Here is a 57,523-nt window from a genome sequence, read left to right as displayed (position 1 = left end):
GATCTGAACGGTTCACGCGCGGCGGCGAGGGAGCTGGTGGGCAGATGACGGCAGAACCGACGGAGTCCGTGGAGCAGCCCGTCGTTCGGACGCCCTACGGGGACGTCCGCGGCAGATACGAGGGCGACGGGATCGCGGTCTTCCGCGGTATCCCGTACGCCGCCCCGCCCTTCGGCCCCCGCCGGTTCAGGCCGCCCGTGCCGCCCACCCCCTGGGACGGGGTGCGCGACGCGGGCGGCTTCGGTCCCACCGCGCCGAAACCGCCGTACTCCGAGGCCTTCGCCCGGCTGCTGTCGGACCCGGTGGTCCCCGGCGACGACTGCCTCAACCTCAACGTCTGGACGCCGGAGCTGGGCAGGGACGCACGGCTTCCCGTCATGGTGTGGATCCACGGCGGCGCCCTGACCCGTGGCTCCTCGGCGGTTCCCGTCTACGACGGTCACGCCTTCGCCCGCGACGGCGTGGTCCTCGTCTCGGTCAACTACCGTCTGGGCGTGGAGGGTTACGGCCTCTTCCCGGACGCGCCGGCCAACCCGGGACTGCGCGACCAGCTCGCCGCGCTGGAGTGGGTACGGGCGTCCGTCGCGGCCTTCGGCGGCGACCCCGACCGGGTCACCGTCTTCGGCCAGTCGGCCGGCGCGATCAGTATCGGCGCGCTGCTCGCCGCTCCCCGCGCCCAGGGGCTCTTCCGGCGGGCGGTGCTCCAGAGCGGGCCACCCGAGGTGAGCGACCGCGACAAGGTACGGCGGATGGTGCGCCGGATGGCGACCCGGCTGAAGATCCCGGCGACCGCCGAGGCCTTCGCCGCCGTCGACCGGGAGCTGCTGCTGCGCGTCCAGGGCGAGGTCGGCCGGCTGAGCAGCCCGGTCCTCGGCGGGCCCGCCTTCGGCATCGTCGTCGACGGCGACCTCGTACCCCGCGACCCCCTGGAGGCCCTCGTCGAGGGAGCCGCCGCCGGCGTCGACCTGATGCTGGGCTGGACCCGGGACGAGTACCGGCTCTGGCTGGTGCCGGGCGGGCTCCTGGAACGCGTCGACCGGCTCGGCGCGGTCGCCCTGGCCGGGGCCATGGCCCGCTGCCGCTGCGGCCCGGAGGTCCCGCGCGGCTACCGCACCCTGCACCCCGACGCCAGTACGGCCGACCTGGTCGGCCAGCTGGTCACCGACCACCTGCTCCGCGTACCGCTGCATCGCCTCGCGGACGCCCGGCACGGTGGCGGGGCCCATGTGTACGAGTTCGCCTGGCCCTCCACCAAGCCCGGCCTGGGCGCCTGCCACGCCCTCGAACTCGGATTCGTGTTCGACACCCACGAGGCGCCCGAGTCGGCCAAGCTCGCGGGTGAGGGTGCCCCGCAGGATCTCGCCGAGGCCATGCACACGGCGTGGGTCCGCTTCGCCGTCGACGGCGACCCGGGCTGGCAGCCCTGGGACGCCTCGCACCCGGTGCGCGTCTTCGGCGACGGCGCCCCGCACACCGTACGAGGCCCACGGGACCCCGAACTGGCCCTGTGGGCGGCCGACCGCGCCCCCGCGGCACCGGGACCGACCCTGGCGTCGACCCTCCCGCTCGGCTCGCGCATGCGTGCTGTGGAACCCCGGTCGGTCGTACGGCGGCTCCGCCTCCCCGGCAGTGTTCCGAGGCGCTGACCACCGGCCGCCCCCAGGTGGCAGGTGTGCCGCCCGCGACGGCAAACCGCCAGCTCACACCCGTACCCGACCGTCACCGGGGTGGCGCAACACTGCCGCAACACCACGTCGGGCGAGGCGCGGATATGGTCCGGGGGAAACGTACCCCCGCCCCTCTGGGAGCCCCCGATGCCCGCCGACCGCCCTCGCGAACACACCGCGCCCGTCGCGGCAGCGCGGCGCCGCCGGCTGCGCGCGGACCGGGCACGGCAGCTCGCCGACCTGCTGCGCCACCAGATCCTGACCGAGGGCTTCCCCGACGGCGTACTCCCTCATGAGGACGCCATCGGCGTCGACTACGGCGCGTCCCGCAACACCGTGCGGCAGGCCCTGGACCTGCTGCGCACCGAACAGCTGGTCGAACGGCTGCCCGGGGTCGGGACGGTCGTCACCTGTCAGAAGTACCCGCACGGCCTGGACCGGCTGATGGGGCTCGCGGAGACCCTGCACGAGCACGGCCGGGTCACCAACGAGGTCCGCACCATGAGCCCGGTCCCCGCACCCGGCCCGGTCGCCGACCGCCTCGGACTGCCGCCGCACGCCGAGGTGCTGTACGTGGAGCGGCTGCGCCGCCTGGGCGGGGTGCCGCTGTCCCTGGACCTCACCTACATCCCGATGGACATCGGCGTCGAACTCCTCGGCGCCGACCTGGAGAACACCGACGTCTTCCGGCTGCTGGAGCAGATCACCGGCAAGCGCCTCGGCACCGCCGAGATCACCCTGGAGGCCGTCACCGCCGACGCGCACTCCGCCGCCGTACTGGAGGCGCCGCGCGGAGCGGCCGTACTGATGCTGGAACGGCTCACCTGTCTGTCCGACGGGCGGCCCGTCGACCTGGAGTTCATCCGTTTTCGGGGCGACCGGATCACCATGCGCGGACTGCTGCACCGGTCCAGCTGATTCCCCACCTTTCTTAGCCCCTTTCACCTTTCACCCACTTCCCGGAGACAGCCATGCCTCTCGTCCCCCAGCGTGCCGACGTGCCCGTCACGATCGACGAGTCCAAGTGCATCGACGGCTGCACCCTCTGCGTCGACATGTGTCCGCTGGACTCCCTCGCCATCGACCCGGACACCAGCAAGGCGTACATGCACGTCGACGAGTGCTGGTACTGCGGCCCGTGCGCCGCCCGCTGCCCCACGGGCGCGGTCACCGTCAACATGCCCTACCTCCTCCGGTGAAAGGTTCCTCCAGCACGGCTTCCGTGGCCCGTACCCAGGCGCGCAGAATCGTTCCGGCCGCCCTCGCCGCCGCGCTGTTCCTCCCGCTCACCGCCTGCGGTGGCTCCGCCAGTGCCGGTGACAGCAAGTCGGTCACCGTGACCGTCGGCTACCAGTCCAAGACCATCAACACCGTCACCGCGGGCACCCTGCTGCGCTCCCTCGGCTACTTCGAGAGCGCGCTGAAGGCCCAGGGCGCCCGCGACGGCATCACCTACAAGGTGGAGTGGCAGGACTACGCGACCGGCGCCCCGATCACCGCCGCGATGGTCGCCGGGAAGGTCGACATCGGGTCCATGGGCGACTTCCCGCTGCTCATCAACGCCTCCCGGGGCAAGCAGCTGAACGCCCCGACCCGGCTGGTCTCCGTCACCGGCTACAACTCGCGCGGCGCCCTCAACACCGTGGTCACCACCCCGAATTCAGACCTGAAGTCGCTGTCCGACCTGCGCGGCAAGAAGGTGTCGACGAGCGTCGGCTCGGCCGCCGACGGCACCCTCGTACGGGCCCTGGAACAGGCCGGGTTGGACCCCGACAAGGACGTCAGCAAGCTCAACCAGCAGCCCGCGGTGGGTGCTTCGGCGCTGGAGGCGGGCAGCGTCGACGCGCTCTCCCAATTCGTGGCCTGGCCGGGCCTGTTGGCCTTCCAGGGCAAGGCGAAGGCCCTCTACGACGGCGGCTCGCTCGGCCTGCCCACCCTGCACGGAGTCACCGTGCGCGGTGCCTTCGCCGACCAGCGCCCGGCGGTCGTCGAGGCCTTCCTGGCCGCGCAGATCAAGGCCACCAGCTACCTCGACGCCCACCCGGTCGAAGCCGCCGAGAAGGTCGCCGAGGTCACCGGACTCCCCGCCGAGGTCGTCTACCTCTACAACGGCAAGGGCGGTATCGCCACCTTCGACCCCACCCTCAAGCCCGAGCTGGTCGCCGCCCTGAAGAAGGACGTCCCGCTGCTGGTCTCCGCCAAGCTCGCGGGCACGGTGGACGTCTCCGACTTCGTCGACGACAGCTACCTCAAGAAGGCGTACGGCACCGGATATGCCAAGGCCGCCGCCACCACGGCCCCCGCCTCCAAGCCCGAGGTCTGGCTCAAGGGCGCCTCCACGACCAGCACTTTCGCCGACCCGACCACCCTGCTCCGCCATGTCGCCGAGCACAGCGACACCGTACGGGCCGCGTACGTCCCCGACGCCACCACCGGCACCCGCTGGTTCGCCGACAAGTCGATTTGGGTCCAGGACGACACCGACCTGGAGCCCTTCGTCACCGAGTCCGCCGCCGACGCCTGGGCCGCCGAACACCCCGGTTCGCGCATCGTCAGCTACGCCGACGCACTCCGGCAGGCAGCGAAATGACCGCCCCCTCATCCCCGTACGCCCGATACGCGTTGCGCGCGGCCTCGCTGCTCGCCGCGCTCGGCATCTGGCAGCTGCTGACCAGCCAACACGTCAACCTGTGGCTGAGGTTCGCCCAGTTCCCGACCGCCACCCAGGTCGCCGACGAGTTCGCGCACCGCCTCGGCACGGCCGTCTACTGGCAGGACCTGACCGACAGCCTGACCCGCATCCTCACCGGTTTCGCCCTCGCCGCGGTGGCCGGGATCGCGGTCGGCACCGCCATCGCCCGCTCCCGCCTCGCCGCCGACCTGCTCGGCCCGCTGGTGGAGGTGCTGCGCCCCATCCCGGCGATCGCCCTCGTCCCCGTGGCGATCCTGCTCTTTCCCACCAACGAGCAGGGCATTGTCTTCATCACCTTCACCGCCGCCTTCTTCCCCGTCCTGGTCTCCACCCGGCATGCCGTGCGGGCGCTGACTCCGGTCTGGGAGGAGGCCGTCCTGACGATGGGCGGCGGGCGGCTGCGCGTCCTCGCCTCGGTCGTCCTGCCGGGTGCGCTGCCCGGCATCCTCGGCGGGCTCTCGGTGGGCATCGGCGTGTCCTGGATCTGCGTGATCTCCGCCGAGATGATCTCCGGCCAGTACGGCGTCGGTTACCGCACCTGGCAGGACTACACGATCGTCAACTATCCGGGCGTCCTCGTCGGCATGGCCACTATCGGTCTGCTCGGCTGGCTCACTTCCACCGCCGTCGAGGTCGCCGGGCGCCGCGTCACCCGCTGGCTGCCGCGCCCGGCCGCCGAGCGGGAGGCGCCCCTGCGGGTGGCGCGGCGCCCGGCCGCCACCGCGCACGCGTCCGGGAGGGCGGCATCATGACGACCCAGGTCAGCACGTCCACGGTGGAGACCGAGGCCCCGCGCGGTGTACGGCTGCGGCTGGCGGGCGCGACCATCGGGCGCCCCGGACTTCCGGTGCTGAACGGCCTCGACCTCGACATCGCGCCCGGCGAGTTGCTGACCGTCGTAGGCCCGTCGGGCTGCGGCAAGTCGACGCTGCTGCGGACTCTGGCGGGGCTGTTGCCGACGCTGGACGGCGAGGTGAATCAGGACGACCGGCCCATCACCCGGCCGGAGGCCGACCGGGCCCTCGTCTTCCAGGAGGACGGTCTGTTGCCCTGGCGCAACGCCCGTCGCAATGTCGAACTGCCGTTGGCCATACGGGGGTTGCCGCGCGCCGAACGCCGAGCACAGGCCACGGAGTGGCTCGCCCAGGTTGGCCTCGCCGGCCGCGAGGACCAGTTGCCGCACCGCCTCTCCGGCGGTCAGCGTCAGCGCGTACAGCTGGCCCGTGCCCTGGCCGGGCGTCCGCGCGCGGTGCTGATGGACGAACCGTTCGGGGCCCTGGACGCGCAGACCCGGGCCGGGATGCAGAACCTGCTGGTCGAGGTGCTGGCCGGGACCCGCGCGACGGTCGTCTTCGTCACCCACGACGTCGACGAGGCGGTGTTCCTCGGCGACCGCGTCGCCCTCCTCGGCACCGGCCAGGTCCTGGACGTCCCCCGACCCCGCGAGCGCACGGCCCACGGCGAGCCCGCGACGGTCGCCCTGCGCCGCGAGATCCTCGCTTCCCTCAGCAGCTGAAAGGTCTCCCTCCCGATGGACAGCACGACGGCCACGCCCATCCCCTCCCTCCACGACGCCGATGAGCTGACCTGCGACGTCCTGGTCATCGGCGGCGGCACCGCTGGCACCATGGCCGCGCTGACCGCCGCCGAGCACGGCGCGAACGTCCTGCTCCTGGAGAAGGCCCACGTCCGCCACTCCGGCGCCCTCGCCATGGGCATGGACGGCGTCAACAACGCCGTCGTCCCCGGCCGCGCCGAACCCGACGACTACGTCGCCGAGATCACCCGCGCCAACGACGGCATCGTCAACCAGGCCACCGTCCGCCAGACCGCCACGCGCGGCTTCGCGATGGTGCAGCGCCTGGAGTCGTACGGCGTGAAGTTCGAGAAGGACGAGCACGGCGACTACGCGGTCCGCCAAGTCCACCGCTCGGGCTCGTACGTGCTGCCGATGCCCGAGGGCAAGGACGTGAAGAAGGTCCTCTACCGGCAGTTGCGCCGTCGTGAGATGCGCGAGCGCATCCGCATCGAGAACCGCGTGATGCCGGTACGGGTCCTCACGGCGGGCGGAAGGGCGGTCGGCGCGGCCGGTTTCGACACCCGCACCGGACGGTTCGTCACCGTACGGGCCGGCGCGGTCATCCTGGCGACCGGCGCCTGCGGACGTCTGGGCCTGCCCGCCTCCGGCTACCTCTACGGCACGTACGAGAACCCGACCAACGCGGGCGACGGCTACGCGATGGCGTACCACGCGGGCGCCGAACTCAGCGGTATCGAGTGCTTCCAGATCAACCCGCTGATCAAGGACTACAACGGCCCCGCCTGCGCCTATGTCGCCAACCCCTTCGGCGGCTACCAGGTCAACCGGCACGGCGAACGCTTCGTCGACTCCGACTACTGGTCGGGCCAGATGATGGCCGAGTTCGCGGCGGAGGTGGCGAGCGAGAGAGGCCCGGTGTACCTGAAGCTCAGCCACCTCCCCGAGGAGTCGGTGGCCGCCCTGGAAGACATCCTGCACACCACGGAACGACCGACGCGCGGCACCTTCCACTCGGGTCGGGGCCATGACTACCGCACCCACGACATCGAGATGCACATCTCCGAAATCGGCCTGTGCGGTGGGCACTCGGCGTCCGGAGTCTGGGTCGACGAGCACGCCCGCACGACCGTCCCCGGCCTGTACGCGGCCGGCGACCTCGCCTGCGTGCCGCACAACTACATGATCGGCGCGTTCGTCTTCGGCGACCTGGCGGGCGCCGACGCGGCCACCGAACACCGCGTGTACGAGGGCGAGTTGCCCCCCGACCAGCTGCTTGAGGCGCACGAACTGATCTACCGCCCCCTCCGCAATCCGGACGGCCCCCCGCAGCCCCAGGTCGAGTACAAACTCCGCCGCTTCGTCAACGACTACGTCGCCCCGCCCAAGAGCGGCGCCCGACTCTCCCTGGCCGTCGAGGCGTTCGAGCGGATGCGCGACGAGATCGCAGGCATGGGCGGCCAGACCCCGCACGAACTGATGCGCTGCGCCGAGGTCGACTTCATCCGCGACTGCGCCGAGTTGGCCGCCCGTTCGTCACTGGCCCGTACGGAGAGCCGCTGGGGCCTCTACCACGAGCGCACCGACCTCCCGCAGCGCGACGACACGGACTGGCTCGTGCACCTCAACGTCCGCAAGGCGGCGGACGGTTCGATGGAGTTCCTGACCCGCCCGGTGGCGCCCTACCTGGTCCCGGTCGATGGCTTCGAACCAACAGGCGGAGCGGCGAGGCTAATTGGCGAGGTGCATCCCGAGCAGGTGGCGACGGCGGGCCCGCGCGAGGTGGCCCCGGTCGGCTCGGGAACGGTCAAGTCCCGTACGGTCCTGCCCACTTCGACCGCGCCCTCCCCACGCATCCTCGAACTCCTCGCCCTGGCCGAGGACCAGCCGGGCCTGCCGGAACTGCGCCCGTACCTCAACGACCCCGACCCGGCCGTACGCCGCACAGCTGTCGCCACGCTCACCGAGACCGCCCCCGACGGCACAGGTCCGGCCCTGGCCACCGCACTCGGCGATCCGGACGCGGGCGTACGGGAGTTGGCGGCCGGTTCGCTTCGGGAACTGGTCGAGGTGCTGCCGCCCGAGGAGGCGCTGCGCGACGCGTTGGTCGCCGCGCTGGCCCTTGGTGATCCCGGCCGGGAGGGCGTACGGGCCGCCGCGCTCGACGTCCTGCGCGCGCTGCGCCTGGGCGACGCCGCCCTGTACGCCCGCACCCTTGCCGACCCCGACCTGGGGGTACGTATCCAGACCGTCCGGGCCCTGGTGTCGGTGGACGCGGTGCCGGAGTTGGCCCGCGCCGCCGCCGACACCTCGCGCGAGGTCCGCGTCGCCGCCGCTCAGGGCCTGGGTACCGTCGGTACCCCGGAGGACCTGAAGCCCCTGCTCGCCGACACCGATGCCCTGGTCCGGGCCGCCGCGCTCACCGCCCTCGCGACCACGGGCTGCCCGCCGCCGCTGGACACGGCTGCGACTGCGGCGCTCAACGACCCTGCCTGGCAAGTCCGTTCGGGCGCGGCGACGGCACTGGGCGCGGCGGCACCGGAGTTGGCGGTGCCCGCGCTGGCAGAGGCGCTGTCGGACGCCTTCGCCGACGTCCGCAAGGCGGCGGTCCGGGCGCTGCGCCGTCACGACGGCCGCCCGGGGGTGGCGGAGGCGCTCGCTTCGGTGGCGGGGGATTCGGACGCGGATGTGCGGGCGTACGCCCGGCTTCGGTAGGAGGCCAGCTACGGAGGTCAACTGCGGAGTGCCGCCACCGAGTTCCGTACGACGACATGTGTGCCCAGGAGCAGGTGCTCGTCCGGGTCGTCCGGGGTACGGCCGAGGGCGGTGCGTACGGCGAGGCGGCCCAACTCCTCGTAGGGGACGTGGACCGTGGTGAGCGCCGGGTGCAGGTCTCGGGCGAAGGGGATGTCGTCGTACCCGGCCAGTGAGACGTCGCCCGGCACGGAGAGACCGGCCTCGTGGAGGGCGGTCAGCGCACCGGCGGCGACCATGTCGGTGGCGGCCATCACGGCGGTGAACTCCAGTCCCTGGGACAGGGCTTGGCGCATAAGACGGTGGCCCGAGTCGCGGGTGAAGTCGCCGTGCAGCCGCAGCGCCGGGTCGGGTTCCAGGCCGCGGGCACGGTGGGCCGCGGTGTAGCCGCGTTCGCGGCCCTGGGCGGTGGTGTGGTCGGGGCGACCGCCGAGGAAGAGGACACGTTGGTGGCCCTGGGCGAGGACGTGGGCGCACAGGGCGTAGGCGCCGCCCTCGTTGTCGTACTCGATGACCGTGACCGGCGTACCGGGATTCAGCGGCGGCCGGCCGCACAGCACCAGGCGGGAGCCGACGGAGGCGAGGGAGTCGGCGATGCGGGCCGTGCGGGTGCGGTACTCGGGGGTGTCGGCGGTGCCGCCGACCAGGATCACGGCGGCGGCACGCTGGGCACGCATCATCTCGACGAACTCCAGTTCGTGCGCGGTGTCGCCGTCCGTGCTGCACACCAGGCTGAGATGGCCGAGCCGGGTCGCCTCGCGCTCCACCCCGTGCGCCATGAGCGCGAAGGAGGGCCCGGTGATGTCGTCGAGCACGAAGGCGAGCGTGGGAGTCCCGACTCCGGCGACCGCCTTGGCGCGCGCGTCGGCGACATAGTCCAGCTCCCGGACGGCCCGCATGACGCTGGTACGGGTCGCCGCGCTCACCGGATAGTCGCCGCCGAGCACCCGGGACACGGTGGACGCGGACACCCCGGCCCGGGCCGCGACATCCCGGATGGTGCTGCGTGTCGCGCTGACTCCGGTGCTGCTCTTTCGCGTCATGGTGTGTGCCCCCCTGTCCGTGGGACCTGCGGCAACACATCGGCAACCGGTTCCCGGTCCGGAGGCTAGCAGTGGATGTGGGTGGGCGGGAGCGGGAGGACGAGGGGCCCGGAACCGAAACTTTCACCGTGACCGCCCCCTCCATCTCTGCTCTACGCCGCTCTACGCCGAACCCGCTGCCGCCTCCTCCGCCGAGATGCGCGGGCGGGCGGTCGTGGCGCCGAAGCTTCGGGCGGTTGCCGGAGTCGGGTCGGTCGGCCTGCGGGTGTGCCAGTCGGTGACCGCCTGATAGGCCGCCGCGACCTCCAACAGCCGGTCCTCCTCGTACGGTTGGCCGCCGAGGATCGTGCCGACGGGTACGCCGTCGCCGTCGAAGCCGATGGGGAAGCCGATCTCGGGCAGGCCGAGGATGTCGAAGGGGACGGGGCCGGTCTGGAGGACGACGTCGGAGGTGGTCAGCACGCCATCCAGGACCTCTCTGAGCAGGTGGTTCTTGGCGCGCTGGGCCGTGATCCACTCGTCGCCCGAGAGCATCAGCCCTTGCAGCCAACTCAGCAGTGACACACCGAACTTGGTGGGATCGGTGCGCAGCCAGTGCCGGAAGGGCTCGGTACGTTCGGCGAGTCGGGCCGCGTTGAACGTACCGGTGAGCAGGGCCCAGTCGTCCGGGTAGGCGACGTCGACGAGCGTGACACCCGGGATCGCGTCCAGGCGCGTGAGGAACGCGGTCCTCAACTCCCGCTGGGCGGACAGGAAATCGGCGGGGACGCCGATACGGGTGGCCCTGCGCAGACGTACTTTGCCGCCTCTCGCCACGACCGGGGTCGCGGCGTGGATCAGGTCGGGTACGGCGGGCAGGCCGAGGGTGCGCGGGTCCTGGGTGTCCGGTCCGGCCAGGACCTGGAGCATGATCGCCGCGTCCATCGCGTCGCGCGCGAGCGGGCCCGCGTGGTCGCGGGTGAACGAGAGCGGGATGACGCCATGGATGGACACGCGGCCCATCGTGGGCTTCAGGCCGGTCAGGTTCTGCTGGTTGGACGGCAGCACGATCGAGCCGCCGGTCTGCGTCCCGATCGACGAGGAGGCGAGCCGCCCGGCCACCGCACAGGCGGGGCCGGTCGAGGAACCGCCCGGGTCGACGGACGGGTCGTCCGGCGTCCACGCGTTGACCGTCGTCACCGTGCCGTTCGGCTTCGTGGCGCGGGTGGTGGCCAGCGGCCCCATCTGGCCCTTGCCGAGCACGAACGCGCCGGCCGCCTTCAGCCGGGCCACGGCCGTGGCGTCCGTGTCCGGCACGAAGTCCTCGAAGATGAGGGAGTTGCAGCGGGTGGGCACGCCCGCCGTGAAGTAGTTGTCCTTGATGCAGAGGGGGATGCCGTGCAGGAGGCGCCTGCCCGCCGGCGTCCGGTCCGCGCGCCGGGCCGCCGCACGCGCGTTCTTGGCGGTGACCTCCGCATACGCCTGGTACGTGCCGTCGTACCGCTCGATCCGCTCCAGGTACGCCTCGGTCAGCTCCGTCGACTTCAGCTTCCCGCGCCGCATGAGCACGGCGGCCTCGGCCAGCGTTGCCTCCGACGGGTCGTTGCGTGCGGCCTGCCGTACGTCGATGTCGAGGTCGATGGTGGGGTCGAGGGTGGGGCCGGAGGTGCGGTCGGCAACCGGGGCCGCGTGCACGGGAGTTGCCGTCTGCATGGTGAGTCCGCCCGCCAGCGCTGCCGAACTCGCCAGGAATATCCGCCGGTTGATGGATCTGTTGATGGATCTCTTGAGGGGACTGCTCATGTCCGGTCGCCCGCCTTTCCGGTCCACGCCTCGGTGATGGACGGGTACAGGAGTGGCGGCGAGGCCTGCTGTGCGTACGCCGGGTCGGTGGCGGGCGGTGTCCAGCCGGATATCGCGCCGGGGGTCGAGGCGACGAACGCCCGCAGGGAGGCGAGGACTTGGGAGCGTGTCGGGACTCCGGTGGCGGGGTCTGCCTGCTCGGGCAGGAGCGACAGATCGAACCCGGCCAACGCCAGCCGGGTCCGTACATAGGCGTCCAACTGGTCCTGCGTGGGCGGCTCGGTCACCACGGCCTCCGTGATCGGCGTACGGGTTCGCCCCGGACTCCATCACCGGCCCGTGAAGCCCTCATTGAGCCCATGCTTCACGGGAGTTACGCCAAGTTCAGGGTGGGAGTCACGCCGGGTTCAGCGTCCGGGCGATCGACGTGATCGCCCCCGGCCCCACCCGGCAGCACCCGCCGATCAGCCGCGCCCCCGCGTCCCGCCAGCCCGTCACCTGACCGGCGGAGAAGGTGGAACTGCCGTGCCAGGCACGGGCGTCGGCGTCCCAGACCTCGCCGCTGTTCGGGTAGACCACGACCGGCTTCCCGGTCACCCGGGCCGCCGACTCCACGGCGCCCTCCACGTCCTCGGGCGCAGAACAGTTCATGCCGACCGCGACGACCTCGTCCGCGTCGGCGGCCAACGCGAACGCCTCCGCGAGCGGCTGACCGGCCCGCGTCAGTTCCCCGGCCACGCTGTACGACAGCCACACCGGCACCCCGAGCCCACGCACCGCGCGCAGCAGCGCCTCGGCCTCGTCGGCGTCCGGAACGGTCTCCAGCGCCAGTACATCGGGCGAGGCCGCGGCCAGCACCTCCACACGCGGCCGGTGGAAACGCTCCAGCTCGTCGACGCTCAGCCCGTACCGCCCCCGGTACTCGGACCCGTCCGCGAGCATCGCCCCGTACGGCCCGACCGACGCCGCCACCCACAAGGACCGCTCCGCGTCCGCCCGGCGCGCGGCCTCGCGGGCCAGCTCGACGCTCAGCGCGAGCAGCTCGGAGGCTTGCTCCCGGTCGATGCCGCGCTTGGCGAAGCCCTCGAAGGTGGCCTGGTAGCTGGAGGTGATCGCGACGTCGGCGCCCGCCCGGAAGTAGGCGAGGTGCGCGTCGACGATCGCCTCGGGCTGCTCGACGAGCAGCCGCGCCGACCACAGCTCGTCACTCAGATCGTGCCCGGCGGACCTCAGCTGGTTGGACATACCGCCGTCGAGGACGAGGGGGGAGCCCGAGGTGAGGGCGGCTGAGAAGGAGGTTTCGCTGGTCTCGCTGGTCATGCCTCGACGCTAGTCCACAGTGGGCCCGGCGACCGTATGTGTCCAGTACATGAACAGATGGCCCACATTGTGGGATGCCGAGTTACGATCACGCCCTCCCCACCCCTCCCCGCTGACCGGAAGTGTCATGACTGCGCCCAGTACCGTCGAGTCCGACGAGCCGGAGCTGAACCCGACCGAGACGGCCGAGAAGTCGCCGCCCAGCCGCCGAACCTTCGGCCTGGCCGCTGCCACCGCGCTCGTGATGGGCAACATCATCGGCGGCGGCATCTTCGTCCTGCCGGCCACGGTCGCCCCGTACGGCTCGGTGAGCCTGCTGGCCTTCCTGGTCCTGTCGGTGGGCGCGGTCCTGCTGGCCCTGCTCTTCGGCAAGTTGGCCCGCCGCAGCCCGGTCACCGGCGGCCTGTATGTGTACCCGCGCGACGCGTTCGGCCCCTTCGCGGGCTTCCTGTCGGCGTGGTCGTACTGGACGATGACCTGGGTCAGCATCGCCGCGCTGGCGGTGGCGGTGGTCGGCTACGTGGACGTACTGATCCCTCTCAACGACAACCACGCCCTGGGCGCGCTGGTCGCGATCCTGGCCCTCTGGCTGCCGGCCGCCGCGAACTTCGCGGGCACCCGGTGGGTGGGCGGCGTACAGATCGTGTCGACGATCCTGAAGTTCGTGCCGCTGCTGGTGGTGGCCACGGTCGGCCTGTTCTTCATGGACACGGACAACTTCGGCGCGTTCAACGCGTCGGGCGACAGCGTGCCGGGGGCTCTGGCCGCTTCGGCCGCGCTGCTCCTGTACAGCTTCCTCGGCGTCGAGTCGGCGGCGATCAGTGCGGGCGAGGTGGAGGACCCCGAGCGCAACGTGGGCCGCGCGAGCGTCCTGGGCACCCTCGGCTCGGCCCTCGTCTACATCCTCGGCACGGTCGCCGTCTTCGGCCTGGTCCCGCACGACAAGCTGGTCGACTCGGGCGCCCCCTTCGCCGACGCGGTGAACGTGATCACCGGCGGCAGCTGGGGCGGCACGGCCATCGCGCTGGTGGCGGTGGCGTCGATCGTGGGCTGCCTGAACGGCTGGATCCTGCTCGCCGCGCAGATGCCGTACGCGGCGGCCCGCGACGGCCTCTTCCCGGCACCGTTCGCGAAGGTGGGCAAGGGCGGGGTACCGGGCTTCGGCGTCTGGGCGTGCGCGGTCCTCGGCACGATTCTCATCGCTTTCAACTACACGGCGGGCCCGGACACCACGTTCCGCGTCCTGGTCCTGATCACGACGTTCACGGGCTGCGTCCCGTACCTCTTCTCGGCGGCGGCCCAGCTGTACTGGCTGGCCAAGGGCACGCGGGACCGCGTCCGCCCGGCAGGCCTGGTCCGCGACCTGATCGTCGCCGCCCTGTCCTTCGCGTTCTCGTTCTGGCTGATCGCGGGGGCGGGGTACGCGGCGGTGTATCAGGGGGTGCTGTTCCTGTTCGCGGGGATTCCGGTGTACGTGTGGATGCGGGGGCGGCAGGTGACGACGGAGGCGGTCGGCGCCGAGGACACGCCGGGCATCAAGCCCGCGTGACCTCACTCGCCCGCTTCACTTGCCTCACTCGCTCCGCACGTCGGAGAAGACGACCTCGAACTCCTCCAGCCCGGTCACGGTGACATGTGCCTTGGCGGCGCCCTCATGCCGGGCCGCCGCCTGGCCCGCGCGGGACGCGGCAAGGGACTCGCGGTCGGCGAACACGGCGGCGACCAGCCCGCGTCCCCGGTCCCGGTTGAGGAGCAGGGACGCCCTGGCCAGTCCCGGGAGCGTTTCGAGCTTGGGGATCACCGTTGCCCGGAACGTCTCGGCGAACAGATCCGCGTCCGAGGGGTCGAACTCGACCCTGGTGATCCGCAGTCCCGCGCCTGCCTCGGGCTGCCGGACCTGGTGGACGACCACAGCTTCGAAGTTCTCGGTCGTTGTCGTCGCCGCGAACCGCTCCAGGAGCGCCGCCCGCCGCTCGCGCAAGGCCTCGTCGCTGTTCCTCCGGGCCTCCTCCGTCTCCCACCAGCTGGACGCCAACAGCTTTCCGAGCTCCCGGTCCACGAAGATGCCGAAGCCGCGGAATCCTGGCTGCTGCGCGACCAGTTCCCGGCCTTCGGTGTTGAGCCCCTCAATGGCCGTGTCGATGTTGGCCGGATCTCCGGTCGCATAAACCGCGCGTACGAACATGACTACTCCCTGAAGTCGCGCGCACATTCGAAATCTTCCGACATGGCCAGTCTTCTCCTGGGGGCGAACCTGGGCAAACCGGTAGCTTGCGGCGTCAGGGCTGGACCCCGGTGTGCCGTTCCTGTGCCGCCTAACCTGGGGTCATGTCGGAGATCCCCTTCACGGAAGCCGAAGTGCGTGAGGTCCTGGGCCCGTTCACCGGGCCCATGTTCCTCGCGACGAACACGCACAACCCGAAGAACGGCGTCACGGCAGGCGTATGGACGGTAAGCGCCGGTGAGAGGCACGCGGTCCTGAAGGTCCTCACCCGTCGGAAGCAGTCGGAGGCCAGGTGGGCGGCCTCCGACGACCCACGGCACTGGAACTACTGGCGCCGCGAGGCCCACGTGTACGAGTCGGGGCTGGCGCAGGCATGGCGGTCGTACGGCATCCGGGCACCCCGTCTGCTGGCCTGCGTGGAACGCGCGGACGGCGATGTCGCGCTGTGGCTGGAGCGCCTGCGTGGCAGACCGGCCACGCGGTGGCGCATCCCGAGCCACGCAGCACACGCCCGCCGCCTGGGCGCGGCACAAGGAGCTGCCGAGGGTTCGGTGGGCGAGACGCCGGACCAGCCGTGGCTGTCACGCGGATTCCTACGGGAGTACGTCGGCAGCAACACACTCGGCCAGGAACTCCTGGACGACGACGAGGCGTGGCAACAGCCTCTGATCCGCGACCACTTCCCGCCGGGTCTGCGCAAGGACATGGTCCGGCTGCACCACGACCGCGAGTGGTTCCTGCACATCATGGAGACGTTGCCACGAGCCCTGAACCACCTCGACCACTGGCCGGCCAACCTCCGCACGACCGGCCGCAACAGCGCCCTGTTCGACTGGTCCTTCACCGGAGACGGCGCGCTCGGCGAGGACATCGGCAACTACATCCCGGACACCTTCTTCGACCTGTTCCTGCCCGCCGCCCGCCTGCCCGAACTGGCGTCGGCGGTGTACGAGGCGTATGTGGAGGGGCTGCGCGAGGGCGGTTGGCGGGGCGACGAGCGGCTCGTACGGCTGGGGGTGTGCGCCTCGGCGGTCAAGTACGACTGGATCACCGGGCTGATGCTGGCGCGTGCGGGGGAGGAGCGGCAGGTCGGTTACGGGGGTGCGGAGGCGGTGTCCGCGGAACGGCTTTACCGGCAGCGGGGGTTGGTGCTCGCGTTTCTGGCGGGGTGGGCTGCGGAGGCGCGGGAGCTGGCGTTGGGGCTCGGGTTTCCGGGGCCGCCCAGCGGGCGTTGAGATCCTGGTGATTCAGGGGCGAGGACCGGATCGCGGCCCCAACACCGGTTACCCAGAACACCCTTATGAGGTGAGGTCCCGGGCGTGGGCAAGGGCTCCTTGGATGGTGCCGGAGAGTCTCCGGTGTCCCTCGGCGGAAGGGAGTTCGCTCTGCCAGGCGTCGACTCCCTGCCATCCGTGATCGGCCAGGGAAGGGACGGGTGCGTCGACTTTCAGGTTCGTCGGCGCTGCGGGCAGGCGCACCAGCAGGGTTGAGGTTCCCAGGGCAGCGGCGGCCGCGATGCCCTCGTATGCCAAGAGCGGGATGCCGTAGGCGGCATGCAGGGGTGCGTGCGGAGCCAACTCGGTCAACCTGTCCAGGAGATCGGGGTGCGTGTGCAGCTGCCATTCGCCCAGCGCGTAGTCGTTCGGTCCGCGTGGCGAGGCGCCCTGCGCCCTCAGGAAGTCCAACAGCGCGGCGTTCTGGGGATGCTCCGTGCGTATCGACGGCAGGTCCAGGCGCATAGGCATGACCCTACGTCCGCCGTGAAAGCAAGCGCCGCCGGCAGCTCATGTCCGGGGCCGGATCGACGACGCCGTGGGGGAAACCGACGTCTCGGGCGGGCACGCAGAGCGTGATCACGCCGGTCATCCCGGAGTTGGCTCAGTAGCAGGCATCTTCAGACGCCTGCTACTGAGAGAAGCCCGTACTTCAGTGCGTGGACCCGATCCACTGGAATGCGGCTCCTGTGCCCAACTCCCGGACGGTATTGAGCGGACCGATGTCATCGCCGATGAGGAAGTTCCCGTTCTGGTTCTGAATGCGGCCATCGTCGGCAGTCCAGAACTGTCCGGAACGGCCGCCTCCGCAGGGGCTCATCCAGACGGCGTTCAACTCGGTCGCGTTGTCCGTGGTGAGGCAATTGCCGCTGTAGTTGTTCACCAGTCGGCGCATCGTGTGCCCCTGCCACGTGTTCGACTCCGAGCCCCAGTGGAAGAGCTGCGATGTGGTGTCGTAGCAGTCGATCGTTATGACGTATTCGTTGCTGCCCCATCCCCCCACGTTGAGGCACGAGCCATAGCCGTTCCGGTAGGACCAGTCGGTCGCTGCGGACGCCGGCGACAGGGCACCGGTCGTGGCGAGGGTGAGTGCGGCGAGCCCTGCGGGCACGGTCAGTCTCAGTGTGGTTCTCCAGGGTGACATGATCGGGAGAATGCCATGCCCATGGCGAGATGCCGCTCAATGGAAGGTGCACTGCTCCTTAACGGTGTGAGTACTGCGGGGAGAGGGTGCGCACTTCGGGGGCGCCGACATGCCCGCTCAGTCCATGTCGTGCAGGGCCCAGACATGGAGCGCGTTCTCGGTGGCGGACTGGGTGTACCAAGTCCCGTCGCCGAGGGCCGTCGGGGGGCCGGACACGGGATACGGGTAGATCAGCTCGTCGGCGATTCGCATGGGCGCGGTGTCGACGAGCCAGTGTCGTCCCCGGCCGAATTCCTCGTCGCTCTCGACCGTGCCTACGACGGCGGTCCCTTCGTCGACGAAGCCGCCGTAGTAGTCGAAGAAGGCTCCGGCCTCGTCGTCCTCTGGTTCCGATTCGGGATGTCGGGGAACTGTGTCGGCGTCCAGCTCGGCCTCCACGGAGCCGTCGTCGACCCGATGGACGGCAAGGGTGTCCTGGTCGTGGGTCACCGTGAGCAGTCGGTCGCCGGACGGGCTCACCGCCATCAGGATGCGGTCCTCGTCATTGAAGCGATCCACCGTGAGGGTGCCTCCGTCCCAGCGGCCCCATCTGAGCGGGGACCCGTCCTGGCCCTCGCCGATACTCAGGCCCATCTGGCCCGGGTTCGGCGACACGTAGTGAAACGATCCGGCAGCCGCGGTGTCCGTCTCGGCGCGTGCGAGCACCGATCCGTCCGCAGCGTCGATCACCAGCCATTCCTCCGCCGTCTCGCTGTTGTCGAGCCGGTCCTGCATCAGCTGGCCGCAAATGTGTGCCCAGACGAGCTTCCCGTCCGCGGAGAAACCGGCTGAACCGCTGCCCGCGTACCGGTGATCACGGTCCTCCGCGTACTCCTCGAACGTCGAGTGCCCCGCGCAGCCTGCCCAGCACCGGTGTCTCAGCTCCCAGCGCACGCTCCCCGACCGGTCCACGGCCCGCAGCGCGTGCACCCCCGCGAAGACAGCCAGGTCCCCGGCGGGGGACACCGTGGCTGTGCCGAACCTGCGGGGCCAGGGCGCCGGGAAGGAAACCTCCGGAGCCGTGGCCCAGGCTGCGGCCGACGGCCCGATCTCCTGTACGACCAGCTCCGTGTCGCCCCGCTGCACAAGCAGTCGCGTGGCGGCCGAATACACCAGGTAGGGGGCGTCATCGGCTCGCGAGAGCGAACGAGGGGCGGCGAGCGTGGCCACCAAGTGGACGGACTGGGGCACGGGGTCTCCTGAAGGGCAAGAACTGTCGGTCGCCACCGTACGGCGTACAACCACGTCGTACGTCGTCCGTCGACGGCACCGATCCGGTACCGAGTACCCGATACCCCGCAGTCCCACAGTCCCGCAGTCCTTGCGACGACGGTGACTACGTGGCGTTCCTCTTCGTAAGCTCGTCGACGTAGTTGTACGCCGCGTTGCTCCCCTGCTTGCCGGGCGAGAGCTTCACGATCGCCTGGTCCTTCTCGGGGTTGCCAGTCAGGTAGGCCTCGGTCGTCCCTTGCCGGTGGCGCCGGTTCAGGTCGAGCCGTGCCCTACCGGTCCGTGTCCTACCGGTCGGCCTGCCGCATCCGGACGACCGCGACCCCACCCTCCAGATCCACCGTCGTCCGGTTCGGCGGCGCCCCGTCCTCCTCGTCGTCCCGCATCAGCAATGACGACTGTCGCTCCTTGAGTTCGTTCTGCTTGCCGGGCGAGAAGGTCGCGTGCAGCTGCTCGAACCCGGTCGCCGATATCTGGCCCTGCCGGGCGCTGTTCCGCCAGGGCAGCATTCCCGCTCGCCCGGCCCGCAGCAGTAGCTGATCCACGAAGGCCATGACGGTCAGCAGGATGACCAGTCCGGGCAGGGTCATGAGGACGGCGAATTCCATGCCCCCAGTATCCGGAGCGGCGGCCGGTACCGACAGGTCCCGGCCGCCCGGAGTCAGTCCTACGCCGCGTGCCGCCCGCCCCGTCGCCTTCCGCTCCCGCTCCCGTGCCCCCGGACCTTCCGAGCCGCCGGAATCATCAGCCCCGCCAACAGCCCGACCGCCATCGCGTACGGCCAGAAGCCGAGCCCCGAACTGGCCGCCGCCGGAGCGGAGTTGGTGTTCGAGTCGGCAGACGTCACCGAATCCGACCCCGACCCCGCCGCAGATCCCGAGCGGGCCCCCGAACTCGCCGTCGCCGACGCACTCTTGGCGGCCGCCGTCAGGACCACGTCGTTGCCGTCGCCGCCCCGGTAACTGATCCGGTACGTCGTGGCGCCGAGCTTCAACGCGGCGCCCTCCTTCAGCCCACTGAACGCACCCGTGGTCTTCGCGCGCCCGGCATTGTCGAGCACCTTGATCGTGCGGGGCGCGGAGCCGGAAGCCGCTCCCGCCGCCGACAGGTCCAGCGCCCCCGCCAGCCGCACCGCCCCGCCGACCTTCAACGGCCGCCCCCGCAGCACCAGTTCGCCCTTCGCGGCCTGCGTGTATCCACCCGTCACCGTCAACCCGCCCGCGACCACGCCCTCGTTGGTCACCGAGCCCTTCACCGTCCCTGAACCGGTGAGTGTCTTCCGCACGCGCAGCCCCGCCGTGCCCACGTCGAGCCGTGCGCCCGCCGCCGTAACCCGAATCGCCTTGCTGTTGGCCAGAGTTGTCCCGCCCCTGAGCGCCAGCGTCCCCTTCGAGACCGTCGTGCTGCCGCTGTACGTCACTCCAGTCCCCGTCAGAGTCGTCGTCGCCGCGCCCGACTGGGTGAACGAGCCGCTGCCGCTGACCCGCGACAGCGTCACCGCCTTGCTCGTGTTCCGTACCACCAACGAGCCGTTGTTCACGACCTTGTAGAGCGAACCCTTCGTGTACAGACCGCCGTCGCCACCCGTCTTTCCGCTGCCCAGGCGGAGTACCGCGCCCTTCTCGACCGTCGTCGAGCCGTCGTAGTACTGCACCGCCGCGAACGTGACGTCGTTGCCGCGTGTCCCCCTGATGACGATGTCCCCGGCACCGGGCGCGGACAGCGTGTCGTGGAAGCGGCCGCCGCCTATCGGGGCGCCCAGCGTCACCGGGCCGTTGTAGTCGAACGTCAGGAGTGAACGGGATCTCGCCGCCAGCAGGTTGATGTAGACCGTCTCGGCCGTACCCGGCATGAAGATCTTGTTCGTCGTGCCGTTGCCCCACTGGACGTTGGCGCCCTTGATGTTGGTGCCGCGCTTGTTGACGTTCTTGCGGGCCGGCGTCCAGTTGAGGGCGGGGTCGCTCAGGGACGGGTTGGTGTCGCCGCCCTGGTTCGACCAGCTGTACTGGCCGGTCAGGACCACCTTCGAGCCCGGCCGGGACTGGACGTTGATGTCGCTGCCGTACTCGCGCTGGTAGAAGTCCATCCCCATCGTGACCGTCTGGCCGAGCGGTGTGTCGACCGTCCAGGTGCCCTGGTTCAGGACCTTGCGTACGCGGGGGAGTGACGTCGCGAACTCCGGTCGTCCCGCGTTCACTTGAGTGCCGTTGTCGATCACGCCGGAGAAGGAGTGCGTGCCCGAGAGGTCCCAGGTGCCCCAGAGGAAGCGGGGTTGCGTCAGTAGGCCACTGCCGCTGATCGTGCCCAGGTTGTACGCGCTCTTCAGGGACAGCCGCAGAGTGCCGTCGACCCTGATGTTGTCCTGGTTCAGGCGGAACGCCGGGGTGTTGTACGGGAAGTGGCCGATCAGGCCGGTCGTGCCGCCGTTGCCGTACTGGAGCGTGGCTCCCCGTTCCACCGTCACCGCAGGTGGGTCGGGGTTCGTCACCGTGACGTACGGGTGGTTGCCGCCGGGGATGCCGACCTTCTGGCCCTGCCGTGACCTGGGCAGCGTGAAGTCGCTGTCCTTGGTCAGGATCAGGGTGCCCGTGCCGCGCACGGTGAGGGTGCCCTCGCCGCGGAAGACACCGTCGTACGTCGTCGTCCCGGCGGGCACCCTCACCACCGTGTCGCCGGTGAGGGTGACGTCCCGGCCGGCGAGTACGTCGGCGGTGGCGTCCCGGGGGCCGGCCGCCGAGGCGGGCGGGGCGCCGAGCAGGAGGGCGGTCATCGCGAGGGCCGCTGCAGCCGTCACCGTCCTGTGGGCGGGAGCGGCGGCGGGGCTGGTGATGGGGGAGTGGCTGTGCACATCGCCGGAGACGGAACGGACTCCCGGGTAATAACAGAAAGTTGATCGGCTGTTTTGGTCTCTCCCGACCCGTTGACCTTCCCGTAACACACGCTTACCTTTTCGGCGTTCGGAATGACAGATCTTGTTCGTAATTACGAACGTTTCTCGTGTCAACCCCCACATACGCACACACGCCAACATCTCGTGCCCCACCCCCGAGAGGCAGCCCGTATGAGCCGCGCCGACCATCGTCCGTCCGCTGACTCCCCCCTCCCCTCCGCTCGGAGAACCCTGCTGAAGGGCGCCCTCGCCGCAGGCGCCCTGGTGACCGTTCCCGGCATCGGCGGCGCCGCGCATGCCGCCACCGCCCCGGCCGGCACCCCCTGTGTCACGGCCGCCCCCTACGTCAACCCCCTCGTCCGCAACCGCGCCGACCCCCACATCCACCGCCACACCGACGGCCGTTACTACTTCACGGCCACGGCCCCCGAGTACGACCGCATCATCCTGCGCCGCTCCCGCACCATCCGGGGGATCGCCACCGCCGACGAGTCCGTCATCTGGCGCAAGCACGCGACGGGGGTCATGGGTGCGCACATCTGGGCGCCGGAGATCCACCACATCGACGGCAAGTGGTACGTCTACTTCGCCTCCGCGCCCGCCGAGGCCATCTGGGACATCCGGATCTGGGTGCTGGAGAACGCCAACCCCGATCCGTTCAAGGGGACTTGGGTCGAGCGCGGGCAGCTGAAGACCGCCTGGGAGACCTTCTCCCTCGACGCCACCACCTTCACCCACCGCGGCTCCCGCTACCTCGCCTGGGCGCAGCACGAGCCCGGCATGGACAACAACACCGCCGTCTGGCTGTCGAAGATGGCCGACCCGCTCACTCTGACGGGACCTCAGATCCGGCTCACCACACCCGAGTTCGACTGGGAGCGCATCGGCTACCGGGTCAACGAGGGGCCGTCGTTCATCAAGCGCAACGGCCGGATCTTCATGTCGTACTCGGCGAGCGCCACCGACTTCAACTACTGCATGGGCCTGCTGACCATCGACGCCCGCGCCGACCTCATGGACCCGGCCAACTGGACCAAGTCCCCGACGCCCGTCTTCACCAGCAACGACACCACCAAGCAGTACGGCCCCGGCCACAACTGCTTCACCATCGCCGAGGACGGCCGTACCGACGTCCTCGTCTACCACGCACGGCAGTACAAGGACATCGTCGGCGATCCGCTCAACGACCCCAACCGTCACACCCGGGTGCAGAAGCTCGGCTGGAACACCGACGGCACACCGGACTTCGGCGTCCCCGTCGCCGACACGCAGACAGGCACGCAGGTCAACTCACTCTTGGAGAGTGGCTCATGAGACGTGTGTACGCGGTTCTTCTCGCCCTCTGTCTGGCCCTGGCCGGCGCCCTCGCCACCGCCGGACCCGCCCAGGCCGCCGCCGTGACCATCACCAACGGCACCCAGTTCACCGACACTTCGGGCAGCCCCCTGCACGCCCACGGCGGCGGAGTCATCAAGGTCGGCTCCTACTACTACTGGTTCGGCGAGCACCGCAACGCCGACAACACCTTCCAGTACGTGGACGCCTACCGCTCCACCGACCTGAAGAACTGGGAGTTCCGCAACCACGTCCTGACCCAGTCCAGCGCCTCCGAACTCGCCACCGCCAACATCGAGCGGCCGAAGGTCATGTACAACGCGGCCACCGGCAAGTACGTGATGTGGATGCACAAGGAGAACGGCGCCGACTACAGCGAGGCCCGCGCGGCCGTCGCCGTGTCCGACACCGTCGACGGCGACTACACCTGGCAGGGCAGCTTCCGCCCGCTCGACACCCACATGTCCCGTGACATCACGGTGTTCGTGGACACCGACGGCACCGGCTACATGATCTCCGCCGCCCGCGAGAACTACGACCTCCAGATCTACCGGCTCACCGCCGACTACACCGGCATCGCCGCCCTGGTCGCCGACCCCTGGCACGGCGGCCACCGCGAGGCCCCGGCCCTCTTCAAGCGCAACGGCGTCTACTTCATGCTGACTTCGGGCGCCACCGGCTGGAGCCCCAATCAGCAGCAGTACGCCACCGCGACCAGCATCACCGGCCCGTGGACGGCCATGGCGAACGTCGGCGACTCGACGACGTACGGCTCGCAGACCGCGTACGTCCTTCCCGTGCAGGGGAGTTCGGGCACCTCCTACCTCTACATGGGCGACCGCTGGGGCAACTCCTTCGGCGGCACCGTCAACGACTCCCGTTACGTCTGGCTGCCGTTGAGCTTCCCGACGACGACCACGATGTCCATGTCCTGGTCCCCGGAGGTCACCCTCGACACGGCCACCGGCACGATCACCGGTACCAGCGCCACGTACAACACGCTGATCGCCCGCCACTCCTCCAAGTGCGCGGACGTGACCAGCCAGTCGCTGTGGGCGGGCGCCCAGATCAAGCAGTACACGTGCAACAGCGGCAACAACCAGAAGTACTGGTTCAAGTCGGTCGCGACCGGCTACTACCAACTCATGGTCCGCAACAGCTCGTTGTGCGTCCAGGAGAACGCCGGCACGGTCACACAGGAGAACTGCAGCTCCTCGGCCACCAACCAGCAGTGGTCACTCACCACCACCGGCTCCTACGTCAACGTCGTCTCCCGCGCGAGCGGCGAGTGCCTCGACGTGAACGGCGCGTCCACCGCCGACTCGGCCGCCGTCATCACCTACACCTGCAACAGCGGAACGAACCAGCAGTGGACACGCGGAACATGATGGTCAGTCAGTAGAGCGGGCCGGTGGAGCTGGGCGCGCGACAGCGCCCCGACAGGGGCGCGGGGAACTGCGCGACCAGCCCCCACCGGGCCCGCGGCCGACGAACCGCCCATCCAGCGGAGCGCTCGGCTCAGCTCAGCAGATCGAGCGCATCGATGGCCGTACCCGCACTGAGATAACTCGTCGTCCCCGACCCGCTCACCACGTTGATCTTCAGCACGTTGTACTGACTGGTGTCAGTGAGCCACGCACTCGCCGGCACGCTGTACGTGAACGTGTTGTTGTTCCCCCGGTACGACCCGTTGGTCAGGGACCGGGTGTTCGGCTGGGTGGGCGGGGACGGGATGGCCGACGTCCAGGTGTCGTTGACGACGACCTGCGGCCGGCCGTTGGCGTAGGCCGTCGTCACCCCGATGCGCAGGGTGTGCGCGGCGGCGGCCTGCGCCGCGGTCAGCTTGAAGTACACCAGCAGACCGCTGTTGACGTCCTTCCAGATGTAGCAGGGGAAGGCCGACGTCTCGGTGCCGCTGCCGATCACCACGTTGCCCGTCCAGGAGGCGGCCCGGACGTCCGACGGATGCGCGTACGTCATCAGGTCGGCGTTCTTGAAGCCGCTCGGCGTGCCGTTCCAGTCGTTGATCCGCCAGATCGCGCTCGCGTTGCTCGGGTCGTTCGACGATGGGATCGCGATCGAGTTGAGCGTGGTCGTGCCGCCGGCCGTGACCGTCACCGACGTCGTGTACACCGCCAGTTCGCCCTTGAAGACGGTCAGCGTGTACGTACCCGGAAGGGCGCCCGTGATCGAGAAGTAGCCGTCGGAGGCGCGGGCCGAAGCCCAGTACTGCGCCGCCGAGTTGGCGATCCCGACCGTGTACGCGTACGCGGTGTTGCGCCCGGTGATCCCGACGCCCGCGACCCGGCCCCGGCCGCCCGCCGCGACGTAACCGGAGATGCCGAGCGAGTCCGCCCACGAGGTGGTGAGCGTGCCCGGGAACAGCGACGAGGAGGGCGCGGCGCCGTCCGTGAAGGCGATGACGTACGGGCCCTGCAGGCCGAAGCGCTGGTCCTCGGTCTGGTTCTGGCCGTAGTACAGGATCTCGTACAGACCGCCGCCGTCCGCGCTCTGGTGGCGCAGGAGCGAGCGGTAGAACGGGCCGCCGGAGGCCTTCTCGTGGTTGCTGCGGACGACGTACAGGCCGACGCTGCCGGTCGTCCAGCCGACGTAGTTGTAGTCCATGACCCGCAGCTTCGAGTAGTGCTTCGAGCGGGTCTGGCCGTCGGACTTCGCGAAGACGTCCGAGGCTTCGATGGTGGTCGGCGCGTAAGTGTAGGAATCGGGCTCGTCGTTGAGGAACAGGCCCGCCTTCACGCGCAGGATGAACCGGGTCGCCGAGACCGAGGTGTCGGCCTTGTTGGTCCACACGTAGACGTTGTTCTCGCCGCTGCGGGCCGCGTAGTAGTGCTTCAGCGTGCCGTACGTGACGCTGACCAGGATCGTCGAACCGGACTGCGTGATCGTCACGGTGGAGGTGCCGAGGCCGGACTCGATGTGCGAGTTCATGCCGCCGTAGCCCTGGTACTCGGTACCCCGGTAGACCAGCGAGGACAGATCGCCGTTGGACTTGCGGACCTTGAAGACGAGGTTGGCGCCGGTGTCGATGACGTAGTTCGTGCCGTCGTCGGTGTAGCCGAAGGTCGCCGCCTGCGCCGTGCCGGGGAGGGCGAGTCCGGCGGCGGTGGCCGTGGCGCCGAGGACGAGCGCACGGCGGCCGAGGTGGGGCCCGGCGTGTCTGTCGTTGGCTGAGGACATGTGGGGGTGCCTCCTTCGGAGGTGTGGGGGTGTGCGGGTGCGGGTCGTGGGGGGTGTGGTTTTCGGAAGAGTGACAGTTGAATCGATTTCGCGAAAGGGCTTTCGTTGTAAGGAAGTTGGCAGTTGTGTGAAATCGTGCAGGCATCTAGAAAGCGCTTGTCGGACGATGTACGGTCCTGCCGCTGGGCCTTGTCGAGCGACGGAGGACTGCTGTGGGAGCCGCGATGAGACGTTTCAACCGTGCCGTGCTGGCAGCCGTGACCCTGAGCACCGCCGCCGGTTTGTCGGCCGTGCCGGCCGCCGCCCACGCACGCCCTCCGCACGCCCTGGGCATCGCCAACTGCACAGCCACCGCTTGCCACTTCGACGTCGCGCCCGGCACCTACGACGTCCGGGTGCTGCTCGGCGGTGAGGCCGCCGCCAGTACGGCCGTCAGCGGCGAGACCCGGCGCGCGCTGCTCCCGGAGACGGCCACGGCGGCCGGCGAGCGGGTCGCCCGCAGCTTCACCGTGAACGTCCGTGCGCCCGAAGGCGAACCGACCGGCCCCGAGGGCACCCCCGGCCTCGACCTGGTCCTCGGCGGCTCGGCGCCGGCCCTGGCCGACATCCGCGTGACCCCGGCAAGCCGCCACACCCGGCAGATCTTCCTCGTCGGCGACTCGACCGTCTGCGACCAGCCCGGCGACCCGTACACCGGCTGGGGCCAGCAGCTCCCGCAGTACCTCCGCAAGGGTCTGTCCGTCGCCAACTACGCGGACTCCGGGGAGAGTACGGTCACCTACCTCGCCAACTCCGCGCTCTTCCCGACCGTTCAGCCGCTGATCCGGCCCGGTGACCTGGTCCTCGTCCAACTCGCCCACAACGACAAGCAGACGGACGAACCGACGTACCGCGCGAACCTGGAGACACTCGTCGCGGGTATCCGCGAGCGAGGGGGGAACCCGGTACTGGTGACCCCGATCGTGCGCCGCTGGTTCAACGCCGACGGCACCCTGAACAACGGAACCGCCCTGCTGGTCAACGGACTTGGCGTCGACCACCCGGCGGTGATCCGGGCGGTGGCGGCGGCACAGGGGGTGCCGCTGATCGACCTGACGGCTCAGACGAAGGCGCTGGTGGAGTCCCTCGGCGTCGAGGGCTCCAAGGCGCTGTACCTCTACAACGAGAAGCGGGACAACACGCACACGTCCGTCCATGGGGCCACGGTGTACGCGGAGTTGGTGCGCGATGAACTGGTGGCGCAGCGGTTGGTTCCGCGGGGCGGGGTGCGGTAGAGCCGCCCCGGACTCGCCCGAAAACCCCTGGAGCGTCCCGACCGGAACCGGGGCGCTCCAGGTTCGACCACTTGCCGTGCCCGTCCGGTTCAGAGGGCCAGGCGGGCGATCCGCAGCGTCGCGGTGGTCGGGGACGCGCCGTTCAGCGGGGTCGCGTACGTCGGGGTCACCGGTGCGTACGCCCAGGTCAGCGAGCCGTTCTTCAGGACCGCTATGTCGCCGGTGATGCGCGCCTGCACGACCTTGTCCGGCGTCTTGTACACGCCGTTCCAGTCGATCAGCCGCAGATGCGTGCCCGTGAACGTGCCGGTGCAGGTGCCGCTCGCGCACTTGGCGTTCTTCAGGGACTCCCAGGAGACCAGCAGCCGGTCCTTGCCGTACGGGGCGACCCGGACGTTGACGTGTTCCGTACCCGGCGAGTTCGTCAGGTAAATCGCCTTGCCCGCAGGGGAGTTGCGGTTCTTGAGGAACGACACCGCCGCCTGGTGCGTGCTCCACCTCGGCTTCACCGTCCAGCCCCGGCCGCTCGCGTCGTCCGGGTTCTTCGCGGCGGAGGCCGAGCCGCGCGAGCCGTACGCGGTGGCGTAGCGGCCGGTGGACGACTTCACCAGGTCACCGGTGCGGCCCGCGTACGTGCCGCCGCAGTAGCCCGCCCAGCACTGCTCGCGCTGCACGGTGGGCGCGTTGTCGGGGGCGCCGATGCCCGTCGACACGAACAGGCCCGAGCGCCAGTCGTCGAAGCAGAGGGAGGTGAAGGCGCCGGTGGTCTCGGCGTGCAGGGCGATGCCCTCGTTGTGGGAGCAGCCCCAGCCCCAACCGCCGCTGAGCTTCGCGCCCTTGGAGCTGAGGTACGACAGCTTGTCGCCGAAGTGGCCGTCGGCGAAGCCGCCCGCGCCGTGCACCACGAAGTAGGCGCCGTACTTGGAGCCGTTCCAGGTGAGCTGGCCGTCCAGGGTCGGCGACGTGTCGTTGGACGCGGTGCCGGTGAGCTTGGTGCGCCAGGCCTCCTTGCCCTGGGAGAAGCGGACCAGCGCCGCCGCCGTCTCCTTCCACTTGTTGGTGTCGGCGACCCGGGTGAGGAGCGCGAAGCCGTCGTTGTGCGCGACCAGTCCGCCGACCTCCTTGGCGCCCTTGATGATCGCGTCGCCGCCCGCACGCTTGCCCGCGGTGGTCAGCGGGGTCACGTGCACACCGTCCGAGGCCGGCCAGGCGACCCGCATCGTGCCGTTGGGCGCGACCGCTGTCGCCGTCCGCGTCCACTCACGCGTGTTGTTGTAGCCGGCCGACACGTAGGGGAACTTGGCCGGCAGCGTCACCGAGGTGGTCGTGATGGCGAGACTGGGCGTCGCAGTGGTCGCCGCCCCGGCGGTCGCGTACCAGGCGCCGGCGAGCAGCCCGGCCGCCGCGAGCCCGCCGATCAGGGGCTTGCGGGCCGCGTGGGTGCGGCGGTGGGCGGAGGTGCGGGGGAGTGGTGCTGAAGTCATACCTGTCTGTTGCCGGGGGGAGGGGAAAGGTTGCCGCCGGATGGGACGGGTTTTTCGTAGACGGATCGGACGGGTTTCTCGCCGCGGCGCGGGTACGGTTCGGCGGGCGCCGAACGGTCGCGCCCCTACCGTGACGGCATGACCCCCTCAGGCCCGGCCTCCGCCTTCGCCGCCCTCCACCACCGCGACGAGCCCATCCTGCTCCCCAACGCCTGGGACCACGCCTCGGCCGTCGCCCTCGCCGCCCAGGGCTTCGCGGCGGTCGGTACCACGAGTCTCGGTGTCGCCGCTGCCGTCGGGCTGCCCGACGGTACGGCGGCGACCCGCGACCAGACCCTCCAACTCGCCCTGAATCTCGGCACGGAGGACTTCCTGCTGTCCGTCGACGCCGAGGGCGGTTTCAGCGAAGACCCTTGCCGGGTGGGGGAGTTCGCGCGGGAGCTGTCCGTCGTGGGCGCCGTCGGCATCAATCTGGAGGACGGAAACGGGGAGGGCGGCCTCGGACCGGTCGCCCTGCACGCCGCGAAGATCGTCGCCGTCAAGGCCGCCGCCCCGGGCCTCTTCGTCAACGCCCGCACGGACACGCACTGGCTCGGCGACCGCCGGTCTCCCGACCTGGCCCGGGACACCATGGCCCGCCTCGACGCCTACCAACAGGCGGGCGCCGACGGGGTGTTCGTGCCCGGGCTGACCGACCCGGATCAGATCGGCGCGCTGGTGAAGAGCCTCGACGTGCCGCTCAACATCCTCTACTCGCCCACGGGACCGACCGTCGCTCGGCTCGGCGACCTCGGTGTACGCCGTGTCAGCCTCGGTTCGCTTCTCTACCGGCGGGCGCTCGGCGCGGCCGTGGAGGCGCTCACCGACATCCGGGCCGGGCGGGTGCCGAAGGGCGAGGCACCCTCGTACGACGAAGTGGTGGCCCTGGGGCACCAGCGCCACGGATGCGCGCGACCGAACCGGATCAGCCCACCGGGACCAGTGTCTCCGTGAGTCGTGCGGCGAACTCCGCCGAGTGCGTGAGTCCCCCGAGATGTCCGCCGGGGAACTGGCGGAGGGCGTTCCCGGTGCGGCGGGCGAGGATCGTGGCGGTGCGGTACAGGAGCTGGTCGACGGAGTCGATTCCCGCGGCGAGGGTGAGCCGGGGAGGGGCGGAGGAGAGGGCGGCGAGGTCGGCGTCGTAGGAGGTGAACGGCACCAGGACGCGGGTGATCATGAGGGCCATCGGGTTGGCCAACTCGTCGGTGGGGGAGAGAGGTTGGGCTTCCGGGCCCGGTTCCGGGGGAGTCGGCGGGCGTTCCTCCAGGCCCGCGTTCATCCTGGCCGCGGCGGCCTCCAGGCCGTGCTTGCGGTAGGTGTCGTACACGTCGGTGAACATGGCCCGCTGCCGTTCGGCGTCGGGCAGGACCCCCACGACCGGCGGCTCGTGCGCGACCACGTGCCGCAGCCGGTCCGGGTGCCGGGCCGCCAGGTCGAGCGCGGGGACGGCACCGGCGCTGGTGCCGAACACGTACGCGGACTCGCCCTCGGGCAGCACCGCGTCCAGCACCCGGGCCGCGCCCTCGCTCCACCACTCGACACGCTGTTCCCCCACGGGCTTGCCGAGTTGGCCGTGGGCGAGGCCGAGCGGGTCGTACGTCACGACGGTGAAGCGTTCTGCGAGGCGGGCCGTGAAGTCGTCGAGGCCCATGGGATGTCCGGCGCCGCCAGGGAGGATGAGGAGGACGGGGCCGGAGCCGCGCACGTCGTAGTGATCACTCATCCTCCTGAAGTTACCGGCTGGGAAGGCCCGGGGCGCAATGATTTACGGGACGTGGGCCCGTACGCCGTCGATGAGCCCCTTCGCACCCTTGCCGGTGCTTTCATTCCGCCGACTGCCTGCCCCCGCGTGGTGAGCCCTTCCCCCGGCCCACAGCGTGGAGGCCATGCAGGAATCACGCTCGGTCTCTCTCGCGCGGCATCAAGGCGGCGTGCTGCGTCCCGAGGCGCGGGAGGCGGCCCCGGGACCGGGCACTGGCCCCCGGACGACGGCGCCCGCACGCCCGTTGCCCTGGTTGCTGGCCGTGGCCGGCGCTTTCACCCTCGTCCAGTTGGCCCTCGCGGTCCCCGGCGTGGGGCTCGGCTGGGACGAGACCGTGTACGTCAGTCAGATCAGCCCACAAGCCCCGGCGGCGTTCTTCAGCGCTCCGCGCGCGCGGGGCATCACCTTCCTGGTGGCACCGGTCGCCGCGTGGACCACCTCCACCGAGGCGCTCCGCGTCTACCTCGCCCTGCTCTCCGGCTGCGGGCTCTTCGTGGCTCTGTGGGTGTGGCGCAAGTTGCTGCCGGTTCCCGTGCTCGCGGTCGCGGGCGCGCTGTTCGCGAGCCTGTGGGTCACGGTCTTCTACGGTCCGCAGGCCATGCCCAACCTCTGGGTCGCCCTCGGGGCGCTCGCGGCCGTCGGCTGCTTTCTGCGCGCCGTCCGCGATCCCGGGGACCGCCGCGCGCTGATCGGCCTGGGCGCGGGCACGGCACTGGCCGCGCTGATGCGCCCGACGGACGCGGTATGGCTGGCCCTGCCGCTCGCCGTGGCCGCCCTGTCGGTGCGGAACAGCCGCAGGACGCTGCTGCTCGCCGTCCTCGTCGGCTCCGCCGTGCTCGGCTGCGCCGAGTGGGTCGTCGAGGCGTACGCGGCATACGGCGGACTCGGCGCCCGGCTCGCGCGGGCCAGCGAGATCCAGGGGCACCTGGGCTGGTACTTCGCCGTCGACGACCACGCGCGTGCCCTGGGCGGCCGTACCCTGTGCCGCCCCTGCGACGGCTCCTTGAGCCACCCCGTCGGCGCCCTGTGGTTCCTCGCGCTGCCCCTGGTCGTCGCGGGCGGCGTCCGTGCGGCGGCCCGCACCGGGCAGCGCACCCCGATCCTTCTGGCCTCGGCGGTCGGCGCGACGCTCGCCGCGCCCTACCTGTTCACCGTCGGCTACGCGGCACCCCGGTTCCTGCTCCCGGCGTACGCCCTGCTGGCCCTGCCCGCCGCGTACGCCCTGGTCCGGGTCTGCGCCCGCCCACGCCGACGCCCGGCAGTCGTCGCGCTCGTCGTCGCGGCCCTCGCCGTACATCTGGCGGTCCAGTACCGCGTCCTCGACGGCGTGACCGACCGCGCCCGCGCCACGTTCGCCGCCAACGCCCGCGTCGCCGCCGTACTGCGCGCCCAGGGCGTACGGCCGCCGTGCGTCCTCACCGGCGACGACGCGGTCCGGATCGCCTTCCTCCTGGGCTGCGCCTCCCGCCAGGCCACCGGCCATGACGCCTCCATCACGCCCGAGGCACTGGCCGGGGCGGGCGTACGGCAGCCGGTCGCGTTCCTGCTCTCGGGCGGGCAGAGGGTCCCGTCGTACGCCCGTTCCTGGCGCCCCCTGGACCTGCCCGACCCGCCCGCCCGGCCGGGCTACCGCGCCCTTGTGTCCCCCGCCGCGAGGACGGAACCCCCGGCTCTCGTTGCCGCCGTACCGGCACACTGACCGACCGGCGACAACGGGAGAGGGCGGCACTCAGCCGATCGGCGCGTACACCACGCCCAGCTTGTCGATCTCGTCGCCCGAGCGGCCCGTGAAGCCGACGATCTGCCAGCCCGACGGTGCCGTGAACGTCGTCGTGTCCGACGTGGCCGTGCCGGAGGTCAGGGTGCGGGACTTGTCGGTGGTGAACGCCGCCGAGAAGATCCTTGTCCTGCCGTCCTTCTGTCCCTGTGTCAGCTTCACCGAGGTGAGGTGCTCACCGGACGCCAGGGTGAGGGAGGTGGCCGTGCCGCCCGTACCGCCGTGGGTGAGGGTCGTGCCGCCGTCGTGCGTCAGGGACACCGCGTCCAGCCGGGAGCCGCCGCGCAGGGTGAGCGTGCGGGGCGAGCGGGTCGCCGGGAGGTCGTCGGCGTCGCTGAAGGCCGTACCGTGCGGGCCGCCGAAGAAGTCGCTCGCGCGCAGGTTCGAGGGGAGCGTCCAGGAGAAGTCGACCGTGTGGGGGAAGTGGTCGGAGAGGTTGGCGCCCGCGGAGTCCAGGAACGACGCCCACTCGTTGTTGTAGCGGGTCGCGGAGAGGTTCACGAGCTTGCTGCCGCGGTAGAAGATCTTGTCGACGACCTCGCAGTCGTTCGTCGGCGCGGTCGTCGGGCAGAGCAGCGCGTCACTGCCCTGCGTCGGCTGCACACCGCCCTTCACCAGCTGGACCCAGGCGTCCGTCAGGCCGTTGTCCGCCACGAGCGTGCGGATGTTGTCGCCCGCGCGGGTGTACCGGGTGTTCGTGTCACCCGCGACGATCACTGCGTTGCCCGCGGAGTTGGCCTGGATGAAGGCGGACAGCTGCGAGATGTTGGCCCGGCGGGCGGCGTGCGCCTCGTCGGTGTCGTCCGCGTTGGGGTGGGCGTTGTACACGTCCACGTAGACGCCCTCGGCGAGCCGCACCCGGGCCAGCGAGAAGCCCTTCGGGGTAAGGCAGTTGGTGCCGGTGCAGTCGTTCCACTGCACCCGCTCGAAGTCCTGGAAGGCGTAGTCCGAGAGGGTGTTGAGACCGTCACCGAAGGGCACTCCGCCACTCGTCGCCGTGCGGTACGCGTGGTTGTCGTTCGCGTACAGCGCCGCGTGGTAGTTGAAGTCCTCCTGCACGTTGACGATGTCGTACGCGCCCAGACGCGGTGATATCAGCGGGGTGTTCACCTCGGGGTTTCCCGAGCTGAGCAGCTCGGGGAGGCCCGCGACGTTGTACGTGAGGACGTTGAAGGTGCCCGAGGTGGCGGCTGCCGCCGGGGTCGAGCCGGCGGTGGCGAGCCCGGTCAGCGCGAGCGCGCCGGCCACGAGGGTGCCGATGAGTCTTCTCATGGTGGGGGTGTCTCCATGGGGACGAGAGGTGAGCACTGCTCAGGTTCAACGGCCAACAGTGTGATGGACAAGGTCTGTTGGGGGAACAGTGAGCGCTGAGGCGATCTGCCGCGTCCGGGACGCCCGGCGATCACCCGCCGGTCGGTCAAGGTTCATGTTTCGCACGGATTCTCCTCAGGCGGCGCACTACGGGCGCCGCGTGACTGAGGAGGCGCAGCCATGGGGCACGGGCACTCGCACGGACACGGCGATCATCACCACCATCACGCACACGGTCCCGAGGACGGTACGGCGCTGCCCGCCGCCCTCGACACGTCCGTGCCCGACGAGGAACTGAACCCCGAACAGCGGTCGCGCCGCACGCTGTTGCGCGGTGCCGGCCTGCTCGGCGCGGGCCTCGCAGCCGCGAGCGTCGTCGCCCCGACGGCCGCCGCTCCCGCTTACGCGACCACCAACTCCCGCCGAAGAGGCGGCTTCCTGTGGCTGACCGGGGACCACCACATCCACACGCAGTACAGCAGCGACGGCAAGTACCGCGTCGTCGACCAGGTCCGCCAGGGCGCCAAGCACGGCATGGACTGGCTGGTCATCACCGACCACGGCTCGGCCACGCACGCCAAGATCGGTGTGGACAAGGTCAACCCGGACATCAGGGCGGCCCGTGCCGCGTACGAGGACACCCTCGTCTTCCAGGGCCTGGAGTGGAACATCCCGGGCGCCGAGCACGCCACGGTGTTCGTGCACCCCGGCAACAACGAGGTCTCCGTCCTCAAGCAGTTCGAGACCGACTACGACGGCAGCGTGAAGAACGCCTCCGACTCCACGCCCGCCAACGAGGCGCTCGCCGTCGCGGGCCTGGCCTTCCTCTCCGACCAGGTGAAGCGGCGCAAGGTCAAGGACGCGCTGATGCTCGCCAACCACCCGGCGCGGCGCGGTGTCGACTCCCCGCACGAGATCCGCGCCTGGCGCGACGCGAGCCCCGCGAGCCACCAGATCGCCGTCGGCTTCGAGGGCGCGCCCGGCCACCAGGCCGCCGGTCTGCCCGCCCCGCTCGGCCCGGGCCGCGCCCGAGGGATCTACGACAACAACCCGAGCGCCAACTCCTTCCCCGGCTACCCTCTGGAGAGCTACCGCACCTGGGGCGGCTTCGACTGGATGACCGCCACCGTCGGCGGCCTCTGGGACAGCCTGATCGCCGAGGGCAAGCCCTGGTGGATCACCGCCAACTCCGACTCCCACCAGGTCTACGCGGACACCGCGGTACGCGGCCCCGGCGGCAGCTTCGAAACCAACGGCCGCTACGAGGACCCGGCCTACGGCGGCAAGATCGACATCACCCAGGGCGACTACTGGCCCGGCCAGTACAGCCGCACCCACGTCGGCTCCGACGGCTTCTCCTACGCGGCCGTCATGGACGGCATCCGGGCCGGCCGCATCTGGGTCGACCACGGCCAACTGATCGACGCCCTGGACGTCCGCGTCTCGGGTGCCGGCCGCTGGAGCACGCTAGGCGGCGCGCTGCACGTGAAGCGAGGCACGAAGGTCACGCTCACGGTGGACGTGACACTGGCCGACGGCCCCAACTGGGCCGGGTTCCTGCCCAAGTTGGCCAAGGTGGACGTCATCCAGGGCGATGTCACCGGCCCGGTCGCGGACCGGGACACCTTCACGGCTCCCTCGGCCAAGGTCGTCAAGACGTACGAGGTGAACCAGCCCACGGGCACGCTCCGCCTCACATACGACCTCGGCCGCGTCGACCGCCCGCTGTACGTCCGCCTGCGCGGCAGCGACGGCAACCGGTCCGCCGTAGGTTCGCTGGGCGCGGCGGTCGACCCGGCGGGCCCGGCCATCGACGTCGTCGGCGACGCGGACCCGTGGCGCGACCTGTGGTTCTACACGAACCCGGTGTGGGTGCTGCCTTCGTGACCCCGCACGCCATCTGGGCCGACACCTCGGTGTCGGCTCTCCGCGCGGCCGACCACCTCCTCCTCGCGTTGGCGGCCGAACTCGCCCTCCCCGAGGGCACGTTCGGCTGCACGCATCTCGTGCGGGGCGAACGCCCCCGGGTGGCCCTGTCGTTCACCCTGCCGTCGGAACCGCTCCTGCGCACCGCCGAGGAGCGGCTCACGGCCCAGGGGTACGAGGTGAGGCCCGGGGTTCCCGACGAGGTGGGCCGTGCGGTCGTCTACCCGGGCGCCGACGCGCTCAACGGCACGCTGACGGTAGGGGAGTTGCTGACCCGGAGCGCGATCGGCCGGGTGACGGTACTGGGCACTCCGGGCCAACCACCCGCCGGGCAAACCCTGGTGACGCATGGTCATGTGCGGCCGCAGTGGCAGGGCGGCGAACTCGTCCTCGCCGCCATGCCCGCCGTCGGCGGCACCTTGGTGCCGTTCGAGGTGGCCGACCCGACACCGTGCTGCGCGGATCACTGAGCCGAGGGTGTGGGCTGGAACTGCAGTGAGGCTCCAGCCCACACCTGCCTACTCGTGTGCCCCCGGGCGGGGGGAGCTATCTGGGTCAGTTGGCCTCTGCTCCGCGAGGGGTTCGGGGGAGTTGGATGATCCGGGGCTGGGTGTTCATCCGCTCCAGGGCGCGCTCGTACATGGTCAGCAACTCCTGTACGCACTCTCGGCAGGCGTACGGCGGGGTCTCGCCCTCGTTGCTCGTGATCTCGCCGAAGCGGGTCACCTGCACTCGGCGAAGAGAGCAGCGGAAGCAGGTGCCCATCTCGTACTCGTACGCCGCGACCAGGACGCCGAGGCGATCCGTCGGGACGCGCTTGGGCAACTCGGTCACGACTCCTCCCGGCGCCGCCTGATCTGCTCGTCGCGAGACAGGGTGACCTCCAGTTCGTCCGCGTTGGGGACCGTCCATGTGCGGAACCGCACGTAGAGGGGGCGCAGGACATAAGTCCCGTCCGACTTCACGTCGGTGACCACACCCTCTTTGTCGGTGTTGACGTCGTGAACCTGGTCGCCAACCCATACCTTCGGCTTCGCGTCGGTCACGGCGCCTCCAACTCGCGGTAGGGGTTGCCCTCGGAGGGAACGACCCGCCAGAAGCTTGTGATGATCGCGCGGTAGGTCCGGTGCGTCGGGTTGGCGCCGGTGTGCTTCAGAGCCCAGACCTCAGCTGGGAGGCGCTCGCCCTCTGTGGCCCCGGACTGCTCTCCGCACGTCGTGCACTCGGTCTCGTGCAGCGGCTCTTTGGGGGCACCCTCGGCGGCCTCGGGCCCGAGTGTCCACTCTGCTGCTCTGATGATTGCTTTCACGTCTTGTCCTTCGCGCTGAGCAGAGCCCACAGCCCGTGGCCGTCGGTGTTGACGCCGCACTGGGCGGAGAGGGCGCTGACGATCTGGAAGCCGGGGCCGTGGCTGTGCAGGACGCTCAGTTCCACCGAGCCGGCCGCCGCGATCCGGATGCGGAGGCCTGCGGTGGAGAGCGTCATCTCGATCGCTTCGGTCCCCGTGGCGAGAACGGATGCGAACAGCTCGTGAGCGACCTGCGCGGCGTACGGATGCTCCAGGCGACTGGCCACCCATGTACGGACCTGACGGGCCTCGACAGGGTGCGCCTTGAACTCTCGACGCCATGATTGACCCGTTTCGGGCATGCTTGTCCCCTGGTAGCCACGGCTTTCTGAGTACAGATAACTCTTATCTGTGCACAGATTGGCGGGCAGGGTTGGCGTTGGTCAAGCCGGTCGGGGCAATATGTGTGCACAGAAAGCAGCGATCACTCGAAACGGTGGTAGGTCAGTGGCACAGCCCGAGTACTTGCGAATCGCTGCTGAACTGCGTCGTCGCATCTCGTCCGGTGAGTTCAGCGCGGGCGACCAGATCCCGACCCTCCCCGCGCTCTCGGAGCACTACCGCGTGTCGGAGACGACGATCCGCAACGCCCTCGCGCTCCTACGGAACGAGGGGCTGATCGAGACACGGGCCAGGGCCGGAACGCTCGTACGGCAGACGCCTCCTGTGCACCGCATGGCCGCGGACCGGTACCGCAACAAGCCCGGCGCTCCGTCCACGCCGTACACCCGGGACCAGGGAATCGGCTGGAGCGAGTACCGCTTGGACAAGAGGTTCGAGCGGGTGGCAGCGACACCAGACCTGGCGGCCCTCTTCGAGTGCGAGGTCGGCGAGCGCCTACTTGCCCGGCACTTCGTCTTCTACGACAACGACCACCCCACCCAGATGAGCACCTCGTACGTCCGCTGGAGCGACGTGGAGGGGACCCCGGTGGCTGATCCGATCCACGAACCGTGGCCGGGCGGGACTAGGGCACAGATGGCCTCCCTCGGCATCCGCATCACGAGGATCACCGAGTCCTTCACGACGGGCATGCCCAAGGAGCAGGAGGCCCAGACGCTCCGGATCGGTACGGGAGTGCCGGTGCTGCGCTACACCCGGCGCCACATTGCCGACAGCGGCCGGATCGTGGAGGTCGCCCACCCGATCGTGAGGCGCGGAGATACCACGGTGGTGGATTTCGTCATCGACCTGGAGGACTGAAGACTTGGTTCGGCTCGTTGTCGTCGTCTTCCGAGGTCGCGCGGGCAGTTTCCATGAACTCGCCGAGAAGTATGGCCAGGTTCTGGGGTGAACGGGGCGTGGGTTGTCTAGTGGCCTACGGGAACGGCCTTGAAAACCGTCATGGCAGCGATGTCACCGTGAGTTCTAATCTCACCGCTTCCGCCACGTCAGAAGCCTTGCAGGTCAGAAGGGGTGTCTCTCGCTGAGAGACACCCTTTCTGTGCTCACCCCGACTCGCGTGTATCCCACCTTTGACCGGTACGTATGGGCCATCTGTGGGCCAGGAATCGGGCCTACTGGTCGTCGGCAGGACCCTTGGTGATCAGTTGGTTGGAGCGCCTCTGATCCCCTTAAGAATCTTGGCGTAGAAGCGGTAGAGCACCGCGACGCTGTGTCCTGCCCGAGCCGCTACCTCTGTGGGGTCCACCCCCGATTTGATCCACAGCGAGACCCCGGCTTGCCGCAATGAGTACGGCACGTTTGCGAGCGGCGACGCCACTTCCTGCTGGGTCAGAGCCTTGACTCGGGCAGCGCTCCACAGTTCGCTGTACTCCGTAGAACGCACGCGCCCCTCTCTTGCCGCTCGGAAGAGCCGACCGTCCGGCGCGGTGCCGTACGCGGCGATGTGGTCACGGAGCATCTTGACGAGGGCCGCGGTGGAATCGGCACGGACTGAGTAGCCCCGCGAGCCCGACGCTTGAGCCCTCGAGACTCGTACGACGTTCCGTCATCCGTCCAGCCGTCGGCCACCTCGGGGCGGCTCTCCCCGAGCAGCAACTCACCCCACTGATCGGCGGATTTCTCGGTGTCTGAGGGAAGCGTCGTGAAGCCGGGCGGGTTGGTGGCTGCAGCGGCGATCAACCGATATGCCTCGCTGTTCGAGCACGTCACGTACGCGCACCTGCACACGGAGCGCATGCAAGGGGCCGTCGCGAAGATCCCCCGAACTGCGGTGCACGACGGTGAGCACTTCACCATGGCGTACTTCCATCGCGGAGAGGAGCTTGCTGATGCGCTTCGGGAGTCGAGGCTTACCGACGTGAAGGTGTTCGGGATCGAGGGTCCGGCATGGTCGCTCGTGAAAGCGGTCGAGTAGCAGCCGGGCGACGGGCTGGCATATGACCTGATTGATTCCATTATGGCGGCCGCGCGGATGGCTGAGCCGTACCCGGAGCTGCTCGCCGCCAGCTCTCATCTGCTCGCGGTGGGACCGGCGCCCGCCGCCAACGGCTGACCTTCGCCTACGGGCATGGGGTGAGCGGTCGGGGCGTGGGGCGGGAGTAGGCGATGCGCATGCACCCTGACAGATAGTCAGATTCTGCGCTCGGCATCCGATTGGCGGTGCTTATGGGAAGGTGAATCCAACCGTTTTATTACCCCAAGCGGAAATTTTCCCTGCCAGTATTGCGGTGTCAGGATCGGTATCATCGCCGAGCCTGAGTGATCGCATGGTAGCCGTAATTGTTTCGGCCAATTCTTCGTCTCCGACTTCCAGGGCGAGGCTTCGAAGTGTGCGCATCCTTGGAATGGGATTGGTTGCACCATCGAGCTGTGTCAGATGAATTTGATATGCCGCCCAACGTCTCATGACCGCAGGAGTGAGACACGGCTTGCCATCATATTCCCAAGAATGAAGCACCCGGATCGTGGCTATCCCGTAGGAATCTCCGTCAATGTCGCCCAGAGAGAATGCTCTCAGTGGCGCCGCGGGGCCAGATATGACATGGAATGCAGAATCTTGCTTGGCAGTGAAAGTCAACGTCAAGATCTCGTCCGGTAGCAGTGCTGCAATTCCAGCTGCTAGTTGGATGAGCTTAGCGGTCGGCGGCGGCGTCAGCTCTACTACCCAAGAGCCTGGCTGCTCGCTGATTGAGACGTTCTCGCAACCTTCTGAGATGAGTCCGATTGTGGCCATGCTGGCTGCTGAAATTCCAAACGCCCTATAGGCGTCGGCACTGTGCGCTGATATTCCGGACTCGGCCAAGGCGACCTGCAGTCCCACCATGCAGCCCATCGCGCTCTCGTAGGCCATGAGGATTTCATCAGCAAGTTCGTGCCAGCTCAGTTTCCCTGAGCCGCCCTTGGTGTCAATCGTGATGCCGTCGTCTTCGTAGCGCACCATGCGATGGGCTTGGGCTGTCCGAACGCCGAGGTTGAATCCCTGTACCAGTGGCTCCAAGTCCAGGTGCTTTCGGACGGCACGTAGCAGCTCGGTCGCGTTGTCTTGGCGGAGCTTGTCATACGGCCGTGATTTTCGACCGGTGCCCGCGAGCAGAGCGATAGCGAGCAGTTGACCCGGGCCTTCTACCAAACTTGCGGCAACATCCACGAAAGCGCGACCAACTTGACGGGGAATCGATTGACCGTTGACGGCGTGCATGACTTGTGCGGATGCGTCATGCAGCTCCAACAGGCTTTCTTGCAGGTCCGGCAGGAAGTCTTGGGAAGTGGCGAGTGCTGACAACAAGGACGGGTGCTGGGAAAGCAGTTTGTAGCTTTCCTTCACGACATTACGGAAGCGTTGCTGATCCCCGTAAAAGCGTGCAGCAACGTCCTGAAGTGCAAACTGAAGGCCGAGGCCGCCGCCGGGCACTCCGGTTGCTTGAATTACGCTGGCTAGGGATTGGTCGGCGGCAGAGAATAGGGCAGTGATGTCCGAGACGTCGAAGTCTTGCTGAGCCTGCTGGACGAGGATAGTGAGCTTGTCTTCGGTTCGCTCGGAAATCATCAAGGATCCAAGCAGACTTACGTAGCGCCCCAATTCCTCCATCGTAAGAGTCGCTGCATCCAGATGACTCTGAGCTTCGTCTGATTTGTTCTGCGCCGTCAAGGGTGTAGTCGCACCTAGGGCTTGTAGATAGCAGCGAGCCATGCGAATAAACTGTGAAACACACATCTCTACATATTCGACAATGAGCACCCAAGGGCGTAGGCGGGGAGCTGCTGCTAGCAGTGCGCGTTCTGCGGAAATTCCCTGTATCGCAGAATGAATTTTCGCATCGGCATTAGGATCTCCTGCGCTAACTGCACCCATGGCCTGGAAGAATTCTGGCATCCAGTCTTCTAGACGTTCGAACATTCGCTGGACGTCGTCAAGAGTGAAAGACCCAACGGTGGGTGGGGTTTCTGACCGGTCCAGGAGTAGGGCCGACTCCTGGATGGCTGCAGTTCGCGCAGCGGCCTTGTCATTGATCTCCCATGGCGCTGGTCGCTTGCCGCAGTCAGGACACGTCACGCTGCGGATGCGGGAGGCGCCGCACCCTGTGCAGTCGATCAGAGCGAAGGACAGTTGGAAACTGTGACGTCCGTGAACCATGAGGGAACTCCTCAGGCCTGCCGCGGAGCTATCACCGACAGGGGACGCAGGCCCGGGTACATCATTGCGCCGATCGCTCTGCCCGTGCACCTGAGTTCTGACTCGCTGCCCTGTACTGCGCGCCAGTTGCCACAGCCGCCGTGAGGTGGGGCTCACCGATGACCTGATCGCGTCCGCCATGACGGCCGCGCGGCTGAGTCGGACCCGGAGCTGCTCGCCGCAAGCTCACATCTGCTTGCGGTGGGGTGGGCGCCCACCGACGACAACGGTTGACGTTTCACCCTGTAGACAGGGGGCCGTGGGTCATGTGTGGGCCAGCAACCCGCGAAACGCTCACTACCTGCCGCGTGAACGTCACCGACCTTCTGGCAACGTTCCAGGTCCAGCACGACGAGACCACCACCGGGCTGGAGAACTACGCGACCAGATCGAACACCTCACCGCCTCCCTGGCCGAGACCGAAACACGGCTTACGGACCTGGCTACCGCCCGAAAGACCATCGTGGAGATCGCACCGGCAGGTGCCGAACCCGAGCCCCCGAGTCGAACAGCGCTTACCAGGCCATCGTGAGCGCCTTCAACCAGCACCCTGACCAGGCAATCAGGCTCCGCGAATGGCACAAGTGCTGGGCCTGGCCACCGGCGACCCAAGCCCGAACGCCACCCGAAGCAGCCTCGGACGTCTTGCCCGCCAAGGCTTCCTCGCCCAATCCGGGTGAGGCCACTACCAGAAACGGACTTGACGACCTCTCAGTCCTGTTGAAGCTGTGGCGGGCGCGCCAAAAGGCCGGTATGGCCGCGAATCTCGGCGGCGGTTGAATCCTGACCCGATGTGGCTGCGCCCCACGTACGCCGGACTGGGCCCCCGCGCCTGCTACCCGTTGACCCCCGTGTAGTGCCCCAAACTCCACCGCCAAAGCCACCGCGCCCCCAGAAATGCCACCAATCCCAGCGCCGGCGACGCCGCCGCCAGCCAGTACGGCACCCCCGTGTCGTCGCCGTGCCCGGTCAGTACCGCCGCCGGGAAGTACGCGACGAACGCGAGCGGCAGGCCGAAGGTGAGGAGGCCGCTCACCGCCCTGGGGAGCACGTTCAGCGCATAGCTGCCGAACGTGCCGAGCAGCTCCTCCAGCCAGCGGCCCCAGTAGTCGGCGGCCGGGAAGCGCAGCGACGCGCAGGCGACCACCGTGAACAGGGCCGCCTCCAGGAGCATTCCGCCGAGGACGCAGACGACGAGGTACGAGATGCGGCCCGCCGTCCAGTCCAGGTTGCTGCGGGACAGGGCGCCGACCATGAGGCCGACGGCCACCGTCAGGTCGCCGATGGCGTTGGTGGGGAAGACGGACAACTGGACCTGGCGGTACACCGGCATCGGGCGGACCAGATAGGTGTCGATCATCCCCTCCTGGATGATCTTGCCGATGCCGTGCATCCTCCCGAGGAACAACACGAAGATGCCGTGCGCCAGCATCCGGGTCGCCGGGATCAGCAGCACCTCCGAGCTGTCCCAGCCGCCCATCCCGGTGAACCGGGTCAGCAGCACCGTCGCGAACACGATGACCGACACCTGCCAGACGGCGCCGATCGCGATCATCAGCAGGAACTCGGAGCGGTACTCCAGCTGGGCGCGGAAGTTGAGGCGCGTGATGCGCCACGCTATGCGGACAGCGTTCACGGGCTCAGCCTCCCTGGGAGATGACACGTCGGGCGGCCCGGCTCCACAGGAACCGGGTGAACAGGGCCAGGAGGACGATCCAGCCGGTCTGCACGGCGAGTTGGAACGCGGCGTCCGAGAGCGGGATGCGCCCCACGTACAGCGACAGCGGCACGCTCAGTGTGGCCTGGAAGGGCAGGAAGGCGCTGAGGGTGATGAACCAGTCCGGGAAGAACCACAGGGGTGCGTACACCCCGGACAGCAGGTTCTGCGCGAAGATCAGGATGAGCATCGCGGCGCCGTTGCGCAGCGTCCAGAAGCACAGCTGGTCTATCACCAGCATGACGTAATACAGGACCAGCTGGCCCAGGAGCAGGCTCAGCGCGAACACCCCTGCCACGGCCGCCGATTCGGGCGGCTCGATCACCCCGACGGCCAGGCAGATCGCGTACCCGGCGAGCGCCCAGGCGAACCCGTACAACTGCTCGCCGAGTGCCCGCAGTGCGTAGTAGCGCTGGGGCGGCAGCGGGCGCAGGTACCAGTACACGATCGTGCCGAAGTGCATGTGCTGGAGCACCGAGTCGCGGCCCGCGTACTGGTCCAACTCCCTGAGGCGGGAGGCGAGTACGGCCATCACGGCGTACGTCACCGCCTGCTCGCGGTCGAGGCCTGCCGTCGTACCGGTCTGCTGGTACAGGCCGTTCCACAGGGACGCGACCAGGACCACCTGGACGGTCAGGCGGACCAGGGCGGCGGTCATCCGGGGCGGGGCGTGCAGCTCACCGAGGGGGGTGACCCTGGTGGCCCGCCAGGCGTGCAGGACGGCCATGTCAGCCGCCTTCGCCCGGTGTCGGGGCCTCGGCGTGGACGTACGCGGCCCGCATCACGTCTTCCAGGTCGGCCTCGTCGAGGGCGATGTCCGTCACCTCGTACCGCTCGATGACCCGCTTGAGCGCCTGGTGGACCGTCGGAGCGGACGGGCCCTCGGGGCCGAAGACCACCTGCGGGCCTTCGCGGCGCAGGAGCGCGATGCCGGGGAGTGCCGCCACCTCCGTGTGCGGGTCGGCCAGCGTCGCCCGGACCTGCCAGGTCGAGCCGAACCTCTTCTTGATCTCGTCCAGCGTGCCGTCCAGCACGAGCCGGCCGTGGTTGACGAGGACGACCCGCTCGGCGAGCCGCTCGACCTCCGTCATGTCGTGTGTGGTCAGCAACACCGTCCGGCCGCGTTCCTCCACCTGGTGGCGCAGGAACTCCCGTACCTGTTCCTTCACCACCACGTCCATGCCGATCGTGGGTTCGTCCAGGAACACCACCGGCGGGTCGTGCAGCAGCGCCGCCGCCAGGTCGCAGCGCACCCGCTGGCCCAGAGAGAGGTGCCGTACTCGGGTGTCCCAGAACGTGGAGAGTTGCAGCAGGTCGTCGAACTCCCGCAGCCGTACGTCGTGTTCGGGCTTGGGTATCTCGTAGATGTCCCGGAGGATCGAGAACGACTCGCGTACCGGCAGGTCCCACCAGAGCTGGGTGCGCTGGCCGAACACCGCCCCGATGTTGCGGGCGTTGCGCTCCCGCTCCAGGTACGGCACCACGCCGGCGACGCGTGCCTCGCCGGACGTGGGGGTGAGGATGCCGGTGAGCATCTTGATGGTCGTCGACTTGCCGGCGCCGTTCGGGCCGAGCAGGGCCAGGAGTTCACCCGGCGCCACGTCGAAGGTGATGTCGGAGACGGCGTCCTTCGCGACCCGTTCCGGCTGGACGAGGGAGCGCAGCGCGCCGGTGAAACCGGGACGCCGCACGGTGGTGTGGAAGGTCCGGGACAGGCCGCGGACCTCGATGGAACCACTCACTCAGGGAACCTCCGGGAGCTTGCGACGCACGAACACGGCCGTCCGGCTGGGGAGCCGAACGGCCGTGTGACCGGTAACATACTCAGTCGTCGATGACCGAGAAGACAACGGAGAATTCGGCGGGCTGAACTCGCAGCAGATACTGCGGAAGCGCGCCCGGCCCGCAGGACTGCGAGCCGATGCCCTGCTGGCCGTGGTCGAGGTTGACCCACACCGTGTCGCCGGGGGCGAGGTCGGTGAGGTGCTCGGCCGCGTCGAGCTGTTCGCTCGTCCAGCGGCGGGCCGTGAACCAGAACTCCGGGTCGCCGTCGACCCGCAGTCCGCCGATCTCCGCCCAACGGACGTCGGTCCGGGCGCCGTTCTCCTGCGGGCGGAGGTAGGGCGTCTGGAGGTCGTCGACCGTGGACTCCCAACGGGCCAGCATGGAAGCCGCGTCGGTGTCGGGGTAGCCCTCACCGGGGCCGCCGCCGAACCAGGTCACCCGGTCCGCGGCCGACAGTCCCAGACGGATGCCGAGCCTCGGCAGCGGCAGCGTCCAGTCGCCCTCCGGATCGACGGTCACGGTCAGCTTCAGCCTGTCGCCGTCGGACGTCCAGTGGTAAGCCGTGTTCAGGCCCACCTCGGCGGCGGCGGGCGCCACCCGGGTCCGTACCGTCAGTGAGTCCGTGCCCAACTCCACGGAGTCCAGGCGGTGTTGCATCCGGTGCAGGCCCAGCTTGCGCCACAGCACGCCGTAGCGGATGTCGGGCTGCCAGGCCGCGCCGAAGTCGTTGTCGGTGGGCGCCCGCCACACGTCGAGGCGCAGACCCTGGACCTCGCGGCCGCCGATCGACTTCAGCGCGCCCGTGCGGGCGTCGAAGGTGCCCGGGCCGAGGGTGACGACCCCGTCGGCCGAGGCGGGCGCGGCCGAGGCGGTGACCGTCGGCAACGGGCGTGCGGACGCCGGGAATTGACCCCAGGCGACCTGGTGCCCCTGCTCGCCCCAGGCCGACTCGTCCGCCAGCAGCGCCCGTACGGTCCACAGCGACTCGGCACCGCCCCGCGCCTTGGCGGGCGGCTCGGGCAGCTTCACGTCGGCCGACTCACCGGGAGCCAGCGTCGCGGGCACCGCCAGGGTGCCCGTCTCGACCGCTGTGCCGTCGACGTCGTACGACCACTCGAAGGTGAGTGCGGAGAGGTCGGCGAAGTCGTAGGCGTTGGTGACCCGGACCGTCCCGTCCGTGCCGTCGCCCGTGATGCGGACCGGCTCGATGACCTTCTTGTACTCGACGAGCCCGGGGGAGGGCGTGCGGTCCGGGAAGATCAGGCCGTCGCAGACGAAGTTGCCGTCGTGCAGCTCCTCGCCGAAGTCGCCGCCGTACGCGTAGCCGAACCGCTCGTCCTTGATGCCGTGGTCGATCCACTCCCAGATGAAGCCGCCCTGGATGCGGTCGTGGGCCTCGAAGATCCGCTGGTAGTCGGCGATGCCGCCGGGGCCGTTCCCCATGGCGTGCCCGTACTCGCAGAGGATGAAGGGGAGTTGGCGGCGCTTCTGCGTGCCGCCGTCCTGGCCCTGGCCGATGCGTTCGGTCTCCGCGTGGTCGGCGTACATGCGGGAGTACATGTCCGTGTCGCGGCAGTCCCAGTCGCCCTCGTAGTGCACGAGCCGGGAGCTGTCGCGGCTGTGGATCCACTCGGCCATGGCGGTCAGCCCGCGTCCGGTGCCGGCCTCGTTGCCCAGCGACCAGATGACGACCGACGGGTGGTTCTTGTCGCGCTCGACCATCCGGGACGCGCGGTCCAGGAGGGCCGGGGTCCAGCGGTCGTCGTCGACGGGGTTGTCGCGCCAGTTCTGCTCGGTGAAGCCGTGGGTCTCCAGGTCGCACTCGTCGATGACCCACAGGCCGTACTCGTCGCACAGGTCGAGGAAGGCCGGGTGCGGCGGGTAGTGCGAGGTGCGGACGGCGTTGAGGTTGTGCCGCTTCATCAGCAGTACGTCGGCCCGCATGGTCTCCAGGTCGAGGGCGCGGCCTCGCTCGGGGTGCCACTCGTGGCGGTTGACGCCCTTGAAGAGGATCGCCTTGCCGTTGACCTTGATCAGCCCGTCGGACAGCTCGACGGTCCGGAAGCCGATGCGCAACGGCACCCGCTCACCGGCCGTGACCAGCACACCGTCGTAGAGGCGGGGTGTCTCGGCGGTCCACGGCTCGACGGGGACCGTCACCGGCTCGCCGGTCCTGACATCGATGTCCAGTTCGGGCACGGTGACGCGCCCGGCGATGTCGGACTCGACGCGGAGCGTGCCCTCACCGGCCGTGTGGTCGTACGAGGCGTGCACGAAGAAGTCGAGGACGCTGCCCGCCGGGCGGTGCAGCAGCGTGACGTCCCGGAAGATGCCCGGCAGCCACCACTGGTCCTGGTCCTCCAGGTACGAGCCCGCCGACCACTGGTGGACCCGGACGGCGAGGACGTTGCCGCTCGGCTTCAGCAGCTTCCCGACCGCGAACTCGTGCGCCAGCCGCGAGCCCTTGAACTCGCCGATCTCCGTGCCGTTCAGCCACACCCGGGCGCACGACTCGACCCCGTCGAAGCGCAGCACCGCCCCGCCGTCCGACAGGTCGGGCCAGTCGGACGGCAGGTCGAAGACGTGCAGGTGGTCGCCGGTCGGGTTCTCGGTCGGCACGCGGGGCGGGTCGACCGGGAACGGGTAGAGATGGTTGGTGTAGATCGGCGAGCCGAAGGCCCCGTCGCCCTGGAGGACCCAGTGCCCGGGGACCGTCACCTCGGCCCAGTCCCCGGCGTCGTACCCCGGCGCGGCGAACGAGTCGTCCGCTCCGTCGGCGGTCGGCGACAGCCGGAAACTCCAGCTGCCGTTCAGGGACAGCGAACCGGCGTCCGAGGACGCGTACCAGGCGCGGGGCGGAAGGGCCCCGCTGCCGGGTGAGACGTCCTCGACGTAGTCGGTCGAGGTGGCCGTGGTGCGGGAGGACATCGGTCTCCTAGTTCAGCCCGGTGGGCGGGCGGCTCAGCCCTTGATGCCGGTCTGTGCGACCCCCTGCACCAGCCAGCGCTGGAGGAAGAGGAACACGAACACCAGGGGCAGGATCGATACGGCCGTGGCCATGAAGATCAGATGGAAGTTGACTGTCTGGTTGGTCATGTACGAGGACAGCGCGATCTGCACCGTCCAGGCCTCCTGATCCTGACCGATGACCAGGGGCCAGAGGAAGGCGTTCCAGCCGCTGATGAACGTGATCGTCGCGATAGCGGCGAAGAAGTTCAGCGAGTTGGGCACGACGATGCGCCAGTACGCGCTCCAGTAACCGAGCCCGTCCACGCGCGCCGCCTCCTCCAACTCCTTCGGGAACCCCAAGAAGTACTGCCGGAACAGGAAGCAGGTGAAACCACTGAAGAGCCCCGGAACGATGAGCCCTTGGAAGGACGACACCCAGCCGAGCGACGAAACCAGCACAAAGCTGGGCACGAAGGTGACGGCGGCCGGGACCATCAGGGTCACCAGAACGGCGTAGAAGATCTTGTTGGCGTGCTTGTACGGGATACGGGCGAGGCCGTAGCCCGCGAGCGAGCAGACCAGCAGGGTGCCGATCGTGTGCCCGACGCCGACCAGCCAGGAGTTCCACAGGGAGTGCGCGAAGGGGACCGTCTCGTCGCTGAACAGCTCGCTGATGTTGCCCCACTGGATGTCGGTGGGGAACCACTGCCAGTTCTCGCCGGTGATCTCGGCGTCCGTGGACAGCGCGTTGCGGACGATCAGATAGAAGGGGACGAGGAAGAGCAGGGCGCAGATGCCGGTGGCGAGGTAGAGGCCGGTGGAGCCGATCACGCCGCGCCGGTCGCGTCTGCGTTCGCGGCGCTTGGGAGGCGGTGGGGGCCCGGCGTCGGCCTTGCGGGTCTCGATGGTGGTGGTCACTTGGACTGCTCCCCCCTTCCGAAGCCCATGAGCTTGCCCTGGAGCAGGGTCACCGTGCAGATCAGCAGGGTCAGGATGACCGCCCCCGCGCTGCCGGCGCCGTAGTCCTGGCTGTCGCCCAGGGCCATGTAGTACAGCTCGACGAGCGGCGGGCGGCCCCAGGTCGTCTTCGCGAGCAGGTTGAAGAACTCGTCGAAGGCCTGGTAGGCGGCCACGAGCAGCAGCAGGATCACGGCGGTCGAGGTCGCCCGCAGCTGGGGCAGCGTGATGTACCGGAAGGTCTGCCAGCCGGGCTTGGCGCCGTCGATGGCGGCGGCCTCGTACAGCTCCGGCGGGATGTTCTGGAGCGCCGCCAGGAAAAGGATCATGTAGAAGCCGGCCTGCAGCCACAGTCGTACGGTGACGATGACCAGCCAGTACCAGGGCGGGCTGGGGTCGGCCAGCCAGGCGATGTTCTCGACGCCGAACCAGCCGAGGATCGTGTTCATGAGGCCGAACCGGACGCCGCTGAAGAGGGACATCTTCCAGATCAGCGAGGCGGCGACGAAGCTGCACGCGGCCGGCAGGAAGAAGACGGAGCGGAAGAACGCCTTCATGAAGCGCAGCCGGTTCACCATCAGCGCCAGCGCCAGGGAGAACGCCCAGGTGACGGGCACGATGATCGCGGCGAAGACGGTGAAGGTCCCCAGGGACTTGACGAACGAGTCGTTCGTCAGCATCCACTTGTAGTTGTCGAAGCCGACGAACTTGTCCGGTGTGACGGTGAAGCGTGCCTCGAAGAAGCTGAGCCACAGGCTCCAGCCGATGGGGATGTAGACGAAGATCACCAGGCCGAGGAGGAACGGGCCGGTGAAGATCCAGAAGTTGAGGGTGGCGCCCGCCACGCCCCGCCGCGGCTTGGTCCTGGGGACCTTGGCCGGGGCGGGGCGCGCGAGTTCGCGCGTGGTGGTCGACATGTCGATGCCTGTCCGTTCGCTGCCCGTCCGTTGGCCTATCCGAAGAGCGTCTTGAGCTCGCGGTTGACCTTCACGTCCGCCGTGTCGAGCGCCTTCTCGGGATCGACGCCCTTGCGGACGGCGTCGGCGATCACACCCTCGAGGGCGGTGATCATGGCCTGGGTCCACGAGATGTTGTCGAAGCGCCCGTAGTCGGTGAAGAGCTTGACGCCCTCGGCGGGCAGGCCCGTCTTGAGCTTGGTGGCGGACTCGGCGAGCGAGGTGCGCGGCGGAACGTGGAAGCCGTAGCTGAGCGCCCAGTCCTCCTGGTACTCCTTCTGGTCGATCCACAGCCACTTCACGTACTCCTTGGCCAGGTCGACGTTCTTGCCCTTGGCGTTGACGAACATCGACCAACCGCCGTTGTAGACGGCCGGCTTGGCGCCGGAGGCCGCCGAGGGGAAGGGGAAGATGCCGAGGTCGTCGCCGAGGGCCTTCTGCATCACGGGCATCGCCCACATACCGCACCACTGGATCGCGGTGAGGCCCTGGACCAGCGCCGAGGGGTCCCAGTAGTCGGCGGGGGCGTCGAGGAGCAGATGGCCGCTGGTGAACATCTTGCGGTACACCTTCAGCGCCGCGGCCACGTCGTCCGTGTGGTACGCGATCTCGTTCTTGTCGTTGAGCTGGTCGGCGCCGGCCGCCCAGACGAGGGCGTAGTTCGTCGACACCAGGTTGTTGCCGAGGAACAGGCCCTTGACCTTGTCGGTGGTGAGCTTCTCGGCGGCCTCGGCGAGTTCCTCGAGGGTCTGGGGGACGCCCAGGCCCGCCTTCTCCAGCAGCGACTTGCGGTAGTAGAAGAACTGCGGGTCGTCGATCATCCGGACGCCGTAGACCTTGCCGTCGACGGTGTGCGACTTGATGTCCGCCGGATTGAAGTCGGACTTCACCGGGTTGATGATGTCGTCCAGCGGCGCCACCTGACCGCTCTTGATCAGCTGGAGCTGCGGGTGGAACTCGAAGACGTCCGGCGCCTGGTCGGTGAGCAGCGACGAGAACAGCTTGCTCTCGAAGTTGGTGCCGGTGATCCACTGCGTGGTCACGTTCGCGCCCTCATAGGCCTTCGCGTACTTCTTGATGGCCTGCTCGGTGCCCGCCTCGCCGTACGCGTGGAAGAACTGCGTGAGGTTCTTGCCCGAACTGCCTCCGCCGGAGCGGCCGTTGTTGCCGCCGCAGGCGGTCAGCGCGCCCGCGGCGGACAGGCCGGCTGCGGCCCGGAGGATGGATCGGCGGTCCCAGTTGCTGCTCATGGCCGACATGGTGACGTCCTTGTCTCTAGTGCGGCTGCGGGCCACGGGCTCAACGCCGAGTGGCTGAAACAGGAGGTGCGGAGCGGGACGTTAACCTTCGGCTAAGGCTTCGGCAAGGGGTTGGACGAAGCCCGTTCGAAACGTTGCCGGGCGTTCGGGATGTCGGACGCAGCGGGTCGACGGCGGACACGACGAAGTCGCGGACCGCGTCAACCGCGGTTCGCGCAGGGCTGGTTGGCTGCTGGCCCGGACCTACTTCAGGGGCATCGGGCCGGTGCGCCGGGCGGACGACGACCGCTGGGTGGCCGAGGACAGCGCGCCTTCGAGGGCGAACGTCGCCGCGCCCAGACACGCCGGATCGGTGGGGATGGCGGACAGGACGATCTCGGTGGCGGCCATCGGCCGTGGCAGTGCGTGCCGCCCGACGGCCTCGCGCACTTCACGCAGCAGCGGTTCGCCGAGCCTGCGGGCCACCCAGCTGCTGAGCACGACCACTTCCGGGTTGAGGACGTTGACCAGGTTCGCGATGCCCGCGCCGATGTAACGGGCCGTCTCCTGTACGACCTTGAGCGCCACGGGGTCCCGCTCGTCCACGCCCCGGGCCAGTGCGTCGATGGTGGCGGTCTGGTCGTCGGGGTGCAGGAGACTGCTCCCCGGGGCGATCTCCCGCAGGTTCACCATGATGCCGGGCGCGCCCACATAGGCCTCCACGCAGCCGTGGTTGCCGCAGCGGCACAGCCGTCCGTCCAGGACGAGCGTGGTGTGACCCCACTCGCCGGCGCTGTTGCTCACCCCCCGGTACAGCCCGCCCTGGAGCGCGAGCCCGGCGCCGACCCCCGTACCGAGGTTGACCACCACCGTGTCCCCGCGCCCGCGCGCCGCCCCGAACCACATCTCCGCCACCGCGCCGGCGCGCAGCGGATTGTCCAGGTAGAGGGGATAGGCGATGACCTCGGACAGCAGGTCGAGCAGCGGCACGTCGTGCCAGTCCCAGTTGGGCGCGTACTCCGAGACACCGGTGTCCCGGTCCACCTGCCCCGGCACGCTCACCCCGACGCCCAGCACCCGCGCGCCCTCGATACCGGCCTGCGCGACCACCGAGCCCACGGCGGCGGCCACATGGCTGACCACCTGCTCGGGCAGGCTCTCGCCGGGGCGCATGTCCTCGTCGGCGCGGGCCAGCACGTTCAGCGCGAGATCGAACAGCTCGACATGGACGTACGTCTCCGCGATGTCGACGCCGATCAGCGCGCCCCCCGACGCGTTGACGGCCACGAGCCCCCGGGGGCGGCCGCCCGCCGAGTCCTCGAACCCGACCTCCGTGATCATCCGCAGATCGAGCAGCTCACCGACGAGCGTGGCGACCGTGGCCAGGCTCAGCCCCGTGGCCGCCGCCAGCTCCTGGCGGGAGGTGGGGGAGTGGGCGATGATCTGGCGCAGCACCTCATAGCGGTTCGCGGTGCGGATGTCACGTGATGTGCGCTTCACCACCGGGCTTGCCCCCTCGCCGTGCAGACCTCAGTGCAGACAGACCCGTGCGCGACGGCACCGGCGCCGCGCCAGGTTATGGGCAGTGGGGGAGGTTCGACAAGGGGTTAGGAAAGGGGCTGAAGAAAGTCTTCCCGCACTTGGCGGCACACCCGGCGGATCAGTCGCCGAGCATCTCCCGTACGAACGTGTTGGTGAACTTCGCCGAGGGGTCCAGGGACGCGGCCAGGGCCGTGAAGTCCGGCAGGCGTGGGTACCGGCCGCGCAGCACCTCCGCCGGTACGGCGAACACCTTGCCCCAGTGGGGACGCGGGCCGAACGGGTTCAGGGCCGTCTCGACCCGGCGTACGACGGGCAGCACCGCCTCCGTGTCCGCGACCCAGGTGAAGTGGAACGCCACGCTGTCCCGCCCGTGCGCCGGGCTCAGCCACTGGTCGTCGGCGGCGATCGTGCGGACCTCGCAGACCTGGAGGACCGGCGCGATCACGTCCCGGATCGTGTCGAGGGAGCGCAGCGCGTCCACGGCGTACGGGCGTGGCAGGAGGTACTCCGACTGGAGTTCCTCGCCGCTGCTCGGGGTGAACTCCGCCCGGAAGTGGGGGAGTCGCTCGTTCCAGGGGCCCGGCACCCCGAACTGCTCCGTGCAGTTCACGGCCGGCATTCCCGGCACCGGGTGCATCGCCTCGGTGGCGGGCGCGGCCCACGGGAAGTCCGGTGGTGACTGGTCGCTGCGCCGCTTCAGCCACACCTGCCGGAAGCCCGGACCGCGCCAGTCCGTGAACAGACTCACGCTGTACGCGGCACCCGCCACGGCCTCGAAGTCCAGCCCCTCCAGGGGCAGTTCGGTGAACACGTACTGCTCGACCTCGAAGTCCGCCTCCAGGTCCAGGGTGAGGGCGGTGACGACGCCCAGGGCGCCGAGCGCGGTGACGGCGCCGTCGAAGCCGTCCTCGCCCCGTGCGATCGTCAGCGTCGAACCGTCCGCCGTGACCAGCTCGACCTCGCGCACCGGGGCGGCCAGCGAACCGTTGCCGACGCCCGAACCGTGCGTACCGGTCGCCACCGAGCCCGCCACCGAGATGTGCGGGAGGGACGCCATGTTGGGCAGCGCGAGCCCGCGCCCGTGGACGACCCGGGCCAGCTCCGCGTACCGGACCCCGCCCCCGACCCGGACCGTACGGGCCGTGGTGTCGACGTCGATCTCCGGCGGAAGCGCGGCCAGGGAGAGCAGGACACCGCCGTCGCCCGGCTCGGCGATCTCGTTGAACGAGTGCCCGCTGCCCAGCACCCGCACCCGCGCGCTCTCCGCGACGAGCGCCCGCAGAGCGGCCGGGGTGTGCGGTCGGTGCAGCTCCTTGGGCGTGTAGGTGATGTTGCCCGCCCAGTTGGTCAGCGTCTCGGCCATCGGGTCCGTCCCTCCGCTCAGATGTGTCGACCTTCTCACGCAGTGGTGTGTGACATGCCCGAGGGGCCCCGAGGCCACGGACACGCAGGCGGGGGCATACCGTGAGGAGTCGAACGCCGGAATACCGCCGGAGCTGGAGGAGACACGGGATGGGCAGCCGCACCGCGCTGGTCGAGGATCTGATGGAGCGCTTTCCGCACGTACCGCGCGAGGCCGTCTTCAAAGAGGACCTGCTCAGGGGTGGTGTGGCCTTCGACCCGTCCGCGCTCAGCGACAACGAGAGCGGCGACGTCAAGCCGAAGTCGTACTTCATCTTCTCCTTCGACCACGGCACCCTCCCCGAGCTGGGCGAGGCCGCGCTGCGCCGCCCGCCGGAGGAGATCATCCTCACCGGCGGCCCGTACGACCTGCGCCGGACCGTCGTGTCCGTACGCGTGAACCCGACGTCGCCCTACCGGGTGGCCGCCGACGAGCACGGCGTGCTCGGCCTCTACCTCGACGGGAAGCGGATCTCGGACGTCGGCGTGCCGCCGATGCCCGAGTACTACAAGCACAAGCTCTCCAACGGGAAGTCCGTCATGGAGGTCGCCCCCACCATCCAGTGGGGCTACCTCATCTACCTGACCGTCTTCCGGGTCTGCCAGTACTTCGGCGCCAAGGAGGAGTGCCAGTACTGCGACATCAACCACAACTGGCGCCAGCACAAGGCGGCCGGGCGGCCCTACACCGGCGTCAAGGACGTCGAGGAGGTCCTCGAAGCCCTGGAGATCATCGACCGGTACGACACGGCGAAGGCGTCCACCGCCTACACCCTCACCGGCGGCGCCATCACCTCCAAGCTCCAGGGCCGCGACGAGGCCGACTTCTACGGCCACTACGCCAAGGCCATCGAGGAGCGCTTCCCGGGCCGCTGGATCGGCAAGGTCGTCGCCCAGGCGCTGCCGAAGGACGACGTACAGCGCTTCAAGGACTACGGCGTGCAGATCTACCACCCCAACTACGAGGTGTGGGACGAGTACCTTTTCAAGCTGCACTGCCCCGGCAAGGAGCGCTACGTCGGCCGCGCCGAATGGCACAAGCGCATCCTCGACTCGGCGGAGATCTTCGGCGCGCGCAATGTCATCCCCAATTTCGTGGCGGGTGTGGAGATGGCCGAGCCGTTCGGCTTCAAGACGGTCGACGAGGCGATCGAGTCGACCACCGAGGGCCTGCGTTTCTTCATGTCGCAGGGCATCACGCCCCGCTTCACCACCTGGTGCCCCGAGCCCACGACCCCGCTCGGCAAGGCCAACCCCCAGGGCGCGCCGCTGGAGTACCACATCCGGTTGCTTCAGGCGTATCGCCAGACGATGGACGACTTCGGCCTCGACTCGCCCCCCGGCTACGGCGAACCCGGCCCCGGCCGTGCCGTGTTCTCCGTCAGCTCCTTCATGGACAGCCTGCCGGCCCGGGAGCCGGCGACGAAGATCTGAGTCGAGATCCGGGTCGAAGAACTGGGTCGAAAGTCTGAACGGAACACCGCCTCGAACCGTATGGGGGGACTGGGAACCACGCGTGGTTCCCAGTAACTCCGGACCCCGTACGGCGAGTCCGCGTTGACATGTGACGACATGTGAATACGTCGCTTGTCAGTTGTGCGGGAAACGTGAAAAGCTCGGGCTCCGTTTTGCAAAACGGTTCCCAACTCCCCTGTTCTTGGGGTCAGTTGACCTTGACGTTGGCGTGTGCAAGCCGTTGATGCTGGAGTCCCCCCATATGCCAGATCTGCCGACCCCTCAGGACGCCGCCGAGGCAGCGCTGTTCTCGGAGTGCTGGGACGCGGTCCTCTCGTACGCCGACCTCTGCACGTCCGGCGCGTCCGCCGGCACCGAACTCGCCGCCGAGGCGTTCACGCACGGTATCCACGCGGCCCGCGCCGCCGACTTCGGAGCCCGCAGCACCGGACGCCGCATACCCCGCCTGCCCTGGATACCCCTGCTCCTGGCGGCAGTTCGCAGTACCGCCGCGTCCTGGGAGGAGACCGGGCACGGCAACCATCTCGACCCCGACCTGAGACTGTGGCTCAACTCCGACAAGGCCGCCCGGTACGTGGGCCCGCCGCTGCGCCGCCCGCTCGCGCTGCGCGCCCTGCGCGACATGCAGGAACCGGACGCCGCCCTGCTCTGGCTGGCCGACGTGGAGTCGCTGCCGCTGCCCGTCGTCGCCCGCCGGCTCGGCCTCGACCCGGACAGTGCCGCCGAGGAACTCGCCCAGGTACGCGGCCTGTTCAGAGACCGGTGCCAGCGCAACCTCATCGACAGCCCGATGGACTCCGACTGCCGCGCCTTCGCCCGCCTGCTCGACGCGGTCTCCCGCTCGCAGGGCGCCGAGATCCCCGACGATCTCTCCCGGCACCTCGCGACCTGCGTGGAGTGCGCCGAGGCCGCCGCCTGTCTGCGACTGTACGGCGGGGCCAGCGGACTGCCCTCCGCGCTCGCCGGCGGTGTCATCGGCTGGGGTGGGCTCGCCTACCTCGAACGGCGCCGCCGCGCGGCCGAGGCCGGTCTGCTCGGCGGGCGCGGGGAAGCGGGCATCGACACCGGTCTCACCATCGGGGTGTCCCGTCCGCGCATCGGCCGTACAGCGATCCTGGTCGCGGCCGTCATCGTCTCCGCCCTGGCGCTCACCGTCTCGCTGATGCCCTTCGACGGTTCCGGCAACGATGTCTCCGCGAAGGGCGGCGCGACCGACGGCCAGCCCGTGGCGGACCCGGGCGGCCTGCCGTCCGGGGTGACCGTCCCGGCGGGCGCGACCCCGTCCACGTCGCCCGACCCGTCGACCCCGGACACGTCCACGACACCCTCGGACAAGCCCGACCCGGAGCCCCAGGGCACCTCCACGGCCACCGCGAGCGGCGCGGCGCCGAAGCCTAGCCCCAGCAAGAGCGACGAGATCTCCTGCGAGGTCGAGTACGACCTCGTCAACGAGTGGCCCGACGGCTTCCAGGCCACCATCAGCGTCACCACCGCGAAGGCCATCGACGGCTGGAGCATCGCCTGGTCCTTCCGCAACGGTCAGCAGGTCGGCCAGATGTGGGACGCGAGCTTCGCCCAGGACGGCGCCCGCGTCACGGCCCAGGCCGCCGACTACAACAGAACGGTCGCGGCCGACGGCACGGTCTCCTTCGGCTTCCTGGCCAGCTGGCAGGGCACGAACGCGCCCCCGTTCGACTTCACGTTGAACGGCAGCCGCTGTACGAGCACGACCTGACACAGGTGGTGCGCGGCGGGCCCCGTCGTGAGCCCGGAGTCACGGGCGTTCGAGGGCGACTGTGATCTCGCGGGTCCAGGGCCAGTGGCGGGCAAGGCGGAGGAGGCGGCGCCGGCCGGTGATGACGAGCTGGCCGGC

General features: G+C 69.5%; 47 protein-coding genes and 1 pseudogene. 20 read left to right on the top strand and 28 right to left on the bottom strand.

Translation table 11 applies throughout. The features are described 5' to 3' along the window. Positions 1-44: 44 nt before the first annotated feature. From ACWCRB_RS15165 to ACWCRB_RS15135, 7 genes are all read left to right on the top strand, one after another. A complete protein-coding gene (locus ACWCRB_RS15165) occupies positions 45-1,646 on the top strand; it encodes a carboxylesterase/lipase family protein (protein ID WP_450996473.1) in 1,602 nt (533 codons plus the stop codon). Positions 1,647-1,814: 168 nt separating this feature from the next. Beyond that, the gene (locus tag ACWCRB_RS15160; protein ID WP_450996472.1) at positions 1,815-2,585 is read left to right on the top strand and encodes a GntR family transcriptional regulator; all 771 of its coding nucleotides are present in this window, start codon (positions 1,815-1,817) and stop codon (positions 2,583-2,585) included. A gap of 53 nt (positions 2,586-2,638) precedes the next feature. Further along, entirely contained in the window at positions 2,639-2,866 is a 228-nt protein-coding gene (locus tag ACWCRB_RS15155; protein ID WP_006376935.1) for a 4Fe-4S dicluster domain-containing protein, read from the top strand. Positions 2,867-2,889: 23 nt separating this feature from the next. Continuing rightward, entirely contained in the window at positions 2,890-4,257 is a 1,368-nt protein-coding gene (locus ACWCRB_RS15150; protein WP_450996471.1) for an ABC transporter substrate-binding protein, read from the top strand. Next, a complete protein-coding gene (locus ACWCRB_RS15145; protein WP_450996470.1) occupies positions 4,254-5,111 on the top strand; it encodes an ABC transporter permease in 858 nt (285 codons plus the stop codon). The genes ACWCRB_RS15150 and ACWCRB_RS15145 overlap by 4 nt, the downstream gene beginning before the upstream one ends. Continuing rightward, complete coding sequence (locus ACWCRB_RS15140; protein ID WP_450996469.1) at positions 5,108-5,875, top strand: ABC transporter ATP-binding protein; 768 nt, start codon at positions 5,108-5,110, stop codon at positions 5,873-5,875. Before ACWCRB_RS15145 ends, ACWCRB_RS15140 begins: the two co-directional genes overlap by 4 nt. Positions 5,876-5,890: 15 nt before the next feature. Beyond that, positions 5,891-8,611 (top strand): fumarate reductase/succinate dehydrogenase flavoprotein subunit, encoded by a 2,721-nt coding sequence (locus tag ACWCRB_RS15135; RefSeq protein ID WP_450996468.1) that lies wholly within the window; start codon positions 5,891-5,893, stop codon positions 8,609-8,611. A 17-nt stretch (positions 8,612-8,628) separates the two neighbouring features. On the opposite strand, the gene ACWCRB_RS15130 is transcribed toward ACWCRB_RS15135, so the two are convergent. From ACWCRB_RS15130 to mmuM, 4 genes are all read right to left on the bottom strand, one after another. Next, positions 8,629-9,693 carry a LacI family DNA-binding transcriptional regulator gene (locus tag ACWCRB_RS15130; RefSeq protein ID WP_450996467.1) on the bottom strand — a complete coding sequence of 355 codons (1,065 nt, stop codon included), beginning with the start codon at positions 9,691-9,693 and terminating at the stop codon, positions 8,629-8,631. A 162-nt stretch (positions 9,694-9,855) separates the two neighbouring features. Further along, a complete protein-coding gene (locus ACWCRB_RS15125) occupies positions 9,856-11,475 on the bottom strand; it encodes an amidase (protein ID WP_450996466.1) in 1,620 nt (539 codons plus the stop codon). Beyond that, complete coding sequence (locus ACWCRB_RS15120) at positions 11,472-11,762, bottom strand: 3'-5' exonuclease family protein (RefSeq protein WP_235474088.1); 291 nt, start codon at positions 11,760-11,762, stop codon at positions 11,472-11,474. Before ACWCRB_RS15120 ends, ACWCRB_RS15125 begins: the two co-directional genes overlap by 4 nt. A gap of 109 nt (positions 11,763-11,871) precedes the next feature. After that, positions 11,872-12,795 (bottom strand): homocysteine S-methyltransferase, encoded by a 924-nt coding sequence (gene mmuM / locus ACWCRB_RS15115; protein ID WP_450996465.1) that lies wholly within the window; start codon positions 12,793-12,795, stop codon positions 11,872-11,874. 127 nt (positions 12,796-12,922) lie between these two features. Between mmuM and ACWCRB_RS15110 the strand changes: the two genes are divergently transcribed. Next, positions 12,923-14,344, top strand: a complete 1,422-nt coding sequence (locus ACWCRB_RS15110; RefSeq protein ID WP_450996464.1) for an amino acid permease — start codon at positions 12,923-12,925, stop codon at positions 14,342-14,344. A gap of 24 nt (positions 14,345-14,368) precedes the next feature. Here ACWCRB_RS15110 and ACWCRB_RS15105 read toward each other — a convergent pair whose 3' ends face one another. Beyond that, a complete protein-coding gene (locus ACWCRB_RS15105; RefSeq protein ID WP_450996463.1) occupies positions 14,369-14,980 on the bottom strand; it encodes a hypothetical protein in 612 nt (203 codons plus the stop codon). Between the two features lie 143 nt (positions 14,981-15,123). Between ACWCRB_RS15105 and ACWCRB_RS15100 the strand changes: the two genes are divergently transcribed. Beyond that, on the top strand, positions 15,124-16,254 hold the full coding sequence (locus tag ACWCRB_RS15100) for an aminoglycoside phosphotransferase (RefSeq protein WP_450996462.1): 1,131 nt from the start codon (positions 15,124-15,126) through the stop codon (positions 16,252-16,254). Between the two features lie 63 nt (positions 16,255-16,317). Here ACWCRB_RS15100 and ACWCRB_RS15095 read toward each other — a convergent pair whose 3' ends face one another. From ACWCRB_RS15095 to ACWCRB_RS15075, 5 genes are all read right to left on the bottom strand, one after another. After that, positions 16,318-16,758 (bottom strand): hypothetical protein, encoded by a 441-nt coding sequence (locus tag ACWCRB_RS15095; RefSeq protein WP_450996461.1) that lies wholly within the window; start codon positions 16,756-16,758, stop codon positions 16,318-16,320. A gap of 187 nt (positions 16,759-16,945) precedes the next feature. After that, positions 16,946-17,437 (bottom strand): hypothetical protein, encoded by a 492-nt coding sequence (locus ACWCRB_RS15090; protein WP_450996460.1) that lies wholly within the window; start codon positions 17,435-17,437, stop codon positions 16,946-16,948. A 117-nt stretch (positions 17,438-17,554) separates the two neighbouring features. Next, positions 17,555-18,667 (bottom strand): hypothetical protein, encoded by a 1,113-nt coding sequence (locus ACWCRB_RS15085; protein ID WP_450996459.1) that lies wholly within the window; start codon positions 18,665-18,667, stop codon positions 17,555-17,557. Positions 18,668-18,993: 326 nt separating this feature from the next. After that, positions 18,994-19,314: a DUF6191 domain-containing protein gene (locus ACWCRB_RS15080; RefSeq protein WP_369030494.1), complete on the bottom strand. Its 321-nt coding sequence runs from the start codon at positions 19,312-19,314 to the stop codon at positions 18,994-18,996. Between the two features lie 59 nt (positions 19,315-19,373). Next, positions 19,374-21,476: an autotransporter gene (locus ACWCRB_RS15075; RefSeq protein ID WP_450996494.1), complete on the bottom strand. Its 2,103-nt coding sequence runs from the start codon at positions 21,474-21,476 to the stop codon at positions 19,374-19,376. A 291-nt stretch (positions 21,477-21,767) separates the two neighbouring features. Here ACWCRB_RS15075 and ACWCRB_RS15070 point away from each other — a divergent pair, with 291 nt between their 5' ends. Together ACWCRB_RS15070 and ACWCRB_RS15065 are read left to right on the top strand one after the other, a co-directional pair. Next, positions 21,768-22,910 carry a glycoside hydrolase family 43 protein gene (locus tag ACWCRB_RS15070; protein ID WP_450996458.1) on the top strand — a complete coding sequence of 381 codons (1,143 nt, stop codon included), beginning with the start codon at positions 21,768-21,770 and terminating at the stop codon, positions 22,908-22,910. Beyond that, positions 22,907-24,319 carry an RICIN domain-containing protein gene (locus tag ACWCRB_RS15065; protein WP_450996457.1) on the top strand — a complete coding sequence of 471 codons (1,413 nt, stop codon included), beginning with the start codon at positions 22,907-22,909 and terminating at the stop codon, positions 24,317-24,319. Before ACWCRB_RS15070 ends, ACWCRB_RS15065 begins: the two co-directional genes overlap by 4 nt. 130 nt (positions 24,320-24,449) lie before the next feature. Here ACWCRB_RS15065 and ACWCRB_RS15060 read toward each other — a convergent pair whose 3' ends face one another. Further along, entirely contained in the window at positions 24,450-26,129 is a 1,680-nt protein-coding gene (locus ACWCRB_RS15060; RefSeq protein WP_450996456.1) for a rhamnogalacturonan lyase B N-terminal domain-containing protein, read from the bottom strand. A 224-nt stretch (positions 26,130-26,353) separates the two neighbouring features. On the opposite strand from ACWCRB_RS15060, the gene ACWCRB_RS15055 reads away from it, so the two are divergent. Then, on the top strand, positions 26,354-27,403 hold the full coding sequence (locus ACWCRB_RS15055) for a rhamnogalacturonan acetylesterase (RefSeq protein ID WP_450996455.1): 1,050 nt from the start codon (positions 26,354-26,356) through the stop codon (positions 27,401-27,403). An 89-nt stretch (positions 27,404-27,492) separates the two neighbouring features. Here the strand turns inward: ACWCRB_RS15055 and ACWCRB_RS15050 are convergent, their stop codons facing one another. Beyond that, a complete protein-coding gene (locus ACWCRB_RS15050) occupies positions 27,493-28,887 on the bottom strand; it encodes a hypothetical protein (protein ID WP_450996454.1) in 1,395 nt (464 codons plus the stop codon). 138 nt (positions 28,888-29,025) lie between these two features. Here ACWCRB_RS15050 and ACWCRB_RS15045 point away from each other — a divergent pair, with 138 nt between their 5' ends. Then, positions 29,026-29,880 (top strand): isocitrate lyase/PEP mutase family protein, encoded by an 855-nt coding sequence (locus ACWCRB_RS15045; RefSeq protein WP_450996453.1) that lies wholly within the window; start codon positions 29,026-29,028, stop codon positions 29,878-29,880. Here the strand turns inward: ACWCRB_RS15045 and ACWCRB_RS15040 are convergent. Further along, entirely contained in the window at positions 29,852-30,649 is a 798-nt protein-coding gene (locus tag ACWCRB_RS15040) for an alpha/beta fold hydrolase (protein WP_450996452.1), read from the bottom strand. The two genes, ACWCRB_RS15045 and ACWCRB_RS15040, sit on opposite strands and share 29 nt — an antisense overlap. 163 nt (positions 30,650-30,812) lie before the next feature. Between ACWCRB_RS15040 and ACWCRB_RS15035 the strand changes: the two genes are divergently transcribed. Next, a complete protein-coding gene (locus ACWCRB_RS15035) occupies positions 30,813-32,387 on the top strand; it encodes a hypothetical protein (protein ID WP_450996451.1) in 1,575 nt (524 codons plus the stop codon). 30 nt (positions 32,388-32,417) lie between these two features. On the opposite strand, the gene ACWCRB_RS15030 is transcribed toward ACWCRB_RS15035, so the two are convergent. Next, positions 32,418-33,737 (bottom strand): jacalin-like lectin, encoded by a 1,320-nt coding sequence (locus tag ACWCRB_RS15030; protein WP_450996450.1) that lies wholly within the window; start codon positions 33,735-33,737, stop codon positions 32,418-32,420. A 219-nt stretch (positions 33,738-33,956) separates the two neighbouring features. On the opposite strand from ACWCRB_RS15030, the gene ACWCRB_RS15025 reads away from it, so the two are divergent. Next, the gene (locus tag ACWCRB_RS15025; RefSeq protein WP_450996449.1) at positions 33,957-35,663 is read left to right on the top strand and encodes a PHP domain-containing protein; all 1,707 of its coding nucleotides are present in this window, start codon (positions 33,957-33,959) and stop codon (positions 35,661-35,663) included. Further along, on the top strand, positions 35,660-36,172 hold the full coding sequence (locus tag ACWCRB_RS15020) for a hypothetical protein (RefSeq protein WP_450996448.1): 513 nt from the start codon (positions 35,660-35,662) through the stop codon (positions 36,170-36,172). The genes ACWCRB_RS15025 and ACWCRB_RS15020 overlap by 4 nt, the downstream gene beginning before the upstream one ends. Before the next feature lie 85 nt (positions 36,173-36,257). Here the strand turns inward: ACWCRB_RS15020 and ACWCRB_RS15015 are convergent, their stop codons facing one another. From ACWCRB_RS15015 to ACWCRB_RS15000, 4 genes are read right to left on the bottom strand one after another with little or no spacing between them, the layout of a single operon-like run. Further along, positions 36,258-36,536, bottom strand: coding sequence for a hypothetical protein (locus ACWCRB_RS15015; RefSeq protein WP_450996447.1), 279 nt, complete (start codon positions 36,534-36,536; stop codon positions 36,258-36,260). Beyond that, complete coding sequence (locus ACWCRB_RS15010) at positions 36,533-36,748, bottom strand: hypothetical protein (protein ID WP_450996446.1); 216 nt, start codon at positions 36,746-36,748, stop codon at positions 36,533-36,535. The genes ACWCRB_RS15015 and ACWCRB_RS15010 overlap by 4 nt, the downstream gene beginning before the upstream one ends. Beyond that, positions 36,745-37,011 (bottom strand): DUF7848 domain-containing protein, encoded by a 267-nt coding sequence (locus ACWCRB_RS15005; RefSeq protein ID WP_450996445.1) that lies wholly within the window; start codon positions 37,009-37,011, stop codon positions 36,745-36,747. The genes ACWCRB_RS15010 and ACWCRB_RS15005 overlap by 4 nt, the downstream gene beginning before the upstream one ends. Next, positions 37,008-37,277 carry a hypothetical protein gene (locus tag ACWCRB_RS15000; RefSeq protein ID WP_450996444.1) on the bottom strand — a complete coding sequence of 90 codons (270 nt, stop codon included), beginning with the start codon at positions 37,275-37,277 and terminating at the stop codon, positions 37,008-37,010. The genes ACWCRB_RS15005 and ACWCRB_RS15000 overlap by 4 nt, the downstream gene beginning before the upstream one ends. A gap of 238 nt (positions 37,278-37,515) precedes the next feature. Between ACWCRB_RS15000 and ACWCRB_RS14995 the strand changes: the two genes are divergently transcribed. Then, positions 37,516-38,253: a GntR family transcriptional regulator gene (locus ACWCRB_RS14995; RefSeq protein ID WP_450996443.1), complete on the top strand. Its 738-nt coding sequence runs from the start codon at positions 37,516-37,518 to the stop codon at positions 38,251-38,253. 841 nt (positions 38,254-39,094) lie between these two features. Further along, positions 39,095-39,508: pseudogene (locus tag ACWCRB_RS14990) on the top strand (SAM-dependent methyltransferase); the annotation flags it as partial. Between the two features lie 111 nt (positions 39,509-39,619). On the opposite strand, the gene ACWCRB_RS14985 reads toward ACWCRB_RS14990, so the two are convergent. The 10 genes from ACWCRB_RS14985 to ACWCRB_RS14940 all read right to left on the bottom strand — a co-directional run bounded on the left by ACWCRB_RS14985 (position 39,620) and on the right by ACWCRB_RS14940 (position 54,136). After that, entirely contained in the window at positions 39,620-41,329 is a 1,710-nt protein-coding gene (locus ACWCRB_RS14985) for a hypothetical protein (RefSeq protein ID WP_450996442.1), read from the bottom strand. Positions 41,330-42,464: 1,135 nt separating this feature from the next. After that, a complete protein-coding gene (locus ACWCRB_RS14980) occupies positions 42,465-43,265 on the bottom strand; it encodes an ABC transporter permease (protein ID WP_450996441.1) in 801 nt (266 codons plus the stop codon). A gap of 4 nt (positions 43,266-43,269) precedes the next feature. Continuing rightward, positions 43,270-44,073, bottom strand: a complete 804-nt coding sequence (locus ACWCRB_RS14975; protein WP_450996440.1) for an ABC transporter permease — start codon at positions 44,071-44,073, stop codon at positions 43,270-43,272. A gap of 1 nt (position 44,074) precedes the next feature. Then, the gene (locus ACWCRB_RS14970; protein WP_450996439.1) at positions 44,075-45,088 is read right to left on the bottom strand and encodes an ABC transporter ATP-binding protein; all 1,014 of its coding nucleotides are present in this window, start codon (positions 45,086-45,088) and stop codon (positions 44,075-44,077) included. Between the two features lie 82 nt (positions 45,089-45,170). After that, positions 45,171-48,059, bottom strand: a complete 2,889-nt coding sequence (locus tag ACWCRB_RS14965; protein WP_450996438.1) for a glycoside hydrolase family 2 TIM barrel-domain containing protein — start codon at positions 48,057-48,059, stop codon at positions 45,171-45,173. A gap of 33 nt (positions 48,060-48,092) precedes the next feature. Then, positions 48,093-48,998 (bottom strand): carbohydrate ABC transporter permease, encoded by a 906-nt coding sequence (locus ACWCRB_RS14960; protein ID WP_450996437.1) that lies wholly within the window; start codon positions 48,996-48,998, stop codon positions 48,093-48,095. Then, complete coding sequence (locus ACWCRB_RS14955; protein ID WP_450996436.1) at positions 48,995-49,954, bottom strand: carbohydrate ABC transporter permease; 960 nt, start codon at positions 49,952-49,954, stop codon at positions 48,995-48,997. The genes ACWCRB_RS14960 and ACWCRB_RS14955 overlap by 4 nt, the downstream gene beginning before the upstream one ends. A 35-nt stretch (positions 49,955-49,989) precedes the next feature. Further along, positions 49,990-51,252 (bottom strand): ABC transporter substrate-binding protein, encoded by a 1,263-nt coding sequence (locus ACWCRB_RS14950; RefSeq protein ID WP_450996435.1) that lies wholly within the window; start codon positions 51,250-51,252, stop codon positions 49,990-49,992. Positions 51,253-51,495: 243 nt separating this feature from the next. Next, positions 51,496-52,731, bottom strand: coding sequence for an ROK family transcriptional regulator (locus ACWCRB_RS14945; protein ID WP_450996434.1), 1,236 nt, complete (start codon positions 52,729-52,731; stop codon positions 51,496-51,498). 160 nt (positions 52,732-52,891) lie between these two features. Further along, complete coding sequence (locus ACWCRB_RS14940; RefSeq protein WP_450996433.1) at positions 52,892-54,136, bottom strand: FAD-binding protein; 1,245 nt, start codon at positions 54,134-54,136, stop codon at positions 52,892-52,894. Between the two features lie 149 nt (positions 54,137-54,285). Between ACWCRB_RS14940 and ACWCRB_RS14935 the strand changes: the two genes are divergently transcribed. Together ACWCRB_RS14935 and ACWCRB_RS14930 are read left to right on the top strand one after the other, a co-directional pair. Then, entirely contained in the window at positions 54,286-55,608 is a 1,323-nt protein-coding gene (locus ACWCRB_RS14935; RefSeq protein ID WP_450996432.1) for a radical SAM protein, read from the top strand. 283 nt (positions 55,609-55,891) lie between these two features. Next, positions 55,892-57,385, top strand: a complete 1,494-nt coding sequence (locus ACWCRB_RS14930; RefSeq protein ID WP_450996431.1) for a cellulose binding domain-containing protein — start codon at positions 55,892-55,894, stop codon at positions 57,383-57,385. The last annotated feature ends 138 nt before the right edge of the window (positions 57,386-57,523 follow it).

It is taken from the genome of Streptomyces sp. NPDC002156 (assembly GCF_053593675.1).
The sequence above is the reverse complement of the archived record's forward strand: the minus strand, read 5'-3'. Positions and strand labels throughout refer to the sequence as shown.

Bases quoted from the DNA above. Each gene is read 5' to 3' on its own strand.
- ACWCRB_RS15165 (WP_450996473.1), top strand. From the start codon at position 45: ATGACGGCAGAACCGACGGAGTCCGTGGAGCAGCCCGTCGTTCGGACG.
- ACWCRB_RS15160 (WP_450996472.1), top strand. From the start codon at position 1,815: ATGCCCGCCGACCGCCCTCGCGAACACACCGCGCCCGTCGCGGCAGCG.
- ACWCRB_RS15155 (WP_006376935.1), top strand. From the start codon at position 2,639: ATGCCTCTCGTCCCCCAGCGTGCCGACGTGCCCGTCACGATCGACGAG.
- ACWCRB_RS15145 (WP_450996470.1), top strand. From the start codon at position 4,254: ATGACCGCCCCCTCATCCCCGTACGCCCGATACGCGTTGCGCGCGGCC.
- ACWCRB_RS15140 (WP_450996469.1), top strand. From the start codon at position 5,108: ATGACGACCCAGGTCAGCACGTCCACGGTGGAGACCGAGGCCCCGCGC.
- ACWCRB_RS15135 (WP_450996468.1), top strand. From the start codon at position 5,891: ATGGACAGCACGACGGCCACGCCCATCCCCTCCCTCCACGACGCCGAT.
- ACWCRB_RS15130 (WP_450996467.1), bottom strand. From the start codon at position 9,693: ATGACGCGAAAGAGCAGCACCGGAGTCAGCGCGACACGCAGCACCATC.
- ACWCRB_RS15125 (WP_450996466.1), bottom strand. From the start codon at position 11,475: ATGAGCAGTCCCCTCAAGAGATCCATCAACAGATCCATCAACCGGCGG.
- mmuM (WP_450996465.1), bottom strand. From the start codon at position 12,795: ATGACCAGCGAGACCAGCGAAACCTCCTTCTCAGCCGCCCTCACCTCG.
- ACWCRB_RS15110 (WP_450996464.1), top strand. From the start codon at position 12,923: ATGACTGCGCCCAGTACCGTCGAGTCCGACGAGCCGGAGCTGAACCCG.
- ACWCRB_RS15105 (WP_450996463.1), bottom strand. From the start codon at position 14,980: ATGTTCGTACGCGCGGTTTATGCGACCGGAGATCCGGCCAACATCGAC.
- ACWCRB_RS15100 (WP_450996462.1), top strand. From the start codon at position 15,124: ATGTCGGAGATCCCCTTCACGGAAGCCGAAGTGCGTGAGGTCCTGGGC.
- ACWCRB_RS15095 (WP_450996461.1), bottom strand. From the start codon at position 16,758: ATGCGCCTGGACCTGCCGTCGATACGCACGGAGCATCCCCAGAACGCC.
- ACWCRB_RS15090 (WP_450996460.1), bottom strand. From the start codon at position 17,437: ATGTCACCCTGGAGAACCACACTGAGACTGACCGTGCCCGCAGGGCTC.
- ACWCRB_RS15080 (WP_369030494.1), bottom strand. From the start codon at position 19,314: ATGGAATTCGCCGTCCTCATGACCCTGCCCGGACTGGTCATCCTGCTG.
- ACWCRB_RS15075 (WP_450996494.1), bottom strand. From the start codon at position 21,476: ATGACCGCCCTCCTGCTCGGCGCCCCGCCCGCCTCGGCGGCCGGCCCC.
- ACWCRB_RS15070 (WP_450996458.1), top strand. From the start codon at position 21,768: ATGAGCCGCGCCGACCATCGTCCGTCCGCTGACTCCCCCCTCCCCTCC.
- ACWCRB_RS15065 (WP_450996457.1), top strand. From the start codon at position 22,907: ATGAGACGTGTGTACGCGGTTCTTCTCGCCCTCTGTCTGGCCCTGGCC.
- ACWCRB_RS15060 (WP_450996456.1), bottom strand. From the start codon at position 26,129: ATGTCCTCAGCCAACGACAGACACGCCGGGCCCCACCTCGGCCGCCGT.
- ACWCRB_RS15055 (WP_450996455.1), top strand. From the start codon at position 26,354: ATGAGACGTTTCAACCGTGCCGTGCTGGCAGCCGTGACCCTGAGCACC.
- ACWCRB_RS15050 (WP_450996454.1), bottom strand. From the start codon at position 28,887: ATGACTTCAGCACCACTCCCCCGCACCTCCGCCCACCGCCGCACCCAC.
- ACWCRB_RS15045 (WP_450996453.1), top strand. From the start codon at position 29,026: ATGACCCCCTCAGGCCCGGCCTCCGCCTTCGCCGCCCTCCACCACCGC.
- ACWCRB_RS15040 (WP_450996452.1), bottom strand. From the start codon at position 30,649: ATGAGTGATCACTACGACGTGCGCGGCTCCGGCCCCGTCCTCCTCATC.
- ACWCRB_RS15035 (WP_450996451.1), top strand. From the start codon at position 30,813: ATGCAGGAATCACGCTCGGTCTCTCTCGCGCGGCATCAAGGCGGCGTG.
- ACWCRB_RS15030 (WP_450996450.1), bottom strand. From the start codon at position 33,737: ATGAGAAGACTCATCGGCACCCTCGTGGCCGGCGCGCTCGCGCTGACC.
- ACWCRB_RS15025 (WP_450996449.1), top strand. From the start codon at position 33,957: ATGGGGCACGGGCACTCGCACGGACACGGCGATCATCACCACCATCAC.
- ACWCRB_RS14985 (WP_450996442.1), bottom strand. From the start codon at position 41,329: ATGCCAGAATTCTTCCAGGCCATGGGTGCAGTTAGCGCAGGAGATCCT.
- ACWCRB_RS14975 (WP_450996440.1), bottom strand. From the start codon at position 44,073: ATGGCCGTCCTGCACGCCTGGCGGGCCACCAGGGTCACCCCCCTCGGT.
- ACWCRB_RS14965 (WP_450996438.1), bottom strand. From the start codon at position 48,059: ATGTCCTCCCGCACCACGGCCACCTCGACCGACTACGTCGAGGACGTC.
- ACWCRB_RS14955 (WP_450996436.1), bottom strand. From the start codon at position 49,954: ATGTCGACCACCACGCGCGAACTCGCGCGCCCCGCCCCGGCCAAGGTC.
- ACWCRB_RS14950 (WP_450996435.1), bottom strand. From the start codon at position 51,252: ATGTCGGCCATGAGCAGCAACTGGGACCGCCGATCCATCCTCCGGGCC.
- ACWCRB_RS14940 (WP_450996433.1), bottom strand. From the start codon at position 54,136: ATGGCCGAGACGCTGACCAACTGGGCGGGCAACATCACCTACACGCCC.
- ACWCRB_RS14935 (WP_450996432.1), top strand. From the start codon at position 54,286: ATGGGCAGCCGCACCGCGCTGGTCGAGGATCTGATGGAGCGCTTTCCG.
- ACWCRB_RS14930 (WP_450996431.1), top strand. From the start codon at position 55,892: ATGCCAGATCTGCCGACCCCTCAGGACGCCGCCGAGGCAGCGCTGTTC.